Below are 54,667 nucleotides of genomic sequence, written 5' to 3' on the forward strand. Positions count from 1 at the left end.
GCGTCCGCGGCGTCGTCCTCGTGTTGGGAATATCGAAGAAAGGCATCGATTTCGAATCCCTGGACGGACGCCCGGTTCACTTGGTTTTCTTGCTGGCGGGGGAACCGAGATTGCAGACCTCTTTTCTCAGCATCCTGAGCAAAATCTCCCGATATTTCCGCAAAGAAACCTTCCGCAACGAAATATTGCAAGCCGAATCCGCCCAAGAAATCCTTTCTCTCCTCCGTTCCCGCGAAGAACAATAACCCTTGATGACGCATTGCAGCGAAAAGGAATATCGTTAAAACTTTCTGGATTTATGTAGAATTCTTCCATAAAAAGAGACCAGACGGAGTGAACCGATCTGGTCTCTCAACGGTCTTCGGATCGCTCAATTCTGATTATTCGATAGCCTTTTTGTCGACTTCAGAGAGTGCGGCCGCGCTATCCGGCGCAACGGTAGATATCTCCTCATCGGTTTCAATCTGGACTGTTGAGGTTACATCTCCCGTTTTTCCATCGATAACGTTGACTTCGCGTACGGTTTTTACCTTTTCAATGCTATCCGGCGCGATTGTGGATATCTTCTCAACGGTTTCAATTTGGACTGTTGCGGTTGCATCGCCCGTTTTTTCATCGATGATGTTGACTTCGCGTACGGTTTTTACCTCTACGATGTACGAACGCAAGGCGGTGTACCCTGCCCACGACGAGGTCGCGACGACCGTTATTAGGAATAGACACAGCGTCCACGCTGTTTTTTGATGAGTTGTCATCCATCGAATCATGATGGGTTTCTCCTTTCGGTATTCTTGAATGAGTTGGTTTTTGAGGCGTTCTCGGTGACTGCTTTCGACGATGCGCGGCGCCTGCGTTTCGGCGAGCCATTCTTCCATGCTTTTCTTGCGTTTCATGATACGCCTCCACTTCGCTTTTTATTCGTTTCGGATCGGCCAATCCAATTAGTATTAATGCCGATTTTCAAAAAAGGTTGCGTCTTGTTTTTCCATTTGTTTTCGGAGCCGTTTGAGTCCCCGATGGATCAAGGATTTAACGGTTCCCATTCGCTTGCCCAAGATTTGCGAGATTTCGAAATATTCGAGGTTTTCGAAAAACCGAAAGGCGATGACTTCCTGGTAGCGCATCGGCAGATTGGAGATTTCCCGGTGCAGATGCGCATATTGCTTCATGCTTGCTTCTCGTTCTTCGACGTTCAACCCGTGAAAATAGATTCGTTCAATATCTTCCTTCCAAAGGAAGGTTTGTTCGGTCGTTCTTCTGCGCTTCTCTTTGCGAAAAAACATTCGCAATTCGTTGAGGGCGATGCGATACAACCAGGCGCGGAACGGCGCTTTATGGTGGTACTTGGGGAGGGCGTTCAGAGCGTTGAAGAAGGTATTGGAGGTTAACTCTTCGGCGGCGTTTTTATTCAGGGTTCGGCGATATATGTAGTTGAGAATAGCGCTGTAGTGGATTTCGTATAATTGTCCGAAGGCGGCGGCGCTTGTCTTGGCATGTTCTACCAATGTTTTCTCGGATTCGATGTCAGCGCATTCGTCTGTATTCGCCGCAACGATCTTTTCCAGTTTTCGCAACGCCTGCGAGATGGCCGTCATATTTTTGCTCCGTAGTAATGTATCCGTCATTTACCTTAATGACGAAGCGTGAAATTTGTTGCAGTACGATTGATGTTTTTTGTATCGCAGGAAGAAAACGGGGCGAGTAAAGATATCAAAGCAAGCGAATGACAATACAAGATGGTTCACGTTTTTCAATCCATCGGTTTTTTAAGTGATGGAATAATTGTCTGGTTTTAAGATAATAGATCGGCTATTGCGATCAGCATCTATCGATAACGGTTAAACGGGGCGCGTCAGGAAACGCTTCATCGCCGGACTCATCCAACCGATGAAACCTAAAACAATGTGATAAATCAGCAAGACGAGAAACATCAATCCGAAAACGACGGCTGCATTCACGGCGTCGGGATAATGGGCGCGGGAAAAAAACGCCATCAAAATCGCTTCCCGCACGCCTACGCCGTAGATGGAAATTGGTAGCAATCCTGCTAACGATCCAAAAGCGGCGAAAGCGAAGGCGTAGTAAAGCGAAAGGCTATACCCCGTTCCTCGAAAGAGCAGGAATATCATCCAATAGTTAAGACCCCATATTGCCAAAGAATAAAGCGCCATCGCTGCCCATTGGTTGGGAGAAATGTTTCTGAAGGATCGGGTGCAGACGTGGATTTTTTCTTCTACATCGACGGCAATTTTTTCGGGAATCATGCGCATAGCCAGAGTTAGAAGCGCCTTGCGATAGATGTACATTCCCAAGGGCGCCGCTAAGAGGAAAAGCGCCATAGCGAAATAATAATAAGCCTGTTCCGGCATTAAATCCCGGCAGACGAGGATGCCCGCGGCGACGTAAAACAACAACGCGAAAATATCCATGACTCGTTCCAGAAACGAGGACATGAAAGCGCCGCGAAAAGAGGCTCCTGCATTCATAAGAAATTTCACCTTAGCAAATTCGCCAAGGCGCCCCGGCGTCAGGCTGCCGAAGAAAAAGCCTGATGTCGCCACGGCGAAATTTTCCCAAAACGAAATAGGAATGGATTCGTTGCGCAGCAGCATCTGCCAACGCAAAACGCGCAGCGTCCATTGGGCGAGATGAAACGGAATCACGAGCGCCAATACGCTGAAACGCAAAGAACCTACTCTAGCGCCCAAGGTTCCGATATCGACAATCCAACCCAATAAATAAACGAAGATCGCCACGCCGATGAGTTTATAAAATAGAGATTTCATGGAAGGAATTTATAAATCGGTCATGACTTGGCGATCCGCCGCGTCGCGCAATTTCAATACAACTTCCGTTATGCGATAACAATCTTCGGCGGGGACGACCAACTCTTCCCGCCCTTCGATCGCCGCGATCAGGTTGGGGAACTGAGCGCCGTTCGGCGGCGCGGGAACGATATGTTTTTTCTCGTTTTTCGTCATTAGGAAGACTTGATCGCCGATCAATTCGACGATGCCGTCGACGCCCGCAATGCGCAAGCGGTCGTCGCCCCACGCATCCGCGTTTTCCGGACGGCAGTAATCGAGGCGGGTGGAGATGGTCGCGCCATTGTTCGCCAGGAGAATCATGCTGGCGGTATTCTCCATTTCCTTCAGTTCAGGCTTGCCGACGTTATGATGAAAAGCGGCGCCTTTCACGAATTCCAAACCGCTGCACCAGCGGATCAGATCGAGAGAATGGCAGGCGATATAAGGGATGGTTCCCGCGAACGATCCCCGTTTTTTCATCCATTCCGGACGGTCGCCGACTTTATAGGATTTCTGCGCCGAACATTGCGCCACTGCGCCGATGGCGCCCGAATGGACGATCTCGCGCACTTTTCGGTATACGCCGTAGAAACGCATAACCAGCATCATGGTCAGCGTTGTATTGGCTTCGGCGACAGCTTTTTTGATGCGCTCCAAATCCTCCAAATTAGCGGCCAGCGGTTTTTCCGAATAGATATGGCAGCCCGCCCGCGCGGCGTCGATAATCGCCTGCGCCCGCGTCCCGTGCGGAGTATAAACGGCGGCGATGTCGAGCGCTTCTTTTTCCAGCATCTCGCGGTAATCGTCGTAAACTTTGGTTTCAGCCGTAAAAGCGGTGAAGGATTTGACGCGGTCGGCGCTGCGCTCGCCTACTCGCGCTATTGCGGCGAGCCGGACGTTTTTCATCCCGGCGATTGCTTCGAGAGTATATCCGATATGGTCTTCCCAGCCGATCATTCCGACGCGGTAAATCATAATTCGCCCTTTCATGCTGGTTGTTCTAGCCCGTTTCGGGTTTTAGGATATCCGATAATCGAAAAACATTACAGTAGCCGCAGATTGGATTAGGCATGAACGATGCGCCGCTGGATATGTTAATCTTCGCTCCCCATCCCGACGACGCCGAACTGGGTATGGGCGGAACCATTTTGAAATCGATCGCCGCCGGAAAGCGCGTGGGCGTCATCGACCTTACCCGGGGCGAGTTAGGAACCAAAGGCGACGCCGCCGCCCGCGCCCGTGAAGCGCATGAAGCCTCCCAAGCGATGGGCTTGCATTACCGGGGCAATCTCGATCTGGGCGACGGGAAAGTAGCGGATAACGAAGAGAATCGCCGCAAGGCTATCGACGCCATTCGGCGTTTTCGCAGTTCGCAGGTTTACGTTTGTCCGCCCTTTGACCGGCATCCCGATCACCAAGCGGCGGCGAAATTGATCCAAGCCGCCTTTTTCCTGGCGCGCCTGCCCAAACTGGAAACGGAATATCCCGCCTTCTCCCCCCGGCGCTTGTTTTACTATTTCATCCACGATTGGCGGACGATCTCTTTCGCTGTGGATATCACCGGCTATTTCCCCAAAAAGAAAGAAATATTATTAACCTATCGCAGCCAATTCATCGATCCCGATCTGCCGCCGGATTACCGCTATATCGGAACCAGCCATTATTTTCAGCAGATCGAAGCCTATAATCGAACCATCGGCGCCGCCATCGGCGTGGAATTCGCCGAGGGATATTTTTCCGAATCGCCTATTTCCCTTCCACTTCCAACCAACCTAGAGTAAAAACAACATGACCGAAGTTGGCTTGCTATCGATTGGATGGCCCATGACCGGCAATATGGTAATGGGCGGTTGGGAGGAGCTGGATCATCCATGTTGAATTTCGATTCCTGGCAGCGTTGCGAAACCGCGCGAAATCTCTTGAACTGGGCGCTTCCCGAATCGGGAGCTATCGTATTGGACGTCGGCGGATATCCGGGACGAATGCAATCCATGGCGCCGCAGCATGATTGGGTGATTTGCGATCCCCGGGCGGACGCTCCCGGCAATCAGGTGCGGGCAGGCGGCGAAAATTTGCCGTTCGCCGACAGCGTTTTCGATTTTTGCGTTTGCCTGGACGTATTGGAGCATATCGCCCCGGAAAAGCGTCCGCTATTCTTGAGCGAAATGCGGCGAGTCGCCAAGCAAGGAATCATTCTCTCGTTTCCCCATAATCATCCACTAGTAATAGCGGCGGAAAAGAACATCGGCGAGACCTATCGGCGATTGTACGAAAAAGATCATCCCTGGCTTGGGGAACACGCCCAATATCCCTTGCCGGAGATAGAGGAAATCGCGGCGCAATTGAAAAAACAGGGCGGCGAATCCGCCATCTTCAATGTGGGTTCGCTGCGCCGATGGACTCAATTGCAATCTATCGATATTTTGCTGGAAGCGATTCCCGGCAGTCTGGACGCGGCCAAGAAACTGGACGAGTGGTATAAGGAAAAACTCTTCCCCTGCGACTTCAATCCGCCAACATATCGGAAAATGATTCTTCATCTTTTCGCGGCGGAAGAACCGTTGAGCCTAGGGTTGGTCCATCCTTCGATGGAGGAGGAGACGGAAGCGGATAACGAGTTTTTCCACCGCGCCGTTTTGGAAATACTAAACCTTCTTCTCTCTCAACAAGCATCCTTCAAGCCCAAAGAGCCAATACCTCCTTTGGATGAGAAGAAAGAACCCAAGGAAATCAGCGAAGAAAAAACCGAAGAGAAAGAAGAACCGCTCCTTCCCGTTGTCGAGGAAGCCGTGGCGGGGGAAATGAAGGAATACGTCCAACGTTTGGAGCGCAGTCTCCAACTTTGGGAAGAGACGTATTCCTCCGCCATCCAGCGTATGGCCGATATCAGCCGCTGGCGGGACAACCTGGAAAAGCGCAAGAGTTTTAAAATCTATAAACGGATAGCGCATCTTTTTGGAAGGAAAATCGAAAATTGATGGAGAGACGAACGTCTTGAATGAGGTAAGCCCTCCCTTAATTAATAATTGATTTGGTATAATATTAAGTGTAATATCCGATAGAATATGTTAGTTGGTTGTTTTTTGGAGAGAGTCCCTAATATCCTTTTTTCAATGATATGACATCTCAAAATAATCGTCCTTCCATCCTATTCGATTGCAATCAAAGCGGCGCCTTTTGGAAGCCCGCTCGAATCTTTCCCCTATTGACAGGCTAAGAAATAATCCTCATGGATCCAATCGAAAAGAACAATATGAATTCCGAATCCGGCGTCCCGGAGAGAACCGGTTCCGGCGCTGATTCCTCTTCATCGCCCGACTCGAATGCGGCGCTGCAGGAAAAACCTCGTGCGGAGCGTAAAAGAACCAGCCGCCGCAAAAAACCGGCGGAATCGGCCGTTTCATCCGAGCCGCCCGCCGCCGAATCCAAAGAAGAAACGGCCATTTCCCCGCCAAAGCAGGAACCGTCCGTTGCGGCGCAGGAACAAAAATCCGGCGCAGCGCCTCATCCCAGCCGGCAACGCTCCAGCCGCCGCCAAAAACCGGCGTCCGCAAAATTACCGGAACCGCCCGCCGCTGAATCCAAAGCAGAAACCGCCGCCGCACCTCCCGTTCCGCTTTCGCCAAAGGAGCCGGAACCTAGCGCTGCTATTCCGTCGCCGCCGGCCGCTCAACCGAAGCGATCTAGCCGCAAACGTTCCAATCGGCGTAGAAAGCCTTCTCCCCAAAACGGCGCGGCGGTTCAACCAGCCGCCAGCCCTATCGCTCCAGCGCCGGTGAAAGTCATCCAGCCGCCGGAACCGGCGGTCCACGCTCCCGAACGTCCCAGCGAAATTAGGAAGGAAGCCGCGCCGGAATCGGCCGCCGTCTCCCCTGAAAAACAACGCATCGGACGGAAGCGGTCAAGCCGGAGGAAAAAAACTTCGCCGCAAATCGCTGCTGTCAAAGAAAAGAAAATTCTGCGCCGCATCATCTTCGCCTCCGAAGCGGGGTATCTGCTCGCCGCCATCATCGAAAAAAACCGCATTACGGATTTTTGGATCAAGCCGGAAGAGAGAATCGATCATGGAACGTCGGGCAACATATATCGCGGCATCGTAACGCGCATCGTTCCCGCTCTCAACGCCGCTTTTGTGGATATCGGCCTGGAGAAGCACGGATTCCTCAGCTTCCAGGATATGGGGCCGGAATTGTATAAAAAGAACTTCCACGGCCATCAAATGCAAAAAGCGAAAATCGGAGACGTCCTCAAGCCCGGCGAAAATATCCTCGTGCAATTGGCGAAGGAAGCCATCGCCGACAAAGGCCCGGCGCTAACGGCGAAGATTTCCATCCCCGGCCGTTTCGTGGTCTATATGCCCTATTCCGACGTGATCCGCATGTCGCGCATGTTGGACGATAAAGAAAAGGATTGGTTCCGCGAACTCGTCGAGCGGGAAATGGATTTGCAAGGCGGCGTCATCTTCCGCACTGCCTCCAAGGGACGCAGCGCTGGCGATATTCTCAACGACATAAAATACCTCACCCGCACTTGGTCCCGCATCGAGAAAGAGTACGATTCGGGGACCGGTTGCAAGTTGATCCATCGCGAAGTGGATTTGTTCGAGCGCGTATTGCGGGACGATTTCACCGAGGATGTCGGCGAAATCGTCATCGATCATCCGCGTTTGAAATACCGCGTCTCCCAATTTTTGAAAATTATCGCGCCTCGATCCGTCCCGGACGAGTTGATCCGCATTCATACCGAGAAGGAACAATCGGTTTGGAAAGCCTGCAACTTGGAAAAAGACATCGACCGGCTCTTCACCAACAACATCCACCTCGACTGCGGCGGGCGTTTGATTATCGAGGAAATGGAAACACTGACGGCCATCGACGTGAACACCGGCAAAAACGTCGCGGGCAAAACCCAGGACGAAACCATTCTCGAAACCAACCTGGAAGCGGCGGAAGAGATTCCCCGCCAATTGCGCCTGCGCCAGATCGGCGGCATCATCATCGTCGATTTCATCGACATGAAGCAAAAAAAAGATAAGGAACTCGTCTTTCAAACGCTCGAACGCGAGTTGGAAAAAGACCGTACGCCTTCGGACATCCAGCAATTCACCGATTTGGGATTGATCCAAATCACGCGCCAACGAGTAGGAAGAAGCCTGACGCAGCAGCTAACATACACCTGCCCCCATTGCGGTGGCAGCGGACGCAAACCGACGATAAAACTGACGTAAAATTGAATGAATCAGAATCGTAGCGGCTCACTTGCCGTTTAAACGGCGGTTTATTGTCATTTGCCCCTTTAAAAGGGGCATTGTAATACGGTTTCAATTTAATTATATGCGAGAAGCCAGGAGACCGAGGTAACGGAAGCCACACGTTGGGGATCAAGAGTAAATTGATTCCAAGCATCGCAAACGGCCTCCAAAATCGCATGATAATTTTTAAAGAGTCGGTTGCTCAAAAAATGAGAGCGCAAATAGCGCCATATCCTCTCCACAGGATTGAGTTCGGGACTATACGGCGGCAGAGAAACCAAAGAGATATTTTTAGGAATTACCAGCGTTTTCGAGCGATGCCACGCCGCCCCGTCCCACACGAGGATTAGATGCGTATCTAAATTCATGGCGGCGGCGAGTTTCTTTAAAAACCGGTTCATCATTTCCGTATTGGCTTGCGGCAAGGCCAGCGCCAGCGAATTTCCGGTTTGAGGGCAGGTCGCGCCAATCAGGTAAACCCATTCGTATCCGGTCTGCAGCGGAACGGTTAGCCGCTCGCCGCGAATCCCCCATTGGCGAGTCATCGTTCCTTGTTGGCCGATTCGCGCTTCATCTTGAAACCAAACCTCTATCCGTTGGCCGGGATGCGCCGCTTGGATCTCTTCCACTCGCTCTGGCATTTTTTTTAAGCCTCTTGCCGGGCGCGATCTCCTTTGGGATGTTTGGGGCGAGGCGCTAGGCAGGACAAGCCGATCCGCCGCAACACCGGATAAAGACTCCTGGATTTATACTCCACGCCCATTTCCTTTTCCACGATCCGGCGGATATCCGGTTCATGAAAGACTTTTACGCCATCCGCTTTTTTAGGTCCTCGCAAGATACGGCGACGCAAGGCTTCCTCTTGCCGATTGCGGCGGACCGCTCCAACAATGCAACGGCGAGAACAGCGTTCGTTCGCGAATCGTCGAGGACATTCCCGCCGACATCCAGCCGGAAGTCGCCGAACATCTCCTGCACCGGGATTACTGCCCCCGATGCAAAAAACTGGTGGAACCCAAAGTGGAGGCGGCTTTGCCGAAATCCACGATTGGCAACCGCTTGTTGGTTCTGACGGCCTATTGGCATTACGCGTTGGGGATGACGACCGCCCAAATCCTGGATACTCTCAATTACCACTTGCAGTTCACGTTGACGAAAGGGGGACTGATTCAGAAGTGGCATCAGTTGCGAATCATCCTGCTGGTCTGGTATGAAGACCTGGCCGCCGAGATCCCGAAATCGGCGGTGTTGCACGGAGACGAAACGGATGATCCAGGACGCTCTGCGGCTGCGGACGCGGGAGGATTTCTCGCCGGAGACCTACATTTCCCGCATCGACCACTTGTACGAACGCCTGCTGGATTTGGCGCTGGCAAGTTACATGGATTCCGATGCGCGGCGGCTGGCGAAACGCCTGGAGAAATACCGGGACGAATTGTTGGTTTTTCTCAAGAATCCGGAGGTTCCCGCCACGAACAATCAGACGGAACGGGAAATCCGGACGGCGGTGTTGATTCGAAAAATCATTTATAGCAATCGCAGTAAAAAGGGCGCGTTGACTCAATCGGTATTGATGACTATTTTTCGCACGCTGAAACGGCGCGGATACAATCCGATCCAAACCCTCGTCGCCGCGCTTCGGGAATATATCCGCACCGGCCATTTACCCCCATTCCCTCCCTTTCTCACTTCAGATGGCTGACCTGTTACAGATTTTTTATAATGGGTTTTTCTACAGCAGGTAAGTGGCGATTAAATCCAAAGTTCAGTAAAAATACTTACCTCAACGACGCTGATTATATTCTTAATTTAGCAAAGGCCAGCAGACAAATACCGCGCCAGCGTTCTTTCTTCATACATCGAATGATCCTGTAAATTGGAGATCCTCCTCTTATCTTGTCATGGGCGCAACATCGGCATTATCTTCGACGCGGCATGAATTCGATCATTATCCTTCGATCATTGGCGAAGGCGGAAAAGATTACGAAACGGGGCATTACAACATGCTATACTACACAAAACAAATAAAAGAATTTCAAAGCGGTTCCTGGATTACGACAAGTTTTGATCTTGTTCGCAGACCATTACAATTCGAAAATCAATAATGACGATCCGGCAAAAAGTATTGATAATGCAATCGGGTGACTACCTATTGTGGTGCAGGCATCTTGCCTGCGGTGTATCTTGTGCAGGCTGGAAGCTCACACTACAAAAAATTGGCTTTTTGCCGTTACGTCAATAATGTATGTAACATATAAAGAGGGGAGTTCGTTTAGACGGATTCCCGGGAGTCATTATGAAAAGCTTAATATCGCAAATTCTAATTCTGTTAATATTTACGCAAATATTATTTTCTCGAATGATACCCGCGATGAAGGCGTCCCGCATATTGGGCTAACGTCCCTCGCCAGGAAATCGGCATGGCAAGAAAGAGAGTGTCGAGTCGGGCATCATCGAAACCTTCGCCTAAATAGCGTCCAGTGGCGATAATCAATCGTTCTTCATTATCCGGAATACTTGACAGTTTTTTCATGAGTTCCTGACGTTGACAAGTTTTCATTCCTCCGTGAAGAACAATAATGTTTCTGACGATTCCCGTCAGTTGTTCCGCCAGCTTTCGCAAATGCTCTTTTCGTTCTGTTAACACGAGCGGCGAACGTTTTTCTTGAAGCGATTTTCGTACATCGCCAATAATGAGATCATTACGCGGTTGATCGGCGAGCATAGCGGAATAAATCTCATGAATTTGCAATGGTTCCTCATTTTCTGACAAATCCTTAAAAAGGCAGGCGGCAAGCCTACCTTTTTGATTGCAATGTTAAGTTTGATCTGAATGAGAGACGAATCCTTCACCCGTGGATTTTCATCATCGGATTGTAGGATGGAGCGCGCCGTTTAACCTATCGATGATTCCTATCAAGACGCGTATTTCCGAATAAACGGCTCAATGGCTTGAAAAATCTCCTCTTCCTTGGCGCCGGACAAAGGCGAGGCGCCGTCGCGGCAATAGGCGGAAATCTTCAGCCCCTTCTTGCGCATATAAGCGAAGCCGCTTTGATCGGGGACGATGCCTTGAAAACCGTCCAAAGCCAGGTTGACGTCGAATTGCGCCTGCCGCGCAGCGGCGAAATCGCCCTCGCCAACGGCGTCGAGAATGCGCCGCAGAATTTGGGGATAGACGCAGCAGCCCTGGCCGATTACGCCGCATACGCCGGTAACCAGCGCCTGATAATAGACGCACTCCGAACCGGCGATGAGGTAAAATTCCTTCCCTTCCGCCGCTTCGACAAGCGAACCCAGCCAATATAAATCGTTCGTGGAAACCTTCGCGCCGATAATGCGCTTGAGCGGCGCCAGGCGCCGAACGAGAGACGGCGTAATAGAGAATTCTTTCGGTATTGCCTGTGGATTGTAGATGAGAATGGGGACGTTCGTATTCTCATGCACTTTTTCGAAAAAGGCGGCAACCGTCTCTTCCGGCGTCGAATCCTTCGCCACCGGCAACCCGGCGGGTACGATCAATACCACGGCGGTTGCGCCATGCTCTTTGGCGTAAGCGCTCAAGGCGATCGTCTCGTCAAGATAGCGAACGGGATCGGTTTTACGGCTGAAATCGCCGTCATAAATTCCGCTGCTGCCCGCGAAGACGAACTTTTTCCCCTCCGCCGCCTCGACGACAGTATCCAACGATTGCTTGAATTCCTCGGCGGAAAAAGTATACATGCGCCCGCAGCCGCTGCGCCAAAATAGAGATGTAATCGAAGGCTCGGCGGCCAGCCAGCGGGTGAACTTGCGTAAAGCGTCATGATCGATGCGCCGCTCCGCATCCACCGGCGTAAACATCGGCGCGATCGGCCCCACAACGCAATCGGGAAATTCTTTTTTCGTGATGGGATGGATGAATGACATGAATCTCCTCGCAGATTATGGATGGTATGGAAAGAATTCTATTGATGGACGGAAAGTAAAACGATTCGTTTATTCGAATTCTTCTTCCAAAGTAAACTGTTTTAGATTGACGAGAGAATAAGACCTTCCCTCTTTGACCAAGTCGCCAATACAAGTTACTTGCATACCTTTTTTATGCGCTTGGATCGCCTTCGTATAATCTTTGCCATTAAGTTTAACTACTGCTTTTCGAGGATTTCCGTCAATCAATCCAAAAATTGTTGCGTCGCCGCCTTCTTCTACGTTTTCACTATGAAGATTAATCACGACTCCTTGAAGTTCGCAGCCTTCGTTCGGCGCCGCCTCGCGGGAAATCCTGCCATACTCTCTAATTAGCGAAATCGAATTTTCGGTAAACGATATTTTGGACGGCAGCTTCTCCCGCTCGCGGTTGCGCGACCAGGAAATGGACACCTCCAATTCTCGATGAGGGCTTATCTGCGCGAGACCGGACAACGCTTCGCACAAATTAACGCTTACGCCTTTATGGACGGCTTCCTGAAAAGGCTTCATATTCCTCGTCAACAAAGATTCATTCGACGCCTCTTTGGCGGCGTTCAAGGCGGCGGCGAGAGTTTTCGTAACCTCGCGTTCGAAAGGATCAGAAATGGTAAATAAATGCTCTGCCTCTTCCGCTTTCAATTCGGGAGACACGGGCGACAGCACGGTTACGACGTAACTCCCCCGCTCCGTTTGTCCCATTCGGACTTGATTCATATAGTCGATGACTTGCTGCGGTTTTCGCGTTGCGTAATAGAGTTTTTTGTTCACGGCTGCGCAAGCCGCCGATAAGAGCATATCTCGCGTCCGTTGAATAAAAGTAACGCCGTCTTCCAGCGCTATCGTTCCATCGGAGGCGCGATCCATGAACGATCTCACCCGAATAAGATCGGCGGACGAGATAAGCAGATCGTTTAAAATATCCAATTGCGAACGTTGCTCCACTTTTTCGAGAATCGTTAATACTTCGCTCATACGAATAGCATAATCGTCAAAATCCTGCCGCAACGGCAATAATATATCCGCTTCCTCTTTGTTATTTCTTGAATATACCCAAATGGCGGCTTTATCGCCGCGACTTGATTCTTGTTCCCATCCCTGCGTTCTTAAATAGGCGATAAGATCGCTAGGTTTGAGCGCTTGAAGCGTTTCCGGATCGCATACTTTCGCTTTCATAGCGATTCTCCTTTTCCGATCTTAATCATCATTTCTTTTAGTGCTACCACAGTGAATGGATTGTCATAAGGAATATCAACTCTTATGGTATTTTTATTCTCCGTTGGAGGGAATCCCTTAAGCGACTTCCAATAAGCGCATCGTCGAAGCATTAATTCCTTATGCCTTTGAGAAAGCCACTCCGAAATATCCTGGGGAATAAAAAGTACTACTAATATTCTTGGTACAAGAATATCCGAAATAATAAGATCGCGGTAATTTTTTGTTTCCAAATCGTATTTAAAGATATTCTCTTTCAAATCGTAATCCACTGTGCTTTTTAATTGAATATCTAATTTCGGACGCCCTTCTATCTTACAGGATAAAGTCCAATCGACGCTATCGTCATCGATATTCGGCTTTGCCATTACGCATCCCGCCACTGAAGCGATCGCTTGCAGATACGCATTACTGAATTGTTCCTGTTGTAATGAGTTATAACCGACGGACGGTTGCAAGGCCATAGGCGAAATCCTTTTTGTAATCTATTGAAAAGTATAATCTTATATCAAATGAAATACAATATGGCTTCTACGCCGTCCGGATATGCAGTGCGCTGAGCAATATCCCCAACGATCGGGCGTCGCCGTTTTGATAAAGTTGGTGGGGCGACCAGGGCGTATAGACTTCCAAAGCGATCTTTCCGTCGGCGGGCAGAATCAATTCGCCGTTGCGCGTAGTCCATTGATTGGTTCCCAGTTGAAATTCGAATTTCGTCCCCGTTTCCGTGGAAACGGTCGCTTGCAGCGGCTTCCCAACATGTTCAGGCCGCGCCGCCAATAGCAAGGTCAGGCGAATCCGCCCGCCGAAACCGGCGATCTTCCATTCGGCGCGTACAGACGAGGCGCGATAAAGCAGCCCGTCGGGCGACTTCTCCAAGCCGTACCAGCCTTCTTGCAGAACTTTCCGGTCGTTCAACCCTATGAGAATGGCTTTCGTATTCATGGATATGGCAAAAAATTCCCTTTTATCGGCGCCTTTTAGAATTACTTTAACGATTTTTTTTCTCGCTCGAAAGGGGATATCCTATTTATATCTTCTCTTTTGAGGTTCTTGTAAAATTGATAAAGTCTACTTTTTAAATTCTCCCCCCAAGCTTGGGGGGAGTTAGAGGGGGGTTGATTTTAATAGACTTAAGGCAACCCCCTCCTAACCTCCCCCAAGCTTGGGGGAGGAAAAATGGAATTATGCATGAGGCTCTTTTCAATAACTTAACGAATATTTCTCCTAAATAAAATTTCTTTACCGCCGTTGGTACAAACGTTGCTTTATCCAGCCATGAGCCTAAAGCCCGCAGGAGAACATTATGATTACCGGCCTCTATTCCGCCGCTTCGGGGATGATCGTCCAGGAAAAAGTCCAGGACCAGATCGCGCAAAATCTGGCCGGGTGCCAGATGCCCGGCTTTCGGCGGGAAGAGGTCGTCATCCGCTCGTTTCCGGACGTGATGCTGAACGAAACCTATCGCGGCATTCCCAAATCGCTGGAGAAAGCGCGATACAACCACGCCATCGGCCGCGTAGGAACGGGCGCGGGCGTGGATTGGAGTTACATCGATCACTCCCCAGGCCAAACGCTTTATACCGACAATCCTTCGGATATGGCCATCAATGGCGACGGCTTTTTCACAGTGCTGACGCCCGACGGGCTGCGTTATACGCGGGCGGGCGATTTCGTCGTCGATAAAGACGGCTACTTGAAAACTCATCAAGGCTATTTCGTCATGGGCCAAGGAATCAACAACCAACGCAATCCTACTACAATTTATGTTGGAAACAACGATTTTTACGTCGATCCCTACGGCCAGGTCTTCCGCCGGGAAAAGGATATGACTCTGCCCGCAGCGCAGCGAGTAACGCGCGAAGTTCTCATCGACCAACTGAAAATCACCGATTTCGAAGATAAAGACAAGCTGTTCCGCGAACCCGGCAACTATTTCCGCTGCGAAGAAGATGACCGGGACAATATGAAAGTACCCGCTTACTATCGCGTCGAACAAGGCTATATCGAAAAAGCCAATTGCTTTCCCACAACGGAAATGGTCAAGATGATCGATTCTTACAGAGTATACGAAGCCAGCGCCCGCGTCTTGAAAGCGCTGGACGGCACGTTGCAAAAAGCGGTCAACGAAGTAGCCCGCTAATTCTTTAGAATAATGGTTCCCTCGACCGCTCGGAGAGGGTTAAGGTGAGGGAGAACAAGCGACAACTTAGCTTAATTGAGTAATAGAGGAGATCACAAACATGCTGCGAGGACTCTTCACCGCCGCCGCCGGAATGCACGGCATGTCGTTCATGGTGGACAATATCGCGAACAACCTCGCGAACGCCAATACCTTCGGGTACAAGCGCACCCGCGTGGATTTTCAGGATCTTCTCTATCAAACCATCAAACCGGCGGGCACGTCCGCTTACCAAGGCTTACGGCTGCCGACCGGCATCCAGATCGGCCACGGCGTCCGCGTCGCCGGAACGCGCCGCGTCTTCACCGAAGGCTCCTTCCGCAGCACGGAAAATCCTCTCGACGTGGCCATCGCGGGAAGCAAGGGATTTTTTCAAGTTACTCTGCCGGATGGATCCATAGGCTATACGCGGGATGGCGCCTTCAACCTCGACGACACTGGCAATATCGTCACTTCCGACGGCTTTCTGCTCCAACCCGCCATCCAAATACCCAATAACGCCATCTCCTTGAATATCGGCGAAGAAGGCATCGTCTCCGTCGTTACGCCCGGCAACCAAATCAACCAGATCGGCACCATCCAACTAGCGACGTTCATCAATCCCGCTGGTCTGTCGGCGCAGGGCAAGAACCTTTTCCTGGAAACGGATTCATCGGGCGCTCCCATTCCTACCAATCCGGGACAGGACGGCGTCGGCTATCTGATGCAGGGCTTTCTGGAAAACTCCAACGTCAGCGTGGCGGAAGAACTGGTCAACCTCATCACCGCCCAGCGCGCCTTCGAGGTCAACTCCCGCGCCGTGCGTACCGGCGACGAAATGATCCAAACCGCCGTGAACTTGAAGCAGTAAAAAACTAGACTGTGAGACTGTGAGACGGGGAGACGGGGAGACGGGGAGACTGTGAGACGGGGAGACAAGGGGGCGCAAGGGCAAGTCGTCATCCCAGCCTTGAAAGGCTGGGCTATTATAAAATGCCCCTTTAAAGGGGCAAACGAAAATAGCCCGCCGTTTCAACGGCGGGACGGCAGACTGGGAGACTGGGAGACTGGGAGACTGGGAGACTGGGAGACTGGGAGACTGGGAGACTGGGAGACTGGGAGACTGGGAGACTGGGAGATGGGGAGACGGGGAGACAAGTCCCAAAGTCCCAAAGTCTCAAAGTCTCAAAATAAGGAGCAAGCAAAATGAAAACTTTTCGCCTCGCCAGCCTAGCGTTACTCGCGCTCCTTCCTATCTTTGGAATTCCGAGCCAAATCGCAGCGGCGGAAGAAAAGACTGTCATTCAATTGCGCAGCGAATTCATCGTACCCCAAAAGGGCGTCAAGGACGTCCTTTTAAAAGACGTAGCGAAGAGCATCCAGGCGCCGAATCCCGAATTGAAAAAACGCCTGGAAAATATCGTCGTGATGCCATCGCCGGAACCAGGCGAAAATAAACGGCTTCCCTATAACTATATCATCCGCGCCATCCGTACGGCGGGAATGGATTTCTACCATCTTTATTTTGAAGGAGCGCCGGTTGTCGAAGTTTATGGGCCGGGAAAAACCGTCGCTATACAAACCATGATCGATAAGATCAAAGACCATATCCGGGAAGAGACGGACTGGCCCGATGACGAACTCGTCATGCGCGTCATCAGCGCTCCCACGCACGACGCGCGCCTGCCGTCCGAACCGACGGATATCGTCGTAGAGCGCAACAGCCCCTACGCCTATGGAACCGGCCGTTACGAAGTGCAATTTTTCATCGACGATATCCTCACGGATCGCGCGCCTTTCGTCGTCTCGGCAACCCGCAAGCGCACCGCCTATGTTCCCATTAGGGACATCAAGCGGGGCGAAGTGATCGGAGCGGATGACCTGCGCGAACGGATCGTCTTCATCGACAACGTCAACGAAGACCAACAGATCGCCGACAGCCAGGACGAAATGATTGGCAAGCGCTGCCGCATCGCCATGCGCAAGAACGTCCCCATCCAATGGAATTTTCTTGAAACCAACTTTATATTGAATCGTGGAGATTGGGTGAACCTGATCGTCCGCAACGGCGGATTGACCATGCAAACTATGGCCAAAGCCCAAGGCCGTGGAGCGCCGGGAGACGTCATCCCCGTCAAAATGGATAAAACGGGACAACTGGTAAAAGCAAAGATCATCAACCGGGATTACGTCATCTTCGCCTCTTAGTAAAAAAAAGGACAAGGGGACTGTGGGACAGGGAGACAAGGTGACCACTATTTTCTCTTGAGCAACCCATCAGTCCTTTTCATCATTCATCATTCATCATTCATCATTCATCATTCCAAGGGAGTTGTATAATGTATCGTATAAAATGGATGTATCTAGCGGCGGTTATATTCGCGTCGATTGGCGCAATTCCGATCGAAGCCAAATCGCTATGGACAAGCGATTCGCCATTGAATTTCATGATGGCGGATGGCAACGCTTCCAAGGTGGGAGAAATCCTCACCATCATCGTTCAGGAAGAAAACAAGGCCAACGATTCCGCCGACTCGCAGGGAGCGCGCAAACACTCGATGAACGGCGTCTTGGGCATGGTCTTCAATAACAAATTCATGCAAAAAGTATTCGGAAGCGCCGACGAAGCGCCATCGTTAAAATGGGATTCCAGCAATCAATTCGAAGGCGACTCGGCGGTGGATCGATCCAGCACCTTCCAAACGAGAATCGCCGCCACCGTCGTACGCATCGATCCCGCCGGGAATTATCTGGTGGAAGCTCGTAAAACTCTCCGCGTTGGCGAAGAGAATAAGACCATCATTCTCTCCGGCAAAGTGCGGCCGAGAGACATCATCAACAACACTGTCTATTCCCACCAGGTCGCCGACGCGGAAATCAGTTATCTCGGCAATGGTACGCTGTCGAAATACAATAATCCCAATATCTTTCAACGTTTCTTGAATTTCTTGTTCTAAGACGCTGCGGCAAAAGGACGACAATCATGAATACCCTGCGACGAACGATTGGACTGGCGAAATCGGGAATCCGCCGCGCCGTCTCCAGCGGATGCGTTCTGACGGCGCTTCTATTATGGCTGGCCGCCGCTTTTGAGGCGCAAGGCCAACCCATCGTTTCGCGCATCAAGGATATCGCCGAACTGGACGGCGTGCAGGAAAACGTATTGATCGGCTACGGATTAGTGGCCGGACTGAACGGAACCGGCGATGGACGCCGGGGCTTCACCGCCCAATCGCTTAACAACATGATAGCGGGAATGGGCATCAACGTCGTCCCGCCGGAAACGATCACCACGGAAATCGTTCCGGATAACGTAGCGGCGGTGCTGGTGATGTCCTCGCTGCCGCCGTTCGCTCGCCCCGGAACCAAAATCGACGCCACCGTTTTCACCATCGGTCGCGCGGAAAGTCTGCAAGGCGGGACGCTGTTCCCCACACCCCTTAAGGGCGCGGACGGCCAATTCCACGGCATGGCCTACGGTCCCCTTTCCATCGGCGGCTTCAGAGCCGCGGCCGGCGGCGGCGGAGCTGGCGCGGCGGGCGGCGCCTCCATCCAGGAAAATCATCCTGTCGTAGGCCGCATCGCCAACGGCGTCATGGTGGAAGGCGAACCGGTCTTTCAAGAAGTCTTACAGCAAGGAAATTCGTTGCGCTGGCTGCTGTATCAACCCGATTTCAAAACCGCTTCCAATGTCCAGCGCAAGATCAATTCCATGGCTAGCGCCAACATCGCCGTCGCCGAAGACGCCGGAGCCGTGCGCGTCGATCTGAACGCGGACGCGGAAGGCCATATTCTATTGGGCAACCAATCCTTCGATTCGCTGGTGGACGCCATCGCCTTCATCGACGACGCCCTGGTGGAGACCGACAAGAAAGCCAAGATCGTCATCAACGAAAGAACCGGAACCATCGTGGCGGGCCACGATATCCGCGTGCATAACGTCGTAATCTCGCATGGATCGCTGCGCATCACGATCCAAAACGTTCCCGACGTGACGGCGCTCGGCTTCGGCCAGGGTATGCAAACCTTGCAGCCGACGGTCAGCGCCCAACAAGGCGCCAACCAGATCGCCATTATTCAAGGTACGACGTTAGGCGACGTCGTCAGCCAACTCAACGCTCTCGGATATACGCCGCGCGACCTGATCGCCATCTTGCAAGCCATGGCCGCCCAAGGCGCCATCAAAGCGGAAATCGAGATTATTTAACAATAGGCGGCGCAACCAAATTCCCTCGCCCTCCGGGAGAGGGCTAGGGTGAGGGGCAGGACGGCAGGGCGCCAAGCGTAAGGTTGTTTTTGCCCTTGAGAAAATAGCAGGAAGGACAAATTTAAATGGATCCTCTCGACTCGATGAATCTATCCGCCGCCGCCGCCGATCGTACGGACGGCCAACTGGAATCCTTGCGCATGATGTCGCTTCAGGGCAAGAGCAAGTTGACGGATAAGCGCATGAAGGAGATTGGCGACGAGTTCGAGACCCTGCTCTTCCGGCAACTATTGAAGGAGATGCGCAAAACCATCCCCAAAGACGGAATTTTCGAGCAATCCCACGCCACGGAAATGTATAACGATATCGGCGACGACTTTCTCGCCAAGCAATTGGCCGAAGGCCAGGAATTCGGCATCGATAAGCAGATTTACGACGAGTTGAAAGAAAAGAACGATAAAACCGCCGAACCCGATCAAGCGCCGGACGCCTCCTTCAAATCCCTGAATAAGAAAGGCGAGGGAACGCCGCAATTCATTCCCTTAAACCAAAAGCGCGACCGTTTCTTCCCCATTCATTCTCAACCCAAAATGATGGACCTGAACCGGAAAGAATACGACTTTATGCCCTTAGCTTCGCGTCCCCGGATACCGTCGGATAAGATCAAGAACGAATGAAAGTGAAAAAGCCATGAACCTGCAAGCGCTGATTCAAATCCTCCATAAAGAACAAAGCCTTCACGAAAAAATGCTGTTGGCCAAAACCGACGAACAACGCTGCCTGGCGCTGGGCGCCGCCATTCCTCTGCTCGGCAGCGCCGAGCGCTTGAACGACCTGGCGGAAGAGACGTGGGAACTGGAAAAAAAGCGCATAGCGTTGACCCAAGAGATCGCTCGATCTCTAAACGTAACGGTTGAGAAGCCGACATTGAAGGATATTCTCGACGCGCTGCCGCCAGAGGAACGGGGGGAATTGGAAGAGGCGCGGGCGGCGTTGAAAAAAGTCATTGTCCGGCTGCAGGAAGCGAACCGCATGAACGCCATTTTGTTGCAGCGATCCACGGAAACGTTCAACCGCGAATTCGCCCATCTCCTGCAAAACCGCGAAAGCGGCGTCTACACTCAAACCGGCGTTCGCGCCAAATGCAAAAACGGCCGGGGAAGCCTTAACCTGCGCGCCTAGCGCTTTATTTCATTTGAAATTGTTCCCTCGCCTTTCGGGAGGGTTAGGGTGAGGGGATTAATTCGGCGGGGCGGCAAGTCATCCCAGCCTTGAAAGGCTGGGCTATTATCAAATGCCCCTTTAAAGGGGCAAACGACAATACCCCGCCGTTGAAACGGCGGGGTGTCGGGTGGCAAGGGCAAGGATGTTTCTGCCCTCGAAATATCCCCTGCATTTTTTTTCATCATTCATCATTCATCATTCATCATTCATCATTATTTTCCCACCCGAAACCGAGCGTTCTTATCCATCCATAAAGGAATCACGGCGAGAAGAAGCATGGCGTCGCGCAGCAATACGCCTGTTCCCACAAGCTCCGCGTCCGACGTGCCGAAGCAGCCGCATTGGATATCCAATCCCCGCAGAATGGCGGATTCGATCGCCGCAAGGAAGACCAGCAGCAATAACGTGGTTATGGCGAGAGCGCCGTCGAAGCACAATCCCAAGATCAAGCCAATCCCCGCTAATAATTCCACCGGCGGTAAAATCATCGCAACGATATTGACCAGGGAATCGGGAAGCAGGCGGTAATTGGCGATCGCGCGGGCCATACCGGGCATGTCGAACAACTTGGCTGCCCCCGCATAAATCAGGACTCCCCCCAAAAACAAGCGCAATGCCAAGCAGAAATAGGGATTCGTCAATCCCACGGCGATCTTGCTTGATGGACGAACCATTTCCATTTGCATCTCGTCAATTTCCATATCCGCCCTCTTCCTTCTCCTCCAGCCGCTGATCCCTTTTTTTAGGATGACGATTTCTCGTTGGGAAATTTCTCCTTCTCCCACTCTTGCCATCCGCCGGGAAAGAGTAGGAGTTTTTCAAAGCCGAGATCGGCTAATTGTTGGATGACCTCATGGCTCTGGTCGCATTCCCCTCCCTGGCAATAGACGATGAGAGGAATATCGCGAGGCAGATTGTCGGCGAATTCCTGAAAGGATTTGCGAAATTCGCTGGCGGGAATATTGACGGCGCCGGGCAGATGTCCGGCTTCGAATTCATTGGCGTCGCGGGCGTCGATGAGAATCGCCGAACCGTCTTGAATATGCTGCAAGACGGTTTGGGCGTCCGCGGCCGGCCATTTTTCCTCCATGCTCTTCGGCGGACGGATCCAAGGAATCGGCTGGCTGGAAAGCGCATTGACTGCCGCGCCGATAATCGCGCCGATGGCGATAAGGATAAACGATTGCGCAAACGCCCGGTAAAAACGCCGCATAATCTCCGCCTTATTCATCTATTTCGACGACGCCTTCACAATGAGATGCGTAGGGTGGGCTCAAAGCGAAGCGTAGCCCACCAAGTTTCGTAGAGTGGGCTCAAAGCGAAGCGTAGCCCACCAAGGGAGACAAGTCCCAAAGTCCCAAAGTCTTGTCCATAATTCATCTAATTCGACGACGCTTTCACAATGAGCGAATAAGGAATCGTCGCTACAGGCTCCTCCGGGCAATTGGTTTTGATTTGTATCGTGCCGGATCGATAGCCCGTTGTTTCCGGTGCGGCGACGGTGAGAGAAACCCGCACCCCTCCCTCTTGGGTCTTCCCCATGATTTTACCGGTAACGGCGAGGGTATCCGATGCGATCTCCCCAATCTCCAATTCGCCTTCGCTGCCCGGCTTGTTCAACGATATCGACACTTCGCGCGAGGCCATATCGCCCGCGGCGACGCCGCCGAAGAAAATCCGCGTCGGTACGAACTTGACATAGCCCACGATATTGGCGGTGATATCCGCCTGATAATAGGATTGCATCGGATGATCGGTCTTGAGTTCCAGCGTATCGCTCAAGAGTTGCTTGGTTTTATTCGCCTTGACGGTAACGGCGATGGGAATGCCCTCCGGCGTGGGATCGCCGATTTTCACGGATACCAGATCGGGATGATTCACCTTGAAGCCGACGATGCGAAAGGGTTCATTATCGATGTTTTTCATCGTCAACTGCATACTTTTTTCCGAGTCGAAAGGAACCTCCCCCATAGCGAAATCGGATTGGGGCGAGAAAGACCAAACGTTGCGCACGTTGGCGATCGTATCCAATGTAACGTCGGGATTATTGGGATCGTTGGAAGAGACAATGGACGATTTGGCCATTTTCATCGTCGTAATACCCGCCGTCATGGTAACGGAAACAACGCCGGTGGCGCTTGCTGGGATGGCCGTAGCGGAAATCACGGCGGCGGTGCATCCGCAGGTAGTTCTTACTTTGGAATCGATGATAAGAGGTTCGTTTCCCATGTTGGTAAAAACGAAATGATGAACCAATTTGGAATTGGGCGGCACGGTGCCAAAATCGTAAGAGCGCGCTTTGAATTCGATGCGAGGTTGCGCCAATGCCGGAACCGCGGTAACGGCGGCGCATAACGCAAGCGTCAACAGTATGGGAATATAACGCATAATCATTTTCATCCTTTACCATAAGAATTCATGGCCATATTCCAGCCTCATCAAAATAGTAGCATTCTCCCTCCAAAGAACCAAGCGGATGGAAGGAATGATGAGTGATGAATGATGAATGATGAATGAGATCGTAGGATGGGTCGCGTTGTTTGACCCATCGACGAGGCGGGTGGCAAGGGCAAGGTTTTTTTGCCCTTGAATTTTCGTTCATCGCTCCTTTTTGTCATATCGATAAAAACAAATGGGGCGAGAAACGTACCCCAGCCCGCTTTACTCATCATTCATCATTTCAAAGTATTTCCCGCAGCGTTTCATCCGCCGCCAACACGGCGTTCAGGAGCGAGTGAAAGCGGGATTGGATTCGTCGCCGTTGTCGTTCTTCATCCTCATTGGCGGGACCGAGTTTTAAGAATTCGAAGAGTTGCTTGGGAGCGGCGTATTCGATCAAGTATTCCGCCGCCGGTTCGGCGAAGATTTTTTCCTGGCAATTCGCCAATTGCTTTTGCAGAGAAGGAATATCCATCCCGCCGTTTTTCTCCAGCCATTGCAGCCCTTCGCGCGCCATCTCCGCGCGCTGGGCGACGAGGCGGCGCAACAGTTCCTGAACCGGACGATCTTCAGGAGGTTTCCATGAATCCATGCGGCGGCGAAATTCATCCATCAGCGAGAGAACCGAAACGTCGCTTTCCTGTTCAATGACTTCCGCCAGCGTCATGATTTGCGTGCCCTGAATTTTCGCGCCGCCTTCGGTGGCGTCGATCACGGGCGTTGCAAAGCCGCGAAGGTCCTGCTCGATGGCCCGCAGATAGACGAGCAGGTTATGCACGGTAGGAACGGGGCGCCCGTCGATTCCCTCGACCCAAAAGAGCGTTTCCCGATGCCAACGATCTTCCGGTCCGATGAGGGGCACGTCTACGTGTTCTTCATCGCCATCCAGATAACGCGCCGTGCGGCAGAGCGCCGTCTCGGCGGCGTGAGTGCGGCCGCTCTGCGGATCGAGCGCCAAATCCTGCCCCACGAGAATCAGCGGCGAGCAGCCCCAATAGTGCGCCAGCCAGAATCCCGCCTGAGAGACCATCAGTCCCTTTTTGACGACGCCCTTGCCGCCCATCGTCCGATCCAGCCAGGCGAAGAAGGGATGCTTGTCCGTCATATAGGCTAAGCGAGTGGGAAATTTCGCCACGATTTCGGGACGGGATTCGGGATCGAAGGCGAGGATGGATTCCGGGCCGTATTCCGCGGCGGGGAAATGCTTCTCGTTCAACTCCGTAGGATCGACGGTAACGATGAAATGGGGATGGATGTTTTTCCGCCGCAGCATTTCGTAAGCCGTATCGCAGGCGATCAGCAGAAAACGATCCTGCGCTTCGCTCAGCCGATCGATGTTCTTCGATAAGGAAGGCCCAGCGGCGACGATGATAGCGGGGACGTTGCGAAACAATCCATCCGCTGCCAAGGCGCCGGGAGTTTGCGCTATCGTCTTTATATTCCCCAACAGATTGCGCAGACATAGCGGACCATCGCGGAATTTGGTAATCAATCCGCTTTGGCCGAAGCGCAAGATTTCTTGAATCGCTTTTCTTGCCCAAGCAACCCATTCGGGAAAGGCGCCCGCGCTGGCGGGAACCTCGATCAACAACGGCGGATTGGCCATGAAATCCATCAGTTTGTCGATCAAAATTCGCTTCGTCTCCGGCGGCTCCGCGCCCACGACGAATTGAACGGAGGGATGCTGCAACAAAGGCTGAAGATCGACGCTTTGCATAGCGGCGCGGAAAACGGTCAAGGAGGGTTCGAAGATCAAAAAGTTGCGCACGGCGGGACGCCGCTGCAAAAGCAAAAGCGGCAGATATCCCAAACCGCAACCCATCAAGATAACATTATGCGCCGCGTCCAGCTGAGGAATCTGGGCGAGAAATTCCCGGCTATAAGCGAGAGGATCGCCGGGATGATGCAAAGCAAGCGCCTGATTAGAAGTATGGACAATCAGCGTTGGCTCAGACGCCTGCGTGGTTTGCAGAGAGATTCGCGCATCCTCTTCGCCGCTTTGAATTCGATGAGCCAATTCGAGATTCTTTTGACGCAAGAGATGCAGATTGTTTTCGTAGAGAGTCATATCGCGCCAAAATCATCCTTAAAAATACGACGAGGGAAGAGCGGTATGGATCGAAGAATGGCTCGGCGGGAGCCTCGCCCTCCCTTCTTGTTCAAATGCAAATTATGGGAGAGCGAATCTCCTGATGAGCCGCCATACCAAGGAATGGCTCTCGGCGATGGCAGGAAAAATAACCCTAAAGCCCCGCCGTTGAAACGGCGGGCTATTACCGTTTGCCCCTTTAAAGGGGCATTTGACCATAGCCCAGCCTTTCAAGGCTGGGATTAGAAATTTCGTGCAATTCGATTTATTTCATGTTTTCGCGATTCAAAAACAGCACAGATAAAAAGCCTATCGCCACTCTGGGATGAGTATTCCGACAGGCAGGCAAGATGCCTGCGCTCCCAGGCTGCGTCCTATGTGTTACTCGTACAGACACCAATCCTTCATTGCCGAAGCGCCGGGATCTTTCGCATCGAAAATCTCGCCGTTGCCCCATCGAATCCAATCCACGGTAAATACGCCAGCGCTGGGTCCGGGGAAGCCGAGATCGACTCTCCCGTAGGGACTAGCTTCCGGCCAACCCACCCATCCAGTATTGTGAAAGACCACTTTGGGAGCAGAAAAATCGCGGTTGAGGTATACCTCATAAACGCTTAAAAGCAAATTGGCGTTGGCGTCGTTAGGATCGATAATCAAAGAATCGCGGGCGGCTTCATCGAAACGGCAGACAAAGGTATAGGTTTGGAACTGGGTATTGTCCGCCTCTGCGCTGGGATCCGTGGCTAACGCCCAAGCGCCGAAGCGGGTTTGAGCGAAAGCGGGCTGCCATGTCTCTCCGCCGGGATGGAACGGATCGTTCATCATGCAGGCGATGGTGGCTTTGGGAAATTCGGCGTCCGCGCCAGTCCCTACAGCTTTATCGACGCGCAGCCGCGCTTCCACCGTGTAGGGGACGGTCCAATTCGCATCGTGCACGAGATAGTAATTGCCGCTATCCCGCTGGTCGGCGATGGTTACCGTGCCATCGGCGTTTTGTTTGATATAGGTCTGGACGCCATCTTCGTTGGCGCCGGAATTGGAGCCGTAAGACGTCCAACCTTCCGACTGGTAATTGTCGAATGGAGAGGAATATTGCCATTCGCCTATATCGTTCTTGGCGAAAAATTCGCTTTGCCCAAACGCGATGCCGGTACGGTACACGCCTGCAGCATTATCTCTACCGCCGCGAGCCATGATAAAGCGTCCATCGCCTAAATAAGCGATCGAGGCGGAGTAATTGCGCTGATCGTTCCATGCGCCGCTTGCGCCGACTTTGCCGACTCCCGCAATGGGATTTTCCCATAATTCCCAATCGTAGCCGTTAGCCGATACTAAATATTGGATACTCGTATTGTCGACAAAGGCGAACATGCGACAATCGTTTTGCGCCATTTGAAAAACCTGGGTAGGCTGGGCGGCGAAGAGGGGATCGTTGGCAACATTGACGTACCCCCATTCGACGAAGGAATAACCATCCAACGATGAGGCGTATAAAATGCCCGTCGATCCGCGATAATACATCCAAAAAGGTTCGGCGCGGCCAGGGAAATAAGCGACGGCGTGACCATCGGGATACGTTCCCAAACCGCCTCCCGACAATGCCTGCTGATTGTTTTCAAAAGCGATTCCATTGCGGCTCTCCGCCACTAGAACCTGCCATACGTCTCCGGGATTTCCATAGTAATAAATACGATAAGGATAGTTCCATTCGGGATTGTATAAAACGACGGGACGGCCTTGAGTACTGCTGCCTTCCGTATTCAAACCAGAAACCGCCGCGCCGGGCGCCCATTTGACGCCATCGGAAGAATAAGAGTAGGCGATGCCGTTAATGCTGGCGTAGTCATACCAAATCCTATACTGCGACTCCGCCGGCCAATCCCGGTTATAGAGAATGTACGGCATATAGGCGCGGTCGCCTATACCTGTAAGCGTTACCGGATTCTGTGCGTAATCCGTCCATGTAATATCCCATTTTTCCAGCGCAATCGCTTCTAAAGAAAACAAAACTCCTGCCAAAAGAATCCATGCGAACAATCGTTTCCCCATCATGATGCTTTCCTTTCCGTAAAGATTTCATTGCCGAACAACGTGGCCAAACCGAATAGGTTAATTGTTGCGAATGATCGCATATTTATTTTAGGAAAGCAAGACGAATTCGTAAAATGAGATTTATTTTTGTCTGTATATAGAAATGTGGACTATATCAAGCGGAAAAAGTAGAAGAGCCATCCTGGCTCTTTCATTCCTTATGATGCGGGAACCTCTTTAATTCTTCTTAAGGCGTTTAAAAAAAGCAAGCGTCTCGCTTGCCATATTGATACAGGCGAGACGCCTGTTTTACCCCTATTAGGAAAAATCATTCCCAATAGAATCACTAGGATGATTTACGACGGCTATTACTCTTCGTAAGTCCGCTTTAGACGTTCGACGATGGATGCGTCCGCCAGCGTCGTCGTGTCGCCCAGCGTCTTGCCTTCGGCGATGTCGCGCAATAGGCGCCGCATGATCTTGCCGCTGCGAGTTTTGGGCAAATCCGCGGAGAAGATGACTTTTTCCGGTCTGGCGATGGCGCCGATCTTTTGCGTTACGTGATCCTTGATCGACTGTTCCAACTTGCCGTCCGCGTTGTACCCTTCCTTCAACGTAACGAACGCCGCGATGGCCTGCCCTTTCAGTTCGTGTTGAATCCCGATCGCCGCCGATTCGGCGACGGCCTTATGATCCACCAATGCGCTTTCCACTTCCATCGTGGATATCCGGTGTCCGGCGCTGTTGATTACGTCGTCCACGCGGCCCAGAATCCAGAAATAGCCATCCGCGTCCCGCTTGGCGCCGTCTCCGGCGAAATAGGCATGATCGTACTTGCTCCAATATTGTTGTTTGTAGCGTTCGGGATCGCCGTAGATTCCGCGCAGCATGGACGGCCAGGGCGATTTCAAAACCAAGTATCCGCCGCCCGTCTCTACGCGCTCGCCGGTTTCCGTCAGGATGTCCGCTTCGATTCCCGGAAACGGAATCGTCGCGCTTCCCGGCTTAAGGCGCGTCAAACCCGGCAGCGCCGTTATCATAATGCTGCCGGTTTCGGTCTGCCACCACGTATCGACGATGGGGCATCTCTCGCCGCCGATGGTTTTATGATACCACATCCACGCTTCGGGATTGATCGGCTCTCCCACCGTTCCCAGCAGCCGCAGCGAACTCAGATCGTGTTTGGCGGGCCACTCGTCGCCCCATTTCATGAAAGCGCGGATGGCCGTGGGCGCCGTATAGAAAATCGATGCGCCGTATTTTTCCACGATCTCCCAAAACCGGTCGCGGTCGGGCCAGTCGGGAGCGCCCTCGTACATGATCTGCGTGGCGCCGTTGAGCAGCGGGCCGTAGACGACGTAACTATGTCCCGTCACCCATCCGATATCCGCCGTGCACCAGAAAACGTCGTGCGGCTTGAGATCGAAAACGTATTTCGTCGTGGCGTAACAGCCGGTCAAATAGCCGCCGGTAGTGTGGATGATCCCTTTCGGTTTGCCGGTGGTTCCCGAAGTGTAGAGAATATAAAGCATATCTTCGGCGTCCATCGGCTCCGGTTCGCAATAGGCTTCCGCCTGCTGCATCAAGCGGTGATACCAATGATCGCGCCCTTCTTTGACGTGCAAGGGAAAGTTGCCCCGCATCACGATGATGACATGCTCGATGGAAGGCGTTTCGCGCAGCGCGAAATCCGCGTCGTGCTTGAGGGGAAGCAGGTTGCCCCGCCGGTATCCCCCATCCGCCGTAATCAACACTTTCGCTTGCGCGTCGTTGATGCGATCGCGCAGAGCGTCGGGACTGAATCCGCCGAAGACCACCGAATGCACCGCTCCGATCCGTGCGCAAGCCAGCATTCCGATAACCAGTTCGGGAATCATCGGCATATAAAACGCCACCCGGTCGCCTTTCGCTACGCCCAGTTTCTTGAGGCAATTCGCGAATTTATTGACGTCGCGATACAAATCCCAATAAGTCAGCGTCCGTTGCTCTCCCGGCTCCCCTTCCCAGATAATCGCCGCTTTATTGCGGATGCCGTTATGAATATGCCGGTCGAGGCAGTTATAGCTGGCGTTGATCTTCCCCCCCGCGAACCAGCGGGCTAACGGCGGATTCCATTCCAAAACCGTATGCCACTTTTCGAACCAATCCAATCCTTCCGCCTGCTGCGCCCAAAACGCTTCCCGGTCTTGAGCCGCCGACTCGTAAAGCGAACGATCCGAAGCGTTCGCTTGTTTTTGAAAAGCTGAGGAAGGATCGAAGATTCGATCTTCCCGCAACAAATCCTCTATCCCCATCCTTTGTTTCAACGCCTCGTCACTCATGCCCATACTCCTCCGTCTTCGAAAATAACTTGTCTATAAATTGTATAGAAATTATTTTAGAAACCAAAATTATTTGCAAAATGGATTCCTGTTAAATAATCGGAAGATATGACTTCCCCCAGCGGAAAGCGAATCATTGGACCAGAGCAACGCCTACCTTATTGATGGAAATGAAAAAGAAAATCGCCTCAACGACGCGGAAGATGGATGGGGATGCTCTGCGATGGGTTTTTAATTGAAGAGTTGTTTTATTTCGTATAATATAATGATTAAATGATGACATCGTGATAGTATGAGAAACGTAACTAAAATGGATAATGGCTCTTATAGATATTTGTAAAGAGACTCCATGATGAATCGACATGAATTCGAACTATTGAGAGACTTGCCCGGCAAAGAAATCACTTCGGACATCGTTTTCATTTCCGATAAGTACGCATCGCCTAACTTAATTTTCGAGCCAGTGATCGTTCAAAATCCGTTGGAATGGGAAGTGCTGCTAAATGGAACGTATAAACCTGAAATTCCTTCCGTTACATTCAATTTTGTCGTTAAAGGCGTGGGTCCTATCTGCCGTCTATGCGTCAATAGTAGAATCCATAAAAATTCTGGTCGAACTCATAAACACGATTTGCAGGACGATAACGATCCAAGAAAAAATCTCCCCTATTCCATTCCTCGTCCGGACTTGAATTTGAAGGAATACTCGGTGCGTAAGATATGGGAGATTCTTTGCCAGCAGGCGAACATCCGCCACAGCGGACATTTTATCGATCCAGCAGGAGATCGATTATGAATTACTCATGCGAAGAAATCAGGTCTCTTGTAAGCCGTTTTTCATTGGTTCAAGAATGCGACGCCGTTAAAAATGGAATGTTGCGCATCGCCACTCCATTTCAATACGCCAATGGCTCGCAAATCGATCTTTTTTTAGGAGAAGATAAAACGATGTTTGAAGGTTGGATGCTTACGGATTTGGGACAAACAACCGCCTATCTACTCGACTTGCACGTCAAATCTTGGACTACCAAAAAACGGAAGCAATGGACGTCGGATATTTGCGAGTCATTAGACATACGGCAAAATGCCGGAGCCTTATTCGTTTATATAAAAGAACAAGACATTGACCATCTTCCCTCTTCGATCGTTCGTTTAGCGCAAGCCTGTATTCGAGTATCCGATTTGGCGATGACGCAACAATTTCGCAGCGTCCATCCTTTTCGAGAAGATTTAGAAGAATTTATCGCTAACTTGGATGTTCCCTATGAAACATCGAAGGTTTTCCAGGGTAAATACGACAATCAAGTCGAAGTCGATTTTCACGTAATGGGGAGAAAGACATCCTCGTTAATATTGACGTTATCCACTGCAAACGCTGTAGCGGCGCATGGCCTTTGCAACGAAGTCTTTCGACGATGGTACGATCTATCAACGCTGCGAGAGAAGCACATCTTCATAACGGCTTACGACACGGACAATAATGTTTTTCGCGAAGAGGATATATCTCGCGTGGGAGAATTATCGAGCGTATTGGGATTTCCCGCCGAGTATCAACAATTGGAAGATATATTAGCGGCTTGAGGCGGAACCTCATTCCATCGGCGAGGCGGGGAGGGTGAGGATGAAGGCGGCGCCTTGGCCGGGTTCGTTATCGCAATGGATTTCGCCGCCGTGGGCTTCTACGATTTTTTTGCAGATGGAAAGGCCGAGGCCGGTTCCCTTCTCTCCCTTGGTGGAGAAGAACGGCTGCCAGATGTTTTCCAAAATCTCCGGGGGGACGCCGCCGCCGGAATCCATGACGGCGATGCGAACGCCGTTTCCTTTTTTCTTGGCGGAGAGGCGGATGACGCCGCTTCCCTTCATGGCGTGGGCGGCGTTGCGGATAAGATTGATAAGCACTTGGACGAGTTTTTCGGAGTCGCAACGGATGGGAGGGCAGTCGTCTGCGGCGATTTCCAGCGTCATGTTTTTGACATCGGGATCCAGTTCGACGATGCAGGAGATTTGCTCGAACAATTTGGAAACGTCGGCGGCATGGGTATGGATTAGAACTTGATCCTGCTTGGCGAAATTTTTGATTCCGTCGAGGATATTGACAATGCGTTCCGCGGCATGACAAGTGTTTTTGGCGATGGTATTGACCAATTCATCTTCTGCGTATTTTTCTTGCAGGATTCTAACGCCCATCACCACGCACATCTGATTATTGACCTCATGGGCAATACCCGCCACTACCTGGCCCACGGTGGCCAATTTTTCAAGGTGGATGATGTTCTTGTATAACCTGCGGTTTTCCAAGGTGAGTTCCATCGACTCCAACGCCCGTTGGACGGTCATCAGCAGATCGTACCCCTCCCAAGGTTTGGTGATATAGCCGTATACGCGGCCTTTGTTGATGGCGCCGATCAAATCGTCCGTATCCGTGAAGCCGGTAAGAATGATGCGGGGAACGTCAGGGTAGAGATGGATGGTTTTTTCGAGAAACTCAACACCCGTCATTTGGGGCATGCGCTGGTCGGTAATAATTAAGGATATCGGATTCCGGCGAAGAATCTCCAAGCCTTCCATGCCGCTTTGCGCCGTAAGAACTTTGTATTTCGTCCTTAAGGTGCGGTAAAGCGCGTCCAGGTTATATTTTTCGTCATCCACGCAGAGGATGGCGTGCTTGCGGGACATCGGCGATACTCCATGAAATCCTTTCTGGATCGAAAAAGGTTTCGAGCTTTGAAACTTACCATGATAACGCCGAAAAATATAGGTTAACTCATGTTGTGCGCGAAGACCATTTTTTAAGGAAAATGCCTTTTTAACAATTCAATTCCCAAGATGGGGTAAAGTTGGACAAGGGTTGATTTGGTTGAACTTAAACTCCCTCACCCTAACCCTCTCCCAAAGGGCGAGGGGATGGATATTCATAACATGAGAGATGAATTCCCATATCTCTTGTCATCATCAAAGGGAGATAGGGCGTCATGGCATGGGAAAATCGACTTTGGGGGTTCCGGGGACGTATCGGCGGATGATGCCGATGCTGTAAAGACCGTTGGACGCATCGAAGGGATGCCAATCGCCGGTGCTGGCCCCTTTGTAGGTGGATGTCGGCCCCAATCCGATGAGGACGCCTATCGCCTTGCGCCGAGGGCCGAAGTCGGGGTTGATAGAGGGATCGAAATAGTTAGGCGCCAGGCCGCTCCAATAACGCTTGTCGTAGGGGTCCCAGTGGTGTTGTTGTTTGGTTAAGTTCAAACGGCCGGATACGTCGAATAGAGTTTTCGCTTCAGGCATTTGTTGGAAAGGATCGAATATAAAGCTGGAGAGATAGGCCACCGGCGTGGTGAGCCACCAATTCTGATTCACTTCGTGAGAATGGGGAGGATTGTCGTTGGCGTCGAGCGAATATTGCAAGATCGCCGTTTCCATTGTTTTTTGATCGGCCATGGAACGGGAGATTTTGGCGCGGACTTGCGCGTTGAGAAAATTGGGAACGGCGATGGCGGCCAAAATTCCGATAATAGCGACAACGATCAACAATTCAATGAGCGTGAAACCCGGTTTACGATTCATTTTTTTCTCCTCGCCGTTCCCGCTAGGTAAAAGAGAGTTCTGCGCTTCGATTGAAGTTCGCCGACTATGCCATTCGCGTAAAGATCAAAGGCTGGCTTCGCCACGCCTTTGCCACCCAACCACCCGCCATTTGAAAATCAATACAATCGATTCTCTCATAGAAAAAAGTTTTCGTCAATGATTTTTCAGATTTTGACAGCTGAATTGTTTCTCAAGCCTTACGAACTTTGTTTTTAGAAAAAAAACAATTGACGTCTCGACGGTTATCGTGGGAAAATGACCTATTGCGCCGCCAACGAAACTCGCCCCGTTGGGAAGGGAGAGAACGAGACGGAGTGACGCGAGTTCAAAGGAACTATCATGAAACGAAAAGGTTTTACATTGATCGAACTCTTGATCGTTGTGGCGATCATCGGGGTTTTGGCCGCCATCGCCGTTCCCAATCTGCAGCGCGCCCGTTTGCAAGCGCTGCTGACCCGCATCATCACCGATATGAAAACGCTCGACCAGCAGGTCAGCATCTATCAGCTGGACAATGGACGTCCGCCGATTTCGGATTATATTAAAGGGAAAAACAGCGTTACGGCGCTGTCGACGCCCGTATCCTATATGTCCTCCATTCCCATCGATCCGCATAGGCTGAATCATGCCATCGCCGAGACGAACGGCGTCTTTTACAACTACTGGTACAATGAGGAAGACCCTTCCAAACGCTACAATACAGGGGGATCGGAATGGCATACGCAAGGCTGGCATATTTACTTTCTGTCCGTGGGCATGGATCACGACATCGATTGGGTTACTTACCATCCTACGAACGGATTGGACTCCAATGGCGACATACGTTATTTCACGCCCAAGCGGCTTTCCGATTGGCAGGACTCTTTATAAATGATGAGTGATGAATGATGAGTGATGAAAAAGAATAAAAGGAATGCAGCATTAGCGTCGATGACGCGGCGCTTTGCAAGGCCAAGGATATGGAACGCGACCGTAATGAAATAGGATGCCTCTGAAGTTCTGCCCATGGATTTTACCTTTTTTCGATAAAATCGATCATGGGTTTTAGGGGGGGCGCGGTTTCGAGGGGCGGCGTTTCGAGGGCGCCGTAGACGGCCCAGGCGGCGGCGTAGACGCAGTCGTCATGCGCCTTGCCGGAAGCGGGATGGCCGAAGGAGATGCGTCCGTTGGATTCGCGGCGGTATTCGAAGGCTTGCAATTCGCCGAAAAATTCCGGCGGCAGATCATTGGAGAGTTCGAGCAATCCCTGCTTGAGCAGACGGTGCATTTCGTGGAAGGCTGTCTGTTGCAGGCTGGAAGTGGGAGCGACGAGCATCGTTTCTACACCCAGCGCCTGGCAATGTTCCGCCAAGGCGCGGCCTTGGAATTGCTCGATGACGGCGGCGGCGACGCCATACTTTTCGATCAGGCGCGCAGCCTCTTGGCGGATTTCGGCGTCGGAAGCCTGCTGCAGGATGGAGAGATCGATGAGGCGATAATGGTCTTCCCCGGCGCCGCCGTTTTCCACCCGCCACTTGGCGGCGACGGCCAAAGCGTTGCGGTCGTGGGCGCAGCTGTAGGAGAGGGCTAAATCCGCGCCCAGAACGCAGACGGCGTCGTCCGGCAAAGCGGAGGCTTCGACGCAGTTGGGATCGATGAGGCCGGAAAAGAGGCCGTAGGCGCCGTCCACCCATTCGCCGAGCACTTCCGCCCGGAATTCCAAATCGTTTTTCGTGCGGCGCAAGCGCTCGATTTCCTGCGGCGTGATGGAGGGATTGGCGGAGCTGGGGCATTGGAAAACGGCGATGCCGGCGCCGGGATCGTTCGCTTTTTGGATGTATTCGTAAACCCAAGAGCCGATAGTGCTGGGCGAAGAAACAATGTAAATGCGCCCCGTTTCGCGCGGGGTGGTAATCAAGGCGTATTCGACGGCTTTGCGAATTTCATCGCCTTGCTCCATAAAACAGGCTTCGTCCAAGATGACGGTCATGCCGTTGCACTGGCCGAAGGTTTTGGGATGATAGCCGCGAATGGTGTCGGGATTGGCGGGCAGCAGTTTGATGACGGAGCCGTTTTGAAACGTTACTTGTTCGTTGGAGATGGATTGGACGTACTCGAAGAGGGGCGACTCGCGGATGAGATCGAGCAGCCGGGCGCCGAAGTCGGAACTCATGCGCTGGCCGGAGGAGACGGCCAGGACGATGTGATGCTCCTGGATGAGGGCATTGTGCAGCGCCTTGACCCGCGCCGCCGCCGATTTGCCCGCGCCGCGTCCGGCGATGAGAAGGTTCATGCGTTTTTGGGAAAGGCATAATTGCTTTTGATGTTCGAGCAATTCCATGCCCAACGCTTCTTTGGCGAAGACGGAGATATCGTCTTTCCAGGGAGGAGGAAGAGGAATTTTGCGATCTTCGGCGGGCGAATTTAATTTATCTTTTTTGGCGGAGGCGTTTTTTTTTATACATTTCTTGATGGAGAAATACAAACGGAGGTGACTTTGGTAGAGTTTGTGCAGGGATTGGATTTTGCCGTCGAGGATGTCATCCGCCGACATGAGTTTTTCGGCGATATTTTGAATAATCGATTCCAATACCTTCAATTGAGCAGCGAGGAAATTCGGTTTCTTGGCGGGGGCTTGGCAGTCGTTCGTTAGCATGATTATCCTTGCACGCGCCGGGAAGGCGCGGGACGATAGCGATGGATGACAACTCTACAAATAAAAAGGGAAGCGGCAATTGGGAGGGGATAACGGAATGATGAATTATGAATTTTGAATTTTGAATTTTGAATTTTGAATTTCGTTCGCTTTTAAATCGCGAAACCGCGAAAATATTTGAATTTCACGAAATTTTCGAATCACGGATTTCACGGATGATTTTGGATTTCACGGAGAAAAACTTTCCCAAGCGCAATCCTATTTATCGCCTTTTTTCGCGTCATTCTTTTTTCTTTCGCGTTTTCGCGATTCAAAAACGCAACCAAATTTGAATTCTCAAGGAAGTTTTTGAATCCTTTGTTCAAATTACAGGTTAAGACGCAAGTTAATGGATTTTCCATATAAAAAGACAATCCGGCTAGGTTCTCTAAAGGAGAGTCCTGGCCGGATTTTTTTTGTTGAAAATCAAATGGCGGATAGTCGAATTTTATAACTTCGGGAAGCCCCAAGGTTCGCGGCGGGGACGGTCGATGTACGTATTGGCGTCGTCGTCTCCGATGAAATTTTCGTTTTTGGGGTCCCATTTCAGTTTGCGCCGCGTCCAACGGGCGATGTTGATGAGATGGCAAACCGAAGTAGAACGGTGGCCGATTTCCACATCGGCGATGGGCAGTTGGCGGCTGCGTATGCAATCGAGCCAGTTCTGCTGATGATAGAGGCTAACGGGCAATTTGATTTCCGCATCGGCGATGGGTTCTTTGGCGATCTCTTCGGGATCGGCTTTGTATTTTCCGCGATCGACCAGAATAGAACCTTTGTCGCCGACGAAGAGTCCGCCGCCTTCGGGGCCTTTGCCGTCCGTGATGACTTCAACGCCGTTTTCGTAGCGCAGATGGACGAAGAGGTCTAATTTCAGCGAATTGACTTCCGCCCAGATTTCCGTGGGGCCGCTTTCGTCCATGCCCAATCCCCATTGGATGATGTCAATGCCGTGCGCTCCCCAGCCGGTTACTTCGCCGCCGGAATAGGGCATGATGGAAATCCAGCCGGGCTGGGCGCGGGGAGTGAAGATGTCTTTGTGATAGGCGCGCGGCGCCGTCTGCCCCAGCCACATATCCCAATCCAAGCCGTCGGGAACGGGCTGCGCCGGGAACGGCTGATCCCAAGGGCTGGGATAGTTGGCGGCATGGACGGTATGAATTTTTCCCGCCCGTTGGTTGCGCGCCAGTTCGCAGCCGATGCGGCATTCCTTCATGGAGCGCTGCTGGCTGCCGCATTGCACGATGCGCTGATATTTGCGCGCCGCTTTGACCATCTCGCGGCCTTCGCGGATGGTCAGGGTCATGGGTTTTTCCACGTAAACGTCTTTACCCGCCATGCAGGCGTGAATGGCGTTCAAGGCGTGCCAGTGATCGGGCGTGGCGATGACGACGGCGTCCACCTCTTTGGATTCCAGCAATTTGCGGTAATCCTGATAAGTCTTCCAATTCTTGCCGCTCGCCGCTTGTTCCATGCGGGGCTTGTACAAATCGCTGATGGCTACGATTTGCGAGCCTTTGGATCCCCGAAAGTCTCCCATCAACTGTTGGCCGCGGCGTCCCACGCCGATCCAGCCAAGGCTGATCGCGTCGTTGGGACCGGCGAGAACGCGGGAGGGCAGGATCATGGGCGCGGCGATGGCGGCGGCGCCCGCCAAGTTAAACGTGCGGCGAGTCATTGATTTGGCGTTGTTCATGCGAATCTCCTTTTTGTATGTTATTTTCCGGCTTGAGCATTATAAATCGTTTAAAAGTAGTTATGGGCGGAAAAAACCTTGCCCTAGTTATTCCGGAAAAATCAAAGGCAGGCTTCGCCTTGCCTTTGCCACCCGGCCACCAGTCCAAAAATATTTGCGCGTTTAAGCGAATTCTTTTTCGATGAGCGTCAGGGCGGCGCGCATATAGCCGATGGCGTAGGCCATTCCGGCGTGCCAGGGCGCATTGCAGGTCATTTGCGGCGTATGATCGGGGATCAAAACGCCGTTGTAGCCGTTTCGGCGCAGGATGCGCAAGGCCTCGATCATGTCGAGGTCGCCTTCGTCGATAAACACTTCATGGTAGCGCGGCGCTTTGCCTTTGACGTTGCGGAAATGAACGTAGGCGATGGCGTTTTGCCGACTGTAGCGATCGATCGCTTCGTAGATATCGCCCTCGGTCATTTCCTGCAGCGAGCCTAAGCAGAATTCCAAGGCGTTGCTCGGGCTGGGAACTATATCCAACAATTTTTGATAAAGATGAGGTTGATTGACCAACCGAGCCGTTCCCCGCAGGGAAGAAACGGGCGGATCGTCGGGATGCGCCGCCAGCATTACGCCCGCTGCTTCCGCTACGGGCGTTATCTCTTTCAGGAAAGCTTCCAGCCTTTGCCATAACTGTTCGGCGGATACGGTTCCAATCGTCCCCGGTTCTGCTTGGGGATCATAAACCATGTTCCACACATGGCCTTTGGGAATGGGCGTTTCCGGCGGACCGTCCGGTCCCAGAAAAGCCACGGATTCGGCGCCGCCGCGGGCGAAGGGGCCGGTTACGTGCCCCCAGACCCCGGCGATGCTGAAGTTGTAGCCCATAATCGGGATTCCCACTTTTCCGATTCGTCGAATCAGGGTCTTCAAGTTTTCCATTTGCTCCTGCTTGCGGGGACCGTCCAGCAAGACATCATACCAGTGGGAGGGATCGAAGTTCTCGATCGCTTCCAGTTCCAATCCTTCTTCGTTGATGGACTTTTTTAAATCCTGAAGTTCTTCTTCCGTCCATAATCTATTTTGATTCGCCGTGATTCCCCAGTTGCGGGTTTCGTCGGTTCCATGCAGCAATTCATGATGAAAATAATCTACTAAATGAGCGACGATATGCGTGCATCCCGCTTGCCGGGCGAAGTGGAAATTGTCCTTCGTCAACATTTGGCGGTACAAACCCAAACCGATTTTCATTCCTTCGCATCCTTCCTGAATTAAAAACCGATGCTAGTTCCGCCGTCTACGGGCAGCACGATTCCCGTAACGTACTTAGCGGCGGGAGAGCATAGATAAAGCGCGGCGAAGCCAATATCCTCCGGCAATCCCCGGCGTCCCATCGGGGTGCGATCCATCGCTTTGCGAAGGCGTTGGGGATCGTCGTCGAAGGCGCGGCGGGAGATTTCGGTTTCGATGAAGCCGGGGGCGATGGCGTTGACGCGCACGCCGCGGGGAGAGAATTCCACCGCCAGCGAGCGCACAAGTCCCATGATCGCCGATTTGGCCGCGGAATAAGCGGCGACTTGAGGAATTCCGAACAACGACGCCATCGAAGCGATGAAGAGGATCGAACCTTTGCCGCGTTCCAGCATTCCGACGGCGGCGGCTTGCGTCAGGGCGAAGGCGCCTTTGACGTGCGTATCGGTGACGCTGGCGAATTCCGCCGGGGAAATTTCTAACGCGGGTTTCTTGAAGTGATTGCCCGCGTTGTTGATGAGGATGGTCGGCGCTCCGATTCGCGCGGAGAGATCGGCGATGAGCGCGTGGGCGTCGCCAGCGGCCACGTCGAATGTTGCGCTATAGGCTTTTTCTCCTATCTCGCGCGCCGCCTCGCGCAAGACGGATTCGCGGCGTCCCGCAAGAATCACTTGCGCCCCCGCTTGCGCCAAGCATTTGGCCATCGCCAGGCCGAGGCCGGTTCCTCCGCCAGTGATCAAGGCGATTTCGCCGTCGACTCGAAACGGATCCATGCTTACGCCTTTCGACGAAAGAGAATTCATTGAATATTAATTATGAGCCTCTTGCAAAACTATATTATTCCTCCCCCAAGCTTGGGGGAGGTTAGGAGGGAGTTGAGATAAGTCTAAGAAAATCAACCCCCCTCTAACTCCCCCCAAGCTTGGGGGGAGAATTGAAAAGAAAATTATACCATTTTTGCAAGAACCTCTTATGAATCGTGTTACTATTTAGCCGTATGAAGAGAAGAAATACGAATTTATTATTTCGCCCTTTCAGGGTTTAAGGTTTTGGTTAATCCTGTTCCCAGGCCGTTGGCCTGGGCTATCATATTTCGCCCTTTCAGGGCTTAAAAACAAGGATTTCTCTTCAATCGGGTAAACTGTTACCGAATCGCCAAGGCTCTTTCTGATTCTTTCGTTGTTTTCAATGTTCGGGGCGCCTTGGCAGTGGATTGGCGGGGCATCAATTTGACTCCCAGCCACACCGTTTCCTGTACGCGCTTGGGATTTTGGATGCGTTGAAGCAGCAGCTGCACGGCGCGCGCGCCCATTTCTTGTTTTTCGATATGGACCGTGGTCAAGGTCGGGCGGCAATGTTCGGCGCCGGGGATATTGTTGATGCCGCAGACGCTGACATCTTTGGGCACGTGGAATCCCAGGTCTTGCAACTCGTTCATTGCGCCGATGGCGATCATATCGTTTCCCGCCGCGACGACGCTGAAGGGAAGCGAGCGATCCAAGGCTTCGCGGATCATGGCGCGTCCGGATTGGGAATCTTTGCCGCTTTTGAGGATATGGACGCTGCGTCCGTACTTATCGACGAAAATCTCTACGAAGCCCGCCAATCGGTCTTCGTAAGCGACGTTTTCCGGCTCTCCGCTGAGATAGAGACAATAGCGATGGTCGAGTTCGACGAGATGGCGTCCTAAGATTTTGCCGATTTCCTTTTGATCGTAGCTGACGGCGTCGTAAGGATAGTCGGGAGAGCAATAGTTAAGAAGAACGCAGGGAATGCGGATTTTACGGAGATAATCCAAAAAGGCGGGCGGCATTTGTCCCGCGACGATCAATCCCGTCAGTTTATTCAAGAAGGAATAACGCTTGGAATAGCTGTCGGCGCCGTCGAGGTTTTCCCCTTTGACGAAAGCTAGATGAAGGCCGTGTTTTTGGGCTTCCTGCGTGACGCCTAAGAGAATGTGAGAGTAAAACGGATCTTCTTCGATGTAGCGATGGGGCCGCAGGGCGAAGCCGATGGAGGTTTGAACATGGCTTAACGGCTCTTTGGCGACGACGAATGTTCCCCGTCCCCGTTCGGCGACGACGAGTCCCTGTTTGCTCAAGGCTTCCATCGCCCGGCGCACCGTCATGCGGCTGAGGCCGGAGATATCGCAAATTTCGTTTTCCGGCGGGAGGGATTCGCCGATCTGAATAAAGTCGCTGCGGATAAAATCCTTAATCTGCCCGCACAATTGTTGGTAGACGGGAATGGACGAACCGCGGTCGATCGTAATTTTGAATTGAGAGATATCCTTCAAGGTTCCCGCGTCTCCATGCGCACAACCTGATCCACAGAAAGCAATCAATAGCGAAAAATTTCTCTTTTTTTGGCATATTACCATAGACATTTAGGAAAGTAAATCGTTTCGCTCTATAAAAAGAATCGATAGGTTTTATGAGGGCGATTTAATATAAGATATTTATAATCAATAAGTTATAATAATACATATTAAATTTTACAAAAGAAAAATTTCCGCTTGACATTGTTTTTTTTGCATGGTAATCTGATTTCGATAGGTATTTGTCTATACATGTTGATATGGATTTTTCTGGCAAGAATCCTCGGCGGCAACGATGAATGGTTCACGCTTGGTTGAATCCGCCGTTGGAGATTGCATCGATTGATGGCTTGAAAGGGGACAATTTGCTTCTGAAGTCCCCGCTATCCTCATATGAGTTATAAATTAATCGATATTCAATTGCCTTTTGTTCAAGGAGATAGAAACGATATGGATGAAAGGGGGTGGTGCTTCGAACACTAATCAAACGGCGGAAGGACCAAAAGAGGGCGCGGAGAATAAGGATGCGGCGCCTTCTAGTAGTCTGTTTCAATTGATTTTAATAGTTGCTTTCTTAAGAAAGCGCCCTCACCCTAACCCTCTCCCAGAGGGCGAGGGAACAATTTCAAAAGAAACAAAGCACTAGTTGCAGGAAGAGGGCATCCGGGATAGCCAATTTTACTGAGCCATTTTAATGAAGAGGAGGAATAGATATATGCGAGTTTCCAAATTTTTCGGATTAGGATTGATCGTCCTGTTGCTTGCTTCGAGCGCAGGAGCGCAGGATATCACGTTTTACTTTTCCGCCGGTGATTTCAGCGGTCAGCCCGACCGATTCGGCAATACGTTCGTCGTCGGCCCCGCTTCCGCCATCGATCCCCGGCCCTTCGGTAACGAAGCGTTGGCCGACGTGTATTTCGACGAGGACAATTTGTGGTTGATCTATAAAGTGGAAGGAAACACTCTTCTCGTTTCCCATGCGCCGGGGTACTGGGAAGACGCGCCGGAAATTTACATGGAAATCACGGCGGCGATGGCAGGGAAATACGAAGTGATCTTCAATTTTTTGGATTCCAATACCGCGGCGGGAGAAGGCCCCATCCAAGCGGCATTGGGAGACGCTCCCTTGCAGCTTTACGACGGCAATAACACTACCCGCGCCACAGGCGGAACATCGCCCGGTTATCCTACTGTTGGCGGCGCGACATCGGGAAGCATGTTCTGGTATTCCGTTTCCTTGGGTGAAGTGACCGTCGATGCGGGCGGCAAGATCAAAGTGCGCGTGGACGATTGCCCCGGCGACAAGTTCAATCTCACATCGTCCTTTGATGTGACTTCCACTTTTCAAGGCGTTACTCTGCGCGTCATCGAATTGGGCGGGACGCTGTCCGAGGTGCAAGTCAGCCCCGGCGCTCACGAATGGACTACCGATATCAGCGGCAACAAGTTCCGCACCTGGCCTCAGGACGAAGCGGCTTACACCGTTCAGGAAGATTGGCTAACGATCACCACTCGCGTAGATGGAAACGGGATGTGGAACAAACGGGAAAAACTTGGTCCGTACGGCCCCATTCTGGAATCCTTCCCCGTCAACAATAACGACGCCATGCCTCTGCGCACCTCCGTCGTGTTCGTCAAGGGCGGGAATTATGAAGTCTATCTCAACATTGGAGATACCGGGCAGGCCAATTTCGACGAAAACGTTACGAATTCCTGTTATCTGTATTTCGCTCCCGAAGGGCAAGAGTTGAAACTCTATCATCCCAACGAAGGCGAATTCAAAGGCACGCCGGGATATAACAATTATGAAATCGCGATGGGCGAAATTTCGGTGCAGGACGGCGAGCAGACAAATTTCCTCATCGACGACACTTTCGGCGTGGCGGGTTCCACCCGATCCGTTTATCTCGGCATGAGATTCGTTTTGAAAGCGGAAGTGGTTCTGAAGGAAATTCAAATCAGTCCCGGCCCGCATGAGATGTTTACCGATATGGGCGGCAATCAATATTACACCTGGCCTCAAGATGCGGCGGCTTATCCCGCATTGGAGGATTGGCTGACGATCGCCGCGCGCGTCGATGGAAACGGAAAATGGAATCAGCGCGATAAACTCGGTCCCTACGGCCCCATTTTGGAATCCTTCCCCGGCAGCAATAACGACGCCATGCCTTTGCGCACGACCGTGATTTTTGCGCGAGGCGGAACGTATGACGCCTTCCTGAGCGTGGGCGACACGGGCCAAGCCAATTTCGACGAAAACGTTACGAATTCCTGTTTCCTGTATTTCGCTCCCGAAGGCCAGGAATTGAAACTCTATCATCCCAACGACGGCGAATTCAAAGGCACGCCCGGCTACAACCATTATGAAATGGCGCTGGGCGCCATCACCGTCGCGAACGGCGAACAGAAAAACTTTATCATCGACGATACTTTTGGCGTCGCGGGTTCCACTCGATCCGTCTATCTGGGCATGAGATTCGTGGTCAACGAAACCGCTGTGGAGTTTTGGCCTTTGTATTAAGAATAATGAGTGATGAATGACGGCTAGCAGCGCTTTGCGTGGAGCTAGCTTGGCGCGAGAAAAAGTAGGGTGGGTTGCGTTTTTTACCCCATCTCAATGGAAGAGATGAAAGAATCGATGGGTCAAACGGCGCGACCCATCCTACGAATAATGTCAGAATCAGGATATCCAGGATGAAAGCATGACCAAGATTTTTTCTTCTATCATCCCGAAAATCTTTGCCATCCCGATTCAGGCTATTGATGGATCAAACGGCGCGACCCATCCTACGAATAATGTTTGTCATAGTGGTTGACGCCTGTGTTACCCATATTGGAGGGGGTTTTCTTTTGGTGGGGCTCGCTTCGCTCGACCTACCCTACGGTCTTTTTCATCGTACAGGATGAGGTGAAGTCATGAAAAGGAAACGCGCTTTTACTCTCATCGAATTACTGATCGTCGTCGCCATTATCGGCATTCTTGCGGCCATTGCCGTACCGAATTTTCTCAACGCGCAAACCCGCGCCAAAATCGCCCGGGGCATGGCGGATATGAAAAACCTGGGGACGGCGATCGAACAATTCCGTCTTGATCGCAATATGCTGCTGGTGGATTTTTGGGATGACGACACGGAATTGGGCATCGAAAGAATGAAAAAATTCGGCATTGAACCTTATAACAACGGTCCCGACCGCACCATGATCCAAATCTTTGCGCCGCTCACGACGCCCATATCCTATATGGCGGGACTTCCCAGCGACCCCTTTAACGAAAAGACGTCGGCGAAAGATTCCGAACAGTACATCAAATACGCCAATAGTACTTATATTTACGGCGATAACGAATCCGCTTTCAGTTTCATTGGCGAAAACCATGGACTGAGCGGCTTAACCGCCGCAGGCAGCAGGGAAACAGGCCAGCGTCCGCTGCAAAAAGACGAATGGGCGCTGATGGGCATTGGACCGGACGGATTATGGCAAAGCACGATGCGGGGGATGCCCTATGAAACATCGAATGGATTGAACAGCCTGGGGGATATCGTCGTCCGCCAAGGCGGCGGGGAGCGATAGAAGCGGGGGGCCATTCGGAAAAGCGAAACGAGGAAGGAGCCGATAGCATGGATAAGCTGCATTCGCATGAAGAAGTTTTCTGTTCTTGCTGCCGCCGGGAATTTTTAGGCGCGGCGAGTTTGGCCGTGGGAAGCATGGCGTTGAATTTTTCGCGCTCCGCTTGGGCGGGCGCCGGAGAAGCGCCGCAAAAAGGAACGGCTGCCGTAATGGGCGCTTTTCTTTATCCCCCTTCCGATACGTTGCGGGTGAAAGGCGGATGGTGGAGCTGGCCGGGCAATGATTTCGACGCGGAAGGGCGGCAAAAGAAGTACATGAGCCGCATCCAAGAGATCGAAAAGAAACTGGGGATGCGAATCGAGATGGAAGAGAAGCCGATCGCTTCCCAAGAGGATGCGGATCGTTTCATCGGCAAAGCCAAAAAGAGCCAGCCGGACGCCATTCTGCTCATCCCCTTTATGAACACCTCTTTCGCACATATCGATCGGATACTCAAAGAGGTTGCCCCAAAAGCTTCCAATGAGGGAGCCGTTGCGGAACCGGGCATCCCAGCCGTTATCTTCTCTTGCCTGGGCGTGAAGCATGGGCCGATTACGCAATATCAAAAACCCGGCGTTCATATCATTCAGTCGCTGGACAATCTGGACGCTGTGGAATACGCCATGAAGATGATCAATGCGCGGCGCAAGATGAAAGAGAGCCGCATTATCAGCGTGGCGGGCAAAGAAGAGGGGAAAGAGGCCGTGGTTCCGTTTTGGGGAACGACGGTTCGCACCGTCTCCCTCGCTCGTTTCGAAGAGGAGGTCAACAAAACGGAGATCGACGGCGCCGTAAAAAAACTGGCCGCCGCTTTCAAACGCAACGCCAAGAAAATCCTGGAACCGGCCGAGCCGGAAATATTGCAAGCCGCCCGAGTCCATTTCGCCAACAAGCGCATCCTGGAAACGGAGGGGGGCGACGCTATGATGATGGATTGCCTGCGCCGGGGCGAGCTGATGCCGTGCATGAGTTTCATGACGCTGCGGGACGAAGGCATCGCCGCCGGATGCGAAAACGATCTTGGTCCGACGTTGACCTTGATGTTGATTCAGCATCTCTTTGACCGTTCCGGCTTTCAGCACAATCCCTCGTTCGAGACGGAATCCAACCACTATTTCGCTTCCCATTGCACCAGCGCTTCCAAACTGTTCGGCGCAGACAAGCCGCAACAGCCTTATCTTCTGCGCAACTACGGCCATACCAACGATCCCACCTGCGCGCCGCAGGTTTTATGGCGCGAGGGAGAAGCGGTTACGATGGCCCACATTATTCCAGCCGAGAAGCCGCAGATGCTGATTTATTCCGGGAAGGTAGTGAAGTCCTACGATATGCCTCCTGTGGGAGGTTGCCGCACCAATGTGGAGATTACGATTAACGAGTTGGACGACGCCTGCCAAGTCAAAGGGCATCACAACGTTTTGTTTTATGGCGATTATGCGAAGCGCATGCGGCAATTCGCGCAGTTGTATGGGATTGCGGCGATGGCGTAAACCTAAAGGAGAAGGGTGGGCTATTCGCTTAAAGCCCACCCGGCATAACTATACTAAGTCTTTAAAGCTGTTAATTTTCAACGTAAATCGGTGTTGCGTTTCCCAGATATTTTTGATTCGATCGGCCTCATCGATATCCAGAATGCCATGCCGAATTAAAGAAACCATCAACGTTTGCGTATCGAGCAAACTGAGTTTGGGAAACATCTTGCGGGCTATACGCCTGGCGGTTTTATCGTCCATCGCCACGGAACCATTTCTTGCAACCGCCGCAGCGATAGCGGCGGATTCGCCTTTTCCCAGACGTTTTCCCAAAATCAAGTTTGAGAACGTTACTATTTCTTTTTCATCATTGATGGAAATTACTGACAGGATTTTTTTCTTAATGGCTTTTTTTTAGAATCGAAAACTGTTGGGCGTATCGTTTTGTAATCTCCTGTTCGACATGATCCGTGATGAAGAAGGAGAAGCCGGAATGGTTTTCCAAAAGATCGGCGCGGTCAATTCGTAAAAAATTAATCAACACGCTTGTATCGAGATAGACGGATTCTTTGCCGGTCAACGCGAATCCTCGTTCAATGGATAGATTCGGCAAATTGCCTAAACGATTCAATGTCCGGGATGTCCAGCAAATCCACTATGTCGTTAAAACGCCCTTGAGAAATTTCCCCTAGGCGCAAGGCTTCCAAAGCCAAATAGGCGATTTCTTGATCGAGGCAACGGTCACACGTATTATCCTCCGATTCCTTTTTCCAAGCCCCTAAATATAACTTCCCGATATTTTCTTGCTCAAGCAAGTCTTTACACTCTGCTTGGTTGATAAATCGCAGACTCTTCAGGCGATAAGTAGCGGCTTGATAACTCACGCCAAAATGGTTCGCCACTTCCGCAGCGTCCTGACAGGTGATTATTTGCGAGCCGGATGGGGCGCGGCGGGGAACCTGAATAAGAGGAGCATTGCTTTTTTCAAGGGCGAGATCGTATACGGGAACCATATCGCGGGTTGGGTTGCCTTTGCCCACCGACGCAATAAAGGCGGTTACGCCGTTTTCGGGTAAGAGAAAAGCGGCGGCAAAGGCGTTCGCTCTCACTTCGGCTAATTCATTGCGATTATCGGTTTTCGTAACTTTGATGGATTCGCTCCTATCCAATAATGCATGAGCGTATTCATGAGCGTATGAAAAACGCTTTCGGTTTCGGGGTTCATCGATGTTGACCAGAATGGACATGCCCAACGAAGGGTGATTAAGGAACAAGCCGGAAACGCCGTTGGGCAGACTGGTTCCAGACGCCCATATTCCTTGGCTGCAAATCAATCCAGCCATATCTGGAATAGGGGAGTACCCCAGATCAAGGCGTTTTCGTTCTTGTTCTGCAATACGATTTCCTTGTTCAATGGCTTCTCCTACGTTTCGCGGCGCAAGTTCTTTATAAGCGGGGGGACCAGTACGCGCCTGGCGGTTGAGCAAGATTTCCAGGTCAGTTCCTTCACGACATATGTGGATACAGCGCGTTACTTGGTTTTTCATACGTTCATCGGCTTCAACTCCTGGCGCCATTCGGTAAAGGGCTACAAGAATATCGTCCTCTGCGCCGATAGGGTTATCCTCCGCAAGAAAATCCGTAATTGGACGGTCATAAAGGTTGGCTAATTCAGATAATTCCAGCGTTGAAGTAGACCGATTTCCGGCCTCAATTTGAACGATAGCCGTTCGAGGGACGCCGATGCGTTCAGCGGCGTTTTCCTGGGTGATGCGCGCATTTTCACGGGCTAAACGAAGTCTTTTTCCGATTAAGGCGAGCGTGAGCGGCATGAAAGAAACCTCCTCTATTAAAGAGGGGGGCGACGCAAAACGCCGGGATTAAAAAGAGATTATCTTTCGATCATCCATAACAATCCCCTCCTATAAAATCACTTAAATTATAGTATATCGTAAAAGAACATATTCGGCAATCCGATCCATATAATTTATAATATAAAATTTTTTGGATGAAATATCCATTGACGTTTGAATAAAGAACGCTATCATAAAAAGAATAAAGATTTGAGGCAAATACAAAAAAATGGAGGTTAAGCGATGGCAACGAATAAACCGAATGGCGATGGACATCGAAAAGGAGCTGTTAAAGATCGTTCGCAAACGCATAATCCTCAAAACGACCGGTGGGTAAAGCGCGATGCAAAAACAGGACAATTCATCGACCAGAAAGCAGACAACAAACCATTCAAGGGAGTCACGAAGGAGAAATAGCGATAGATGAACCTTTTGCAAAAGGCAACCGGCTTGGCGGGGGAGATTATTCTTCCTTCACCAAGCCGGTTTTTTTTAGGCGGGTATTAGTAGTTATGTTTCCCTCACCCTAACCCTCTCCCGGAAGACGTGGGAAATTAGGCGCGATGGGTTTCGTTGGCATCGGCGTCACTTGATTTCGAGATTCTTTTTGAGTTCTTCGATAATTTTGGGAAGTTGGGCTTGGATATGTTTATCCAGTTCCGCTTGCTTAATGACGGTGGCGGCGATTTGGCTGGCGGCTTTTACGATTCCGATGGGCAAGCAGACTTTAATCTTGTTTCCATTTTTTCCTTCGTCGACTTGGATGCGCAAGAATTCCAAATCTTTGCGGGTTTCATCCGTCGCTTTTTCTAGACGCAGGCTGATGTTTTCATCGCCTTCGATCTTGACGATGTCTTCGCCTTCCATTTTGCGCAGTTCTTCCAGAAAGGCGGTTAGATCCAAACCGATTTCTTTCTTGACGGCGTCCAAGGTTTCTTTAGCGAAGATGTCGATGGAGGTATAGAAGATGGAGAAGGGGAGACTGATTTTGACCGATTCGCCGTCTTTTTCTTCGATGTTCAGTTTGAACAGCAGATCTTCTTTGGGGGTTTCGGCGTAGGCGGGAAAGACTAAGGCGGCGAACACTAAGGCGAGTCCTGCGGTTATGGAGGCGTTTTTCTTGGAAAATAAACGAATGCGCGACATGGTAATGGCTCCTCTCGAATTTGGAATTGGAATGGGAAGGCGGCGTTTTCGATCGCTCTGAGTATAGATACGAGAAGACCGGGAAAATAATTCAAAAAAAAATGGAGGGACTTTGGGAGATTTGTCGCTCTGTCGCTTTATCTCTTGATTACAGTATCGCCTTTGGCGGGCTACGATTCGCTTTTAGCCCACCCTACATTCTCTGGGGGACTGGGGGACTTGGGGACTGGAAGACTTAGAAATATTGGTGGAGTTCGCTTTGCTTGATCCATCTTATGAATCTACATCGTTATTTTCCGTGTTTTTGAATGAAACCCCGGCTGTTGAGTCCGTTGGTGGGATTGTAATCGTAGAAAAGAATTCCGCTGTTGTTGACCGTATCGTAAGGAAATTCTTTGATATTAGGCCCCAGCGTCGTAATCATCCACTCCGCCGTCTCCTTGTTAGCGATATTGTTCCAGTAAAAAACTCTTTCCACCTTCACGCCGCCGCCGAAATCCTGAACGAAATATTCGTACCCGTAATACCAATAGCCGTGATAATCGGAAAAGGGGCTGCGAGCGGCTCCCGCGCCGATATAAGATACCGGCGTCGTCAATTGCGTCAGCAGCGTAACATGCGTCGGCTTCAACAGGATCGTGGAACCGCTTCCGGTTTGGAGAGGAGGCAGGGAGTTGTTGTCCACCCGGTACATCATCAGCGCGTTGGAGACGGCGAGAATATCCGCTTGGCTGCGCGCAATCTTGGATCGGATCATGGCGTTGAGAAAATTGGGAACGACGATCATGACCAGAATGCCAATGATGGCGACGACGACCAACAATTCGATTAACGTAAACCCTCTCGCATTCATCGCGCTCTTCCCATCTTCGCGGGATCGATTTTCAGACTATAGTTTATCATGAAATATATATTTACTATTTATTATGACAATTTATGACAAAACGGCTACATTGAAGATAGCCATTTTCCATTAAAGTATAAAATAAACTTTCCATCATCTTGGGAGGGATGACGATGAATTTGATTGGCATATCCAGAATGACGTTTGCATGGTGCTGCTTGTGGTTCGCTCTATCGCCCGTTTCGGGACAGGCCGCTCTCAATATCAATTTCGGGCAGATATTCGGCGCGGGTCTGCGCGCCAGCACGATCGCGGCTGGCGATCTGAACGGCGACGGCGCCTTGGACCTCGCCATCGCCAATATTTACGGCAACTCCATCACCATTGCCTACAATAACGGGAGCGCGCGTTTCGCGAAGTTGGAAGAGATTCCGCTTGCCGGCGGCGTACAACATCCCGTAGCTGTAGCCGCGGGAGATTTGAACGGCGACGGACTCGTCGATCTCGCCGCGGTCCAGGTGCAATATATCGACAATACCATCACGCCCTTGCGCGACTCCGGAGTCGTATTCTTCTTCAACCAGGGCGATGGAACCTTCAGCCAAAGCGTTATGGACGTTCGCGGCGTTCCATCTTCCGCGCTCATCGCCGATATCAATAGCGATGGGCAAAACGACGTCATCGTGGGCAATAATGGAGAGACGTCGTTCGATTTCGTGGGAACGGGCGATATCGTTCAATTCGATGCGGGCGTCGACCTTTTTCTCAATCAAGGAAACAATACTTTTGCAGCGTCCCAATCTCTAGACGCCGACGGCAGCGTCGTCGACGTCGCTGTTCTCGATTACAACCATGACGGGATGATGGACGTGGTCGGAATCAACCAGGGAACGCCCTCCATCGATCCGATTCAATTGATCCTAACGGTTTCCAATCCCGGCATCACGCTCTTTCCCGGAACCGCCGCCGGCGTAAAGACATTGGGAACTACCGGCGTGAAATATATGCCCTGGTCGATGGGATTCGGCGATTTCGACAAGGATGGAAACGCCGATCTGGCCATCACTCTGGTCGGAAAATCCGATCCTACCAATTTTCTTTCATTCTTAGGTCAAGACGCTTCCGTTGAACTCTACCGAAATACCGGCTCCGGTTATGCGTGGTGGAAAAGCGTTCCCATGCCCGGCGTCGCTTACAGCGTCCAAGTTCACGACTACGACCTTGACGGCGATGACGATTTGGCGGTTACCGTACAAGAGATCATTGTTCGCGTCGACGGCAACGAGTTGGTTCCCAGCCTGCGATTATTCGAAAACGACGGCCAAGGCGGATTTACTGAAACCGGATCTTTGTCCCTGCAAGAAGAACCGCGCTACGCCTGCCAGGGCGATTTCGATAACGACGGTGACGCCGACCTCGCCGTGTTGTGTTCCATCCAGGATTCCTCAGGAATCCAAAACGCCGTTTACGGCCAAGCCTATGTGTTTATCAACGACGCTCTAACCGGCGTAGTGGAATGGGAATTGTATTAATGGGCGGCAAGGGAATGGAAATGCGAAGCATGGCTCAAGTTAGCGAAGATTCGTCTTGCAGCGCCGAAACCGCTTCCTCTTCGCTATTGTAAATAATGGCCAAGTGTTCGAAACTGACGGTATCCAAGACCTTTTTCAAGTGCGGATTGAGCTCGCAAAGAGCCAAACCTCCGTTGCGGGATTTGGTCAATTGCGAAATTTCGATCAAGGATTGAATGCCTAAGCTGCCGATATAATCGACCTTGGAAAAATTGAGCACGATTTTCGACGAGTCGTTTTGGATAAGATTCTTCATATAAATTAAAAAATTGCTCAGGGAGTCGAGGGTGATCTCTCCTTCCGGCACGATGACGAGAACGCCGCTTTTTTTTCGTTTGTAGATTTTCATTTTATCGATTAGAAATAAACGATAACTCATGAAAAAGCATCGTTTTATTCTGTTTATTCTTTTCAAGAGACGCAGGTAGAGCGTATTTCTTTTTTCTAGGGTCCAGCATAAACGCCATAAAATCGATGCTGGATAGTCATAGTGAAAGAGTATGGCAAAAATTTACTGTTTTTTGAAGCTTTATTTTTGATTTTTTTTACTTTCTTACCGCATATGAGATTAAACGTTTTCTTGAAGTGAGTTATATTATTAACTCATGTTACGCGCAATGGGTAATTAAAGGAATCTCTTACTCTCGTCGTTTGAATCACGAAAACGCGAAAGGAAAAGGAAAAACACGAAAAAGGAAAAGAATGACATTCGACGCAAGGAATCGCGTTGCGTTGGATCGGCGGCTCCAACCTGCGGGCGAGACGCCCGCGCTCCCAAATTGCGAGACGCCAGCGCTCCCAAATTGCTAACATGATTTATTAATTATGATGCGTCATTTCATCTAATCGCTCTTTGCGAAGGCGATGGGTTTAAAGTCTAATCTTATCCGCCATCGTTTAAACCTCTCCCAATTCCTCGACGTTTTAATCGCGCTTTGTTCTCTCCATCGTTCCTGCCGCAGGGAAAAATAGGACTTTCCGCGCTATCGCGAATATTGATTTTACAAAATTTATAAATAAAATACTTTGCAAATATTCTTATTTCTTGGTATAATATATATAGAGGTTTTTGCTGGCATAGATGATAAGTTCTAAAGTCATTGATTATATTAAACATAACAAAGGAGTAATTATCTGCTATGGCCAAGACGAAAAACGGTCTGATCTTGAATTATCCTTTAACATTTGGCATGGAAATATCGAGATGGAGTTCCATGAAACCATTTTTCCGGGACGCTATGGGCGCCCTTTTCGAAAAAAAAATTGAACTATACAAACAATCGAAAAAAGAAGCGGCGTCCTATTTCAAGGATAATCCGATAAAAACGCCTTATCCCGTCGTCATGGACGACGATGCCAAAGCCCTGATGGATACGGTGCTTGATGTTGAGAACGAATGGATAGCCGTCAATCCCCAAGGAGAAGAGACCTATCGCCGCATTGGCCGCCATATTCGGGAATATCTGGCGGATTATCTGCTCAAAGCGCATCAGCATTTCTTGGATGAGATTTTACTATCTGACGGCAAGAAAGCCAACGATGTACTCGAATACTTAGGCGTAAAAGAACACTTTCCCAATGCGGAATCGCATAAACGTTTTAACAGTAAGTTATTGATTTATAAAAAGTTAGGTGCATTCGTGCATCCGCCCGAATTGAGTCTTTCCATGGTAAAAGTAAGCAACCGCGCCGGGGCCAGAGCGCAACGCGGCAATTTGTGGCCTTCCGACCGGCGGGAGAAATACGAGTTTCTGGAGAATTTGTCGGATGCGGGCAAGGTTTGCCCGCCCTTTACGGAAATAGACCTGGAATTTCTCGTAAGCCAATCGAGCATGGAAATGCTGAAGAACAAGACGGAACTGCTGCTGAATGAATTGCGCTATGTAGAGCCGAACCGGCTCAAGGCCAATTACTCCCGCCTGAAAGACCATCTCCAACGCAGCAAGCAGAGACAATCCGATTACGAACGGCGCCGGGAATTGCTGATGAAATTGGGAGCCTCGCCGCAGCAGGTGGATTATATTTCCGCCCGAGCCACCTTTCAAACCATGAAAAATCTCTTGAAACTGGCTAACGGCAAATTGGCGATTTCCGATTTGATGGGGGGGAAAAGAACCATCCGCAAACTGCTGCGCAAAAGCGGCAGGGCGCAAAGCAAAGCGGAATCCGCCATCTGCAATTACCTGGTGAAATCCGAGGGGGTCACCCGCGCCGCCGCCGAATCGTACGCCCGCACCCGCAAGAATCATTCTCTCAAGCATTTGCAGCAGACGGTGGAATTTTTAAAGGACAATTACCGCCGTTTGTACCGCGCTCATTGGGGATTCAACATCCGTCCCAATGTTCTGCGGCGGGCCTTGGAGTTGGGCTTGTCCCGGCAAAAATTGAGCAAGCGCGCCATTACCAAAAGAGATTTTCTCAATGATTTACGGCGAGCCCTGGCGCTGGAAGAAGCCCTCGTCATCAAGGAACAAGACCGTCTGACGCCGGATGCGAGACGGCAGGCTTTAGCGCCGTTGAAAGAGGTGCTCGATTACGAAACCGACACGGATACGCGCAAGCAACTGTATTTCATCTACGAGCAATTCTGCCGGTTGGGTTTGTGCATTCCCAAAGACAAACTGAAGCAACTATGCTTGCGAAATTCGACGCTGTTTCCGTCTCCGAGAAAAGTTCAGGACGCCTTGGAAATACTTAACGGCGCCTATCGCGCCATCGGCCAACATGGCGAAACGGTATGCGTTTTGCCGGATTATCTGCATATCGCCAACCGGGAATCCAATATGCGGTAGATCATCCTAAAAACAGTGATTAGTGACAAGTGACGAGCCGCCACACCGAGGAAAGGCTCTCGGCGATAGTAGGAAGAAAAGCCCTGCCGCCCCGCCGTTGAAACGGCGGGCTATTATCGTTTGCCCCTTTAAAGGGGCATTTAAAGTAGCCTTTCAAGGCTGGGATGGCGGTTTGTCCTTACTAC

52 protein-coding genes (1 of these 52 running past the window's edge) are annotated in these 54,667 nt (G+C 51.2%); 21 read left to right on the forward strand and 31 right to left on the reverse strand.

Going from position 1 to position 54,667, the window contains the following annotated elements:
* Positions 1-245, forward strand: the 3' portion of a protein-coding gene (locus AB1656_22185) for a PTS sugar transporter subunit IIA (GenBank protein ID MEW6238107.1). 214 nt of this gene lie to the left of the window's left edge; the window shows 245 of its 459 coding nt (coding positions 215-459); its start codon lies beyond the left edge, outside the window; the stop codon is at positions 243-245.
* Positions 246-380: 135 nt separating this feature from the next.
* On the opposite strand, the gene AB1656_22190 is transcribed toward AB1656_22185, so the two are convergent.
* The 4 genes from AB1656_22190 to AB1656_22205 all read right to left on the reverse strand — a co-directional run bounded on the left by AB1656_22190 (position 381) and on the right by AB1656_22205 (position 3,797).
* Positions 381-893, reverse strand: a complete 513-nt coding sequence (locus AB1656_22190; GenBank protein ID MEW6238108.1) for a hypothetical protein — start codon at positions 891-893, stop codon at positions 381-383.
* A gap of 54 nt (positions 894-947) precedes the next feature.
* Positions 948-1,595, reverse strand: coding sequence for an RNA polymerase sigma factor (locus AB1656_22195; GenBank protein ID MEW6238109.1), 648 nt, complete (start codon positions 1,593-1,595; stop codon positions 948-950).
* A 243-nt stretch (positions 1,596-1,838) separates the two neighbouring features.
* Positions 1,839-2,786, reverse strand: coding sequence for a lysylphosphatidylglycerol synthase transmembrane domain-containing protein (locus AB1656_22200; protein ID MEW6238110.1), 948 nt, complete (start codon positions 2,784-2,786; stop codon positions 1,839-1,841).
* Between the two features lie 9 nt (positions 2,787-2,795).
* Positions 2,796-3,797, reverse strand: coding sequence for a Gfo/Idh/MocA family oxidoreductase (locus AB1656_22205; GenBank protein ID MEW6238111.1), 1,002 nt, complete (start codon positions 3,795-3,797; stop codon positions 2,796-2,798).
* Positions 3,798-3,877: 80 nt separating this feature from the next.
* On the opposite strand from AB1656_22205, the gene bshB1 reads away from it, so the two are divergent.
* The 3 genes from bshB1 (at position 3,878) to AB1656_22220 (ending at position 8,034) form a co-directional block, all read left to right on the forward strand.
* Positions 3,878-4,588, forward strand: a complete 711-nt coding sequence (gene bshB1, locus AB1656_22210) for a bacillithiol biosynthesis deacetylase BshB1 (protein ID MEW6238112.1) — start codon at positions 3,878-3,880, stop codon at positions 4,586-4,588.
* 90 nt (positions 4,589-4,678) lie between these two features.
* Positions 4,679-5,785: a class I SAM-dependent methyltransferase gene (locus AB1656_22215; GenBank protein MEW6238113.1), complete on the forward strand. Its 1,107-nt coding sequence runs from the start codon at positions 4,679-4,681 to the stop codon at positions 5,783-5,785.
* Between the two features lie 251 nt (positions 5,786-6,036).
* Positions 6,037-8,034: an Rne/Rng family ribonuclease gene (locus tag AB1656_22220; protein ID MEW6238114.1), complete on the forward strand. Its 1,998-nt coding sequence runs from the start codon at positions 6,037-6,039 to the stop codon at positions 8,032-8,034.
* 98 nt (positions 8,035-8,132) lie between these two features.
* Here AB1656_22220 and AB1656_22225 read toward each other — a convergent pair whose 3' ends face one another.
* From AB1656_22225 to AB1656_22235, 3 genes are read right to left on the reverse strand one after another with little or no spacing between them, the layout of a single operon-like run.
* Positions 8,133-8,699, reverse strand: coding sequence for an IS630 family transposase (locus AB1656_22225; protein MEW6238115.1), 567 nt, complete (start codon positions 8,697-8,699; stop codon positions 8,133-8,135).
* A 5-nt stretch (positions 8,700-8,704) separates the two neighbouring features.
* Positions 8,705-8,896: a winged helix-turn-helix domain-containing protein gene (locus AB1656_22230; GenBank protein MEW6238116.1), complete on the reverse strand. Its 192-nt coding sequence runs from the start codon at positions 8,894-8,896 to the stop codon at positions 8,705-8,707.
* Positions 8,866-9,036 carry a hypothetical protein gene (locus AB1656_22235; protein MEW6238117.1) on the reverse strand — a complete coding sequence of 57 codons (171 nt, stop codon included), beginning with the start codon at positions 9,034-9,036 and terminating at the stop codon, positions 8,866-8,868. Before AB1656_22235 ends, AB1656_22230 begins: the two co-directional genes overlap by 31 nt.
* Positions 9,037-9,325: 289 nt before the next feature.
* Here AB1656_22235 and AB1656_22240 point away from each other — a divergent pair, with 289 nt between their 5' ends.
* Positions 9,326-9,760, forward strand: a complete 435-nt coding sequence (locus AB1656_22240) for a transposase (GenBank protein MEW6238118.1) — start codon at positions 9,326-9,328, stop codon at positions 9,758-9,760.
* 645 nt (positions 9,761-10,405) lie between these two features.
* Here AB1656_22240 and AB1656_22245 read toward each other — a convergent pair.
* The 5 genes from AB1656_22245 to AB1656_22265 form a co-directional block, all read right to left on the reverse strand.
* The gene (locus AB1656_22245) at positions 10,406-10,810 is read right to left on the reverse strand and encodes a helicase-related protein (protein ID MEW6238119.1); all 405 of its coding nucleotides are present in this window, start codon (positions 10,808-10,810) and stop codon (positions 10,406-10,408) included.
* Between the two features lie 164 nt (positions 10,811-10,974).
* Positions 10,975-11,967, reverse strand: a complete 993-nt coding sequence (locus AB1656_22250) for a dihydrodipicolinate synthase family protein (protein MEW6238120.1) — start codon at positions 11,965-11,967, stop codon at positions 10,975-10,977.
* 69 nt (positions 11,968-12,036) lie between these two features.
* On the reverse strand, positions 12,037-13,182 hold the full coding sequence (locus tag AB1656_22255; GenBank protein MEW6238121.1) for a hypothetical protein: 1,146 nt from the start codon (positions 13,180-13,182) through the stop codon (positions 12,037-12,039).
* Positions 13,179-13,685: a DUF4365 domain-containing protein gene (locus AB1656_22260; protein MEW6238122.1), complete on the reverse strand. Its 507-nt coding sequence runs from the start codon at positions 13,683-13,685 to the stop codon at positions 13,179-13,181. Before AB1656_22260 ends, AB1656_22255 begins: the two co-directional genes overlap by 4 nt.
* A 67-nt stretch (positions 13,686-13,752) precedes the next feature.
* Complete coding sequence (locus tag AB1656_22265; GenBank protein MEW6238123.1) at positions 13,753-14,166, reverse strand: hypothetical protein; 414 nt, start codon at positions 14,164-14,166, stop codon at positions 13,753-13,755.
* A 361-nt stretch (positions 14,167-14,527) separates the two neighbouring features.
* On the opposite strand from AB1656_22265, the gene AB1656_22270 reads away from it, so the two are divergent.
* The 7 genes from AB1656_22270 to AB1656_22300 all read left to right on the forward strand — a co-directional run bounded on the left by AB1656_22270 (position 14,528) and on the right by AB1656_22300 (position 20,771).
* Complete coding sequence (locus tag AB1656_22270; GenBank protein MEW6238124.1) at positions 14,528-15,364, forward strand: flagellar hook-basal body protein; 837 nt, start codon at positions 14,528-14,530, stop codon at positions 15,362-15,364.
* A gap of 100 nt (positions 15,365-15,464) precedes the next feature.
* Positions 15,465-16,253 carry a flagellar basal-body rod protein FlgG gene (gene flgG / locus AB1656_22275; protein MEW6238125.1) on the forward strand — a complete coding sequence of 263 codons (789 nt, stop codon included), beginning with the start codon at positions 15,465-15,467 and terminating at the stop codon, positions 16,251-16,253.
* A gap of 335 nt (positions 16,254-16,588) precedes the next feature.
* Positions 16,589-17,590 carry a flagellar basal body P-ring formation chaperone FlgA gene (gene flgA / locus AB1656_22280; GenBank protein MEW6238126.1) on the forward strand — a complete coding sequence of 334 codons (1,002 nt, stop codon included), beginning with the start codon at positions 16,589-16,591 and terminating at the stop codon, positions 17,588-17,590.
* 131 nt (positions 17,591-17,721) lie between these two features.
* Positions 17,722-18,339, forward strand: coding sequence for a flagellar basal body L-ring protein FlgH (locus AB1656_22285; protein ID MEW6238127.1), 618 nt, complete (start codon positions 17,722-17,724; stop codon positions 18,337-18,339).
* Positions 18,340-18,365: 26 nt separating this feature from the next.
* Complete coding sequence (locus AB1656_22290) at positions 18,366-19,589, forward strand: flagellar basal body P-ring protein FlgI (GenBank protein MEW6238128.1); 1,224 nt, start codon at positions 18,366-18,368, stop codon at positions 19,587-19,589.
* Between the two features lie 125 nt (positions 19,590-19,714).
* The gene (locus AB1656_22295; GenBank protein MEW6238129.1) at positions 19,715-20,266 is read left to right on the forward strand and encodes a rod-binding protein; all 552 of its coding nucleotides are present in this window, start codon (positions 19,715-19,717) and stop codon (positions 20,264-20,266) included.
* A gap of 13 nt (positions 20,267-20,279) precedes the next feature.
* Entirely contained in the window at positions 20,280-20,771 is a 492-nt protein-coding gene (locus AB1656_22300; protein ID MEW6238130.1) for a flagellar protein FlgN, read from the forward strand.
* A 254-nt stretch (positions 20,772-21,025) separates the two neighbouring features.
* Here AB1656_22300 and AB1656_22305 read toward each other — a convergent pair whose 3' ends face one another.
* From AB1656_22305 to acs, 6 genes are all read right to left on the reverse strand, one after another.
* Entirely contained in the window at positions 21,026-21,514 is a 489-nt protein-coding gene (locus AB1656_22305; GenBank protein ID MEW6238131.1) for a MauE/DoxX family redox-associated membrane protein, read from the reverse strand.
* 41 nt (positions 21,515-21,555) lie between these two features.
* Positions 21,556-22,026 (reverse strand): rhodanese-like domain-containing protein, encoded by a 471-nt coding sequence (locus AB1656_22310; protein MEW6238132.1) that lies wholly within the window; start codon positions 22,024-22,026, stop codon positions 21,556-21,558.
* A gap of 167 nt (positions 22,027-22,193) precedes the next feature.
* Complete coding sequence (locus AB1656_22315) at positions 22,194-23,201, reverse strand: DUF1573 domain-containing protein (GenBank protein ID MEW6238133.1); 1,008 nt, start codon at positions 23,199-23,201, stop codon at positions 22,194-22,196.
* Positions 23,202-23,493: 292 nt separating this feature from the next.
* On the reverse strand, positions 23,494-25,320 hold the full coding sequence (locus AB1656_22320; protein MEW6238134.1) for a 6-hydroxymethylpterin diphosphokinase MptE-like protein: 1,827 nt from the start codon (positions 25,318-25,320) through the stop codon (positions 23,494-23,496).
* A gap of 402 nt (positions 25,321-25,722) precedes the next feature.
* Positions 25,723-27,393, reverse strand: coding sequence for a hypothetical protein (locus tag AB1656_22325; GenBank protein ID MEW6238135.1), 1,671 nt, complete (start codon positions 27,391-27,393; stop codon positions 25,723-25,725).
* Positions 27,394-27,740: 347 nt separating this feature from the next.
* Positions 27,741-29,693, reverse strand: a complete 1,953-nt coding sequence (gene acs, locus AB1656_22330) for an acetate--CoA ligase (protein MEW6238136.1) — start codon at positions 29,691-29,693, stop codon at positions 27,741-27,743.
* Between the two features lie 349 nt (positions 29,694-30,042).
* Here acs and AB1656_22335 point away from each other — a divergent pair, with 349 nt between their 5' ends.
* Positions 30,043-30,489 (forward strand): hypothetical protein, encoded by a 447-nt coding sequence (locus tag AB1656_22335; protein MEW6238137.1) that lies wholly within the window; start codon positions 30,043-30,045, stop codon positions 30,487-30,489.
* Positions 30,486-31,274, forward strand: a complete 789-nt coding sequence (locus AB1656_22340; GenBank protein ID MEW6238138.1) for a DUF1828 domain-containing protein — start codon at positions 30,486-30,488, stop codon at positions 31,272-31,274. The genes AB1656_22335 and AB1656_22340 overlap by 4 nt, the downstream gene beginning before the upstream one ends.
* A 9-nt stretch (positions 31,275-31,283) precedes the next feature.
* Here AB1656_22340 and AB1656_22345 read toward each other — a convergent pair whose 3' ends face one another.
* The gene (locus tag AB1656_22345; protein ID MEW6238139.1) at positions 31,284-32,369 is read right to left on the reverse strand and encodes a hybrid sensor histidine kinase/response regulator; all 1,086 of its coding nucleotides are present in this window, start codon (positions 32,367-32,369) and stop codon (positions 31,284-31,286) included.
* A 294-nt stretch (positions 32,370-32,663) separates the two neighbouring features.
* Positions 32,664-33,257 (reverse strand): prepilin-type N-terminal cleavage/methylation domain-containing protein, encoded by a 594-nt coding sequence (locus tag AB1656_22350; protein ID MEW6238140.1) that lies wholly within the window; start codon positions 33,255-33,257, stop codon positions 32,664-32,666.
* A 360-nt stretch (positions 33,258-33,617) separates the two neighbouring features.
* Here AB1656_22350 and AB1656_22355 point away from each other — a divergent pair, with 360 nt between their 5' ends.
* Positions 33,618-34,148 (forward strand): prepilin-type N-terminal cleavage/methylation domain-containing protein, encoded by a 531-nt coding sequence (locus AB1656_22355; protein ID MEW6238141.1) that lies wholly within the window; start codon positions 33,618-33,620, stop codon positions 34,146-34,148.
* Between the two features lie 142 nt (positions 34,149-34,290).
* Here the strand turns inward: AB1656_22355 and AB1656_22360 are convergent, their stop codons facing one another.
* From AB1656_22360 to AB1656_22380, 5 genes are all read right to left on the reverse strand, one after another.
* Positions 34,291-35,913 carry a terminase family protein gene (locus AB1656_22360; GenBank protein ID MEW6238142.1) on the reverse strand — a complete coding sequence of 541 codons (1,623 nt, stop codon included), beginning with the start codon at positions 35,911-35,913 and terminating at the stop codon, positions 34,291-34,293.
* Between the two features lie 487 nt (positions 35,914-36,400).
* Positions 36,401-37,648, reverse strand: a complete 1,248-nt coding sequence (locus AB1656_22365) for a Gfo/Idh/MocA family oxidoreductase (protein ID MEW6238143.1) — start codon at positions 37,646-37,648, stop codon at positions 36,401-36,403.
* 162 nt (positions 37,649-37,810) lie between these two features.
* Positions 37,811-38,881, reverse strand: coding sequence for a mannonate dehydratase (locus AB1656_22370; GenBank protein MEW6238144.1), 1,071 nt, complete (start codon positions 38,879-38,881; stop codon positions 37,811-37,813).
* A 20-nt stretch (positions 38,882-38,901) separates the two neighbouring features.
* Entirely contained in the window at positions 38,902-39,654 is a 753-nt protein-coding gene (locus tag AB1656_22375) for an SDR family NAD(P)-dependent oxidoreductase (GenBank protein MEW6238145.1), read from the reverse strand.
* Between the two features lie 371 nt (positions 39,655-40,025).
* The gene (locus AB1656_22380; GenBank protein ID MEW6238146.1) at positions 40,026-41,177 is read right to left on the reverse strand and encodes a GntR family transcriptional regulator; all 1,152 of its coding nucleotides are present in this window, start codon (positions 41,175-41,177) and stop codon (positions 40,026-40,028) included.
* A 736-nt stretch (positions 41,178-41,913) separates the two neighbouring features.
* Here AB1656_22380 and AB1656_22385 point away from each other — a divergent pair.
* The 3 genes from AB1656_22385 (at position 41,914) to AB1656_22395 (ending at position 46,294) form a co-directional block, all read left to right on the forward strand.
* Positions 41,914-43,719, forward strand: coding sequence for a hypothetical protein (locus AB1656_22385; protein MEW6238147.1), 1,806 nt, complete (start codon positions 41,914-41,916; stop codon positions 43,717-43,719).
* 395 nt (positions 43,720-44,114) lie between these two features.
* Positions 44,115-44,768 (forward strand): prepilin-type N-terminal cleavage/methylation domain-containing protein, encoded by a 654-nt coding sequence (locus AB1656_22390; protein ID MEW6238148.1) that lies wholly within the window; start codon positions 44,115-44,117, stop codon positions 44,766-44,768.
* Between the two features lie 47 nt (positions 44,769-44,815).
* The gene (locus AB1656_22395; GenBank protein ID MEW6238149.1) at positions 44,816-46,294 is read left to right on the forward strand and encodes a hypothetical protein; all 1,479 of its coding nucleotides are present in this window, start codon (positions 44,816-44,818) and stop codon (positions 46,292-46,294) included.
* A gap of 48 nt (positions 46,295-46,342) precedes the next feature.
* Here AB1656_22395 and AB1656_22400 read toward each other — a convergent pair whose 3' ends face one another.
* The 3 genes from AB1656_22400 to AB1656_22410 all read right to left on the reverse strand — a co-directional run bounded on the left by AB1656_22400 (position 46,343) and on the right by AB1656_22410 (position 48,108).
* Complete coding sequence (locus AB1656_22400; protein ID MEW6238150.1) at positions 46,343-46,615, reverse strand: hypothetical protein; 273 nt, start codon at positions 46,613-46,615, stop codon at positions 46,343-46,345.
* A gap of 61 nt (positions 46,616-46,676) precedes the next feature.
* Complete coding sequence (locus tag AB1656_22405) at positions 46,677-46,856, reverse strand: hypothetical protein (GenBank protein ID MEW6238151.1); 180 nt, start codon at positions 46,854-46,856, stop codon at positions 46,677-46,679.
* 13 nt (positions 46,857-46,869) lie between these two features.
* A complete protein-coding gene (locus AB1656_22410) occupies positions 46,870-48,108 on the reverse strand; it encodes an XRE family transcriptional regulator (protein ID MEW6238152.1) in 1,239 nt (412 codons plus the stop codon).
* A gap of 264 nt (positions 48,109-48,372) precedes the next feature.
* Between AB1656_22410 and AB1656_22415 the strand changes: the two genes are divergently transcribed.
* A complete protein-coding gene (locus AB1656_22415) occupies positions 48,373-48,546 on the forward strand; it encodes a hypothetical protein (protein ID MEW6238153.1) in 174 nt (57 codons plus the stop codon).
* 168 nt (positions 48,547-48,714) lie between these two features.
* On the opposite strand, the gene AB1656_22420 is transcribed toward AB1656_22415, so the two are convergent.
* Together AB1656_22420 and AB1656_22425 are read right to left on the reverse strand one after the other, a co-directional pair.
* Positions 48,715-49,275: a hypothetical protein gene (locus AB1656_22420; protein ID MEW6238154.1), complete on the reverse strand. Its 561-nt coding sequence runs from the start codon at positions 49,273-49,275 to the stop codon at positions 48,715-48,717.
* A 289-nt stretch (positions 49,276-49,564) separates the two neighbouring features.
* Positions 49,565-50,128: a prepilin-type N-terminal cleavage/methylation domain-containing protein gene (locus AB1656_22425; GenBank protein MEW6238155.1), complete on the reverse strand. Its 564-nt coding sequence runs from the start codon at positions 50,126-50,128 to the stop codon at positions 49,565-49,567.
* A 164-nt stretch (positions 50,129-50,292) separates the two neighbouring features.
* Between AB1656_22425 and AB1656_22430 the strand changes: the two genes are divergently transcribed.
* On the forward strand, positions 50,293-51,651 hold the full coding sequence (locus AB1656_22430; GenBank protein MEW6238156.1) for a VCBS repeat-containing protein: 1,359 nt from the start codon (positions 50,293-50,295) through the stop codon (positions 51,649-51,651).
* Between the two features lie 34 nt (positions 51,652-51,685).
* Here the strand turns inward: AB1656_22430 and AB1656_22435 are convergent, their stop codons facing one another.
* Entirely contained in the window at positions 51,686-52,069 is a 384-nt protein-coding gene (locus tag AB1656_22435) for an STAS domain-containing protein (protein MEW6238157.1), read from the reverse strand.
* An 835-nt stretch (positions 52,070-52,904) separates the two neighbouring features.
* Between AB1656_22435 and AB1656_22440 the strand changes: the two genes are divergently transcribed.
* Positions 52,905-54,482, forward strand: coding sequence for a hypothetical protein (locus AB1656_22440; GenBank protein ID MEW6238158.1), 1,578 nt, complete (start codon positions 52,905-52,907; stop codon positions 54,480-54,482).
* Positions 54,483-54,667: the final 185 nt, after the last annotated feature.

Source organism: Candidatus Omnitrophota bacterium (genome assembly GCA_040755155.1).
GTDB lineage: Bacteria > Hinthialibacterota > Hinthialibacteria > Hinthialibacterales > Hinthialibacteraceae > JBFMBP01.

Excerpts from the sequence above, each read along its gene's own strand:
- AB1656_22260 (MEW6238122.1), bottom strand. The coding sequence starts at position 13,685 with ATGGCCTTGCAACCGTCCGTCGGTTATAACTCATTACAACAGGAACAA.
- AB1656_22300 (MEW6238130.1), top strand. The coding sequence starts at position 20,280 with ATGAACCTGCAAGCGCTGATTCAAATCCTCCATAAAGAACAAAGCCTT.
- AB1656_22295 (MEW6238129.1), top strand. The coding sequence starts at position 19,715 with ATGGATCCTCTCGACTCGATGAATCTATCCGCCGCCGCCGCCGATCGT.
- AB1656_22240 (MEW6238118.1), top strand. The coding sequence starts at position 9,326 with ATGATCCAGGACGCTCTGCGGCTGCGGACGCGGGAGGATTTCTCGCCG.
- AB1656_22265 (MEW6238123.1), bottom strand. The coding sequence starts at position 14,166 with ATGAATACGAAAGCCATTCTCATAGGGTTGAACGACCGGAAAGTTCTG.
- AB1656_22325 (MEW6238135.1), bottom strand. The coding sequence starts at position 27,393 with ATGATGGGGAAACGATTGTTCGCATGGATTCTTTTGGCAGGAGTTTTG.
- acs (MEW6238136.1), bottom strand. The coding sequence starts at position 29,693 with ATGAGTGACGAGGCGTTGAAACAAAGGATGGGGATAGAGGATTTGTTG.
- flgG (MEW6238125.1), top strand. The coding sequence starts at position 15,465 with ATGCTGCGAGGACTCTTCACCGCCGCCGCCGGAATGCACGGCATGTCG.
- AB1656_22290 (MEW6238128.1), top strand. The coding sequence starts at position 18,366 with ATGAATACCCTGCGACGAACGATTGGACTGGCGAAATCGGGAATCCGC.
- AB1656_22215 (MEW6238113.1), top strand. The coding sequence starts at position 4,679 with ATGTTGAATTTCGATTCCTGGCAGCGTTGCGAAACCGCGCGAAATCTC.
- AB1656_22220 (MEW6238114.1), top strand. The coding sequence starts at position 6,037 with ATGGATCCAATCGAAAAGAACAATATGAATTCCGAATCCGGCGTCCCG.
- AB1656_22345 (MEW6238139.1), bottom strand. The coding sequence starts at position 32,369 with ATGTCCCGCAAGCACGCCATCCTCTGCGTGGATGACGAAAAATATAAC.
- AB1656_22430 (MEW6238156.1), top strand. The coding sequence starts at position 50,293 with ATGAATTTGATTGGCATATCCAGAATGACGTTTGCATGGTGCTGCTTG.
- AB1656_22435 (MEW6238157.1), bottom strand. The coding sequence starts at position 52,069 with ATGAGTTATCGTTTATTTCTAATCGATAAAATGAAAATCTACAAACGA.
- AB1656_22365 (MEW6238143.1), bottom strand. The coding sequence starts at position 37,648 with ATGAACAACGCCAAATCAATGACTCGCCGCACGTTTAACTTGGCGGGC.
- AB1656_22205 (MEW6238111.1), bottom strand. The coding sequence starts at position 3,797 with ATGAAAGGGCGAATTATGATTTACCGCGTCGGAATGATCGGCTGGGAA.
- AB1656_22255 (MEW6238121.1), bottom strand. The coding sequence starts at position 13,182 with ATGAAAGCGAAAGTATGCGATCCGGAAACGCTTCAAGCGCTCAAACCT.
- AB1656_22320 (MEW6238134.1), bottom strand. The coding sequence starts at position 25,320 with ATGACTCTCTACGAAAACAATCTGCATCTCTTGCGTCAAAAGAATCTC.
- AB1656_22250 (MEW6238120.1), bottom strand. The coding sequence starts at position 11,967 with ATGTCATTCATCCATCCCATCACGAAAAAAGAATTTCCCGATTGCGTT.
- AB1656_22305 (MEW6238131.1), bottom strand. The coding sequence starts at position 21,514 with ATGGAAATTGACGAGATGCAAATGGAAATGGTTCGTCCATCAAGCAAG.
- AB1656_22200 (MEW6238110.1), bottom strand. The coding sequence starts at position 2,786 with ATGAAATCTCTATTTTATAAACTCATCGGCGTGGCGATCTTCGTTTAT.
- AB1656_22335 (MEW6238137.1), top strand. The coding sequence starts at position 30,043 with ATGATGAATCGACATGAATTCGAACTATTGAGAGACTTGCCCGGCAAA.
- AB1656_22310 (MEW6238132.1), bottom strand. The coding sequence starts at position 22,026 with ATGCGGCGTTTTTACCGGGCGTTTGCGCAATCGTTTATCCTTATCGCC.
- AB1656_22285 (MEW6238127.1), top strand. The coding sequence starts at position 17,722 with ATGTATCGTATAAAATGGATGTATCTAGCGGCGGTTATATTCGCGTCG.
- AB1656_22375 (MEW6238145.1), bottom strand. The coding sequence starts at position 39,654 with ATGGATCCGTTTCGAGTCGACGGCGAAATCGCCTTGATCACTGGCGGA.
- AB1656_22370 (MEW6238144.1), bottom strand. The coding sequence starts at position 38,881 with ATGAAAATCGGTTTGGGTTTGTACCGCCAAATGTTGACGAAGGACAAT.
- AB1656_22190 (MEW6238108.1), bottom strand. The coding sequence starts at position 893 with ATGAAACGCAAGAAAAGCATGGAAGAATGGCTCGCCGAAACGCAGGCG.
- AB1656_22340 (MEW6238138.1), top strand. The coding sequence starts at position 30,486 with ATGAATTACTCATGCGAAGAAATCAGGTCTCTTGTAAGCCGTTTTTCA.
- AB1656_22390 (MEW6238148.1), top strand. The coding sequence starts at position 44,115 with ATGAAAAGGAAACGCGCTTTTACTCTCATCGAATTACTGATCGTCGTC.
- AB1656_22415 (MEW6238153.1), top strand. The coding sequence starts at position 48,373 with ATGGCAACGAATAAACCGAATGGCGATGGACATCGAAAAGGAGCTGTT.
- AB1656_22360 (MEW6238142.1), bottom strand. The coding sequence starts at position 35,913 with ATGCTAACGAACGACTGCCAAGCCCCCGCCAAGAAACCGAATTTCCTC.
- AB1656_22410 (MEW6238152.1), bottom strand. The coding sequence starts at position 48,108 with ATGCCGCTCACGCTCGCCTTAATCGGAAAAAGACTTCGTTTAGCCCGT.
- flgA (MEW6238126.1), top strand. The coding sequence starts at position 16,589 with ATGAAAACTTTTCGCCTCGCCAGCCTAGCGTTACTCGCGCTCCTTCCT.
- bshB1 (MEW6238112.1), top strand. The coding sequence starts at position 3,878 with ATGAACGATGCGCCGCTGGATATGTTAATCTTCGCTCCCCATCCCGAC.
- AB1656_22195 (MEW6238109.1), bottom strand. The coding sequence starts at position 1,595 with ATGACGGCCATCTCGCAGGCGTTGCGAAAACTGGAAAAGATCGTTGCG.
- AB1656_22315 (MEW6238133.1), bottom strand. The coding sequence starts at position 23,201 with ATGCGTTATATTCCCATACTGTTGACGCTTGCGTTATGCGCCGCCGTT.
- AB1656_22440 (MEW6238158.1), top strand. The coding sequence starts at position 52,905 with ATGAAACCATTTTTCCGGGACGCTATGGGCGCCCTTTTCGAAAAAAAA.
- AB1656_22420 (MEW6238154.1), bottom strand. The coding sequence starts at position 49,275 with ATGTCGCGCATTCGTTTATTTTCCAAGAAAAACGCCTCCATAACCGCA.
- AB1656_22350 (MEW6238140.1), bottom strand. The coding sequence starts at position 33,257 with ATGAATCGTAAACCGGGTTTCACGCTCATTGAATTGTTGATCGTTGTC.
- AB1656_22385 (MEW6238147.1), top strand. The coding sequence starts at position 41,914 with ATGCGAGTTTCCAAATTTTTCGGATTAGGATTGATCGTCCTGTTGCTT.
- AB1656_22270 (MEW6238124.1), top strand. The coding sequence starts at position 14,528 with ATGATTACCGGCCTCTATTCCGCCGCTTCGGGGATGATCGTCCAGGAA.
- AB1656_22225 (MEW6238115.1), bottom strand. The coding sequence starts at position 8,699 with ATGCCAGAGCGAGTGGAAGAGATCCAAGCGGCGCATCCCGGCCAACGG.
- AB1656_22425 (MEW6238155.1), bottom strand. The coding sequence starts at position 50,128 with ATGAATGCGAGAGGGTTTACGTTAATCGAATTGTTGGTCGTCGTCGCC.
- AB1656_22355 (MEW6238141.1), top strand. The coding sequence starts at position 33,618 with ATGAAACGAAAAGGTTTTACATTGATCGAACTCTTGATCGTTGTGGCG.
- AB1656_22395 (MEW6238149.1), top strand. The coding sequence starts at position 44,816 with ATGGATAAGCTGCATTCGCATGAAGAAGTTTTCTGTTCTTGCTGCCGC.